This is a genomic window from Microvirga terrae, from assembly GCF_013307435.2.
GTDB lineage: Bacteria > Pseudomonadota > Alphaproteobacteria > Rhizobiales > Beijerinckiaceae > Microvirga > Microvirga terrae.
In genome coordinates this window covers 4,760,001-4,814,116 of record NZ_CP102845.1, presented here as the reverse complement: position 1 = coordinate 4,814,116, position 54,116 = coordinate 4,760,001, and the positions used below count along the sequence as shown (strand labels likewise).

The 54,116-nt window shown below is 64.7% G+C and carries 58 protein-coding genes, 2 tRNA genes and 1 rRNA gene; 29 read left to right on the top strand and 32 right to left on the bottom strand.

All coding sequences use genetic code 11. The features are described 5' to 3' along the window. The first annotated feature begins 43 nt into the window (after window positions 1-43). Entirely contained in the window at window positions 44-388 is a 345-nt protein-coding gene (locus HPT29_RS22655; RefSeq protein ID WP_173946670.1) for a DUF1134 domain-containing protein, read from the top strand. Window positions 389-831: 443 nt separating this feature from the next. Here HPT29_RS22655 and HPT29_RS22650 read toward each other — a convergent pair whose 3' ends face one another. Then, window positions 832-981 carry a hypothetical protein gene (locus tag HPT29_RS22650; protein ID WP_173946671.1) on the bottom strand — a complete coding sequence of 50 codons (150 nt, stop codon included), beginning with the start codon at window positions 979-981 and terminating at the stop codon, window positions 832-834. On the opposite strand from HPT29_RS22650, the gene HPT29_RS22645 reads away from it, so the two are divergent. The 6 genes from HPT29_RS22645 to HPT29_RS22620 all read left to right on the top strand — a co-directional run bounded on the left by HPT29_RS22645 (window position 980) and on the right by HPT29_RS22620 (window position 6,891). Further along, window positions 980-1,192 (top strand): hypothetical protein, encoded by a 213-nt coding sequence (locus HPT29_RS22645; RefSeq protein WP_259060778.1) that lies wholly within the window; start codon window positions 980-982, stop codon window positions 1,190-1,192. The genes HPT29_RS22650 and HPT29_RS22645 overlap by 2 nt on opposite strands. A 39-nt stretch (window positions 1,193-1,231) precedes the next feature. Continuing rightward, window positions 1,232-2,461, top strand: a complete 1,230-nt coding sequence (locus HPT29_RS22640; protein WP_173946672.1) for an AI-2E family transporter — start codon at window positions 1,232-1,234, stop codon at window positions 2,459-2,461. Between the two features lie 569 nt (window positions 2,462-3,030). Beyond that, a complete protein-coding gene (locus tag HPT29_RS22635) occupies window positions 3,031-4,335 on the top strand; it encodes a M20/M25/M40 family metallo-hydrolase (RefSeq protein WP_173946673.1) in 1,305 nt (434 codons plus the stop codon). A gap of 158 nt (window positions 4,336-4,493) precedes the next feature. Further along, window positions 4,494-4,919 carry a hypothetical protein gene (locus tag HPT29_RS22630; RefSeq protein ID WP_173946674.1) on the top strand — a complete coding sequence of 142 codons (426 nt, stop codon included), beginning with the start codon at window positions 4,494-4,496 and terminating at the stop codon, window positions 4,917-4,919. Window positions 4,920-5,041: 122 nt separating this feature from the next. Further along, the gene (locus HPT29_RS22625) at window positions 5,042-5,632 is read left to right on the top strand and encodes an ABC transporter ATP-binding protein (protein ID WP_173946675.1); all 591 of its coding nucleotides are present in this window, start codon (window positions 5,042-5,044) and stop codon (window positions 5,630-5,632) included. Between the two features lie 14 nt (window positions 5,633-5,646). Next, window positions 5,647-6,891 (top strand): FtsX-like permease family protein, encoded by a 1,245-nt coding sequence (locus HPT29_RS22620; RefSeq protein ID WP_259060288.1) that lies wholly within the window; start codon window positions 5,647-5,649, stop codon window positions 6,889-6,891. Between the two features lie 140 nt (window positions 6,892-7,031). On the opposite strand, the gene HPT29_RS22615 is transcribed toward HPT29_RS22620, so the two are convergent. The 6 genes from HPT29_RS22615 to HPT29_RS22590 all read right to left on the bottom strand — a co-directional run bounded on the left by HPT29_RS22615 (window position 7,032) and on the right by HPT29_RS22590 (window position 11,840). Further along, window positions 7,032-7,664, bottom strand: a complete 633-nt coding sequence (locus tag HPT29_RS22615; protein ID WP_173946677.1) for a tyrosine-type recombinase/integrase — start codon at window positions 7,662-7,664, stop codon at window positions 7,032-7,034. Between the two features lie 1,173 nt (window positions 7,665-8,837). Continuing rightward, the gene (locus HPT29_RS22610; protein WP_173946678.1) at window positions 8,838-9,365 is read right to left on the bottom strand and encodes a GIY-YIG nuclease family protein; all 528 of its coding nucleotides are present in this window, start codon (window positions 9,363-9,365) and stop codon (window positions 8,838-8,840) included. 116 nt (window positions 9,366-9,481) lie between these two features. After that, the gene (locus HPT29_RS22605; RefSeq protein ID WP_173946679.1) at window positions 9,482-9,808 is read right to left on the bottom strand and encodes a hypothetical protein; all 327 of its coding nucleotides are present in this window, start codon (window positions 9,806-9,808) and stop codon (window positions 9,482-9,484) included. Between the two features lie 244 nt (window positions 9,809-10,052). Beyond that, window positions 10,053-10,364, bottom strand: a complete 312-nt coding sequence (locus HPT29_RS22600; RefSeq protein WP_173946680.1) for a site-specific integrase — start codon at window positions 10,362-10,364, stop codon at window positions 10,053-10,055. Between the two features lie 78 nt (window positions 10,365-10,442). After that, the gene (locus HPT29_RS22595; RefSeq protein ID WP_173946681.1) at window positions 10,443-11,660 is read right to left on the bottom strand and encodes a DUF6538 domain-containing protein; all 1,218 of its coding nucleotides are present in this window, start codon (window positions 11,658-11,660) and stop codon (window positions 10,443-10,445) included. A 90-nt stretch (window positions 11,661-11,750) separates the two neighbouring features. Then, window positions 11,751-11,840 (bottom strand) — tRNA-Ser (locus HPT29_RS22590). A gap of 262 nt (window positions 11,841-12,102) precedes the next feature. On the opposite strand from HPT29_RS22590, the gene rplU reads away from it, so the two are divergent. The 5 genes from rplU (at window position 12,103) to proB (ending at window position 15,920) form a co-directional block, all read left to right on the top strand. After that, window positions 12,103-12,495 carry a 50S ribosomal protein L21 gene (gene rplU / locus HPT29_RS22585; protein ID WP_173946682.1) on the top strand — a complete coding sequence of 131 codons (393 nt, stop codon included), beginning with the start codon at window positions 12,103-12,105 and terminating at the stop codon, window positions 12,493-12,495. A gap of 34 nt (window positions 12,496-12,529) precedes the next feature. Then, window positions 12,530-12,796, top strand: a complete 267-nt coding sequence (gene rpmA, locus HPT29_RS22580) for a 50S ribosomal protein L27 (RefSeq protein WP_152710638.1) — start codon at window positions 12,530-12,532, stop codon at window positions 12,794-12,796. 178 nt (window positions 12,797-12,974) lie between these two features. Then, the gene (locus tag HPT29_RS22575; protein WP_173946683.1) at window positions 12,975-13,625 is read left to right on the top strand and encodes a GNAT family N-acetyltransferase; all 651 of its coding nucleotides are present in this window, start codon (window positions 12,975-12,977) and stop codon (window positions 13,623-13,625) included. Between the two features lie 148 nt (window positions 13,626-13,773). Further along, window positions 13,774-14,808 (top strand): GTPase ObgE, encoded by a 1,035-nt coding sequence (gene obgE, locus HPT29_RS22570; RefSeq protein ID WP_173946684.1) that lies wholly within the window; start codon window positions 13,774-13,776, stop codon window positions 14,806-14,808. Further along, complete coding sequence (gene proB, locus HPT29_RS22565) at window positions 14,805-15,920, top strand: glutamate 5-kinase (protein WP_173946685.1); 1,116 nt, start codon at window positions 14,805-14,807, stop codon at window positions 15,918-15,920. Before obgE ends, proB begins: the two co-directional genes overlap by 4 nt. Here proB and HPT29_RS22560 read toward each other — a convergent pair. Continuing rightward, window positions 15,890-16,660, bottom strand: a complete 771-nt coding sequence (locus HPT29_RS22560) for a DUF72 domain-containing protein (protein WP_259060285.1) — start codon at window positions 16,658-16,660, stop codon at window positions 15,890-15,892. The two genes, proB and HPT29_RS22560, sit on opposite strands and share 31 nt — an antisense overlap. Window positions 16,661-16,856: 196 nt before the next feature. Here HPT29_RS22560 and HPT29_RS22555 point away from each other — a divergent pair, with 196 nt between their 5' ends. The 8 genes from HPT29_RS22555 (at window position 16,857) to HPT29_RS22520 (ending at window position 24,106) form a co-directional block, all read left to right on the top strand. Continuing rightward, window positions 16,857-18,098 carry a glutamate-5-semialdehyde dehydrogenase gene (locus HPT29_RS22555; protein ID WP_247654357.1) on the top strand — a complete coding sequence of 414 codons (1,242 nt, stop codon included), beginning with the start codon at window positions 16,857-16,859 and terminating at the stop codon, window positions 18,096-18,098. Window positions 18,099-18,166: 68 nt separating this feature from the next. Then, complete coding sequence (locus HPT29_RS22550) at window positions 18,167-18,751, top strand: nicotinate-nucleotide adenylyltransferase (RefSeq protein ID WP_247654356.1); 585 nt, start codon at window positions 18,167-18,169, stop codon at window positions 18,749-18,751. Between the two features lie 150 nt (window positions 18,752-18,901). Beyond that, entirely contained in the window at window positions 18,902-19,231 is a 330-nt protein-coding gene (gene rsfS, locus HPT29_RS22545) for a ribosome silencing factor (protein WP_259060772.1), read from the top strand. A gap of 15 nt (window positions 19,232-19,246) precedes the next feature. Further along, window positions 19,247-19,741, top strand: coding sequence for a 23S rRNA (pseudouridine(1915)-N(3))-methyltransferase RlmH (gene rlmH, locus HPT29_RS22540; protein ID WP_173946689.1), 495 nt, complete (start codon window positions 19,247-19,249; stop codon window positions 19,739-19,741). 3 nt (window positions 19,742-19,744) lie between these two features. Next, entirely contained in the window at window positions 19,745-21,097 is a 1,353-nt protein-coding gene (locus HPT29_RS22535; protein ID WP_173946690.1) for a murein hydrolase activator EnvC family protein, read from the top strand. Further along, window positions 21,097-22,413: a S41 family peptidase gene (locus HPT29_RS22530; RefSeq protein ID WP_173946691.1), complete on the top strand. Its 1,317-nt coding sequence runs from the start codon at window positions 21,097-21,099 to the stop codon at window positions 22,411-22,413. Before HPT29_RS22535 ends, HPT29_RS22530 begins: the two co-directional genes overlap by 1 nt. Window positions 22,414-22,631: 218 nt before the next feature. Continuing rightward, window positions 22,632-23,180, top strand: coding sequence for an RNA pyrophosphohydrolase (locus tag HPT29_RS22525; RefSeq protein ID WP_173946692.1), 549 nt, complete (start codon window positions 22,632-22,634; stop codon window positions 23,178-23,180). A 224-nt stretch (window positions 23,181-23,404) separates the two neighbouring features. Next, complete coding sequence (locus tag HPT29_RS22520) at window positions 23,405-24,106, top strand: DUF1236 domain-containing protein (RefSeq protein ID WP_173946693.1); 702 nt, start codon at window positions 23,405-23,407, stop codon at window positions 24,104-24,106. 180 nt (window positions 24,107-24,286) lie between these two features. Here HPT29_RS22520 and HPT29_RS22515 read toward each other — a convergent pair whose 3' ends face one another. Both HPT29_RS22515 and HPT29_RS22510 read right to left on the bottom strand, forming a co-directional pair. Beyond that, the gene (locus tag HPT29_RS22515; protein ID WP_173946694.1) at window positions 24,287-24,481 is read right to left on the bottom strand and encodes a hypothetical protein; all 195 of its coding nucleotides are present in this window, start codon (window positions 24,479-24,481) and stop codon (window positions 24,287-24,289) included. Between the two features lie 339 nt (window positions 24,482-24,820). Then, window positions 24,821-24,905: transfer RNA gene (locus tag HPT29_RS22510), tRNA-Leu, on the bottom strand. Window positions 24,906-25,058: 153 nt separating this feature from the next. On the opposite strand from HPT29_RS22510, the gene HPT29_RS22505 reads away from it, so the two are divergent. Genes HPT29_RS22505 through HPT29_RS22495 form a run of 3 tightly spaced genes read left to right on the top strand, consistent with a single transcriptional unit; the run spans window position 25,059 to window position 27,293 of the window. Continuing rightward, on the top strand, window positions 25,059-25,640 hold the full coding sequence (locus tag HPT29_RS22505; RefSeq protein WP_173946695.1) for a YqaA family protein: 582 nt from the start codon (window positions 25,059-25,061) through the stop codon (window positions 25,638-25,640). A gap of 12 nt (window positions 25,641-25,652) precedes the next feature. After that, window positions 25,653-26,153, top strand: a complete 501-nt coding sequence (locus tag HPT29_RS22500) for a disulfide bond formation protein B (protein ID WP_173946696.1) — start codon at window positions 25,653-25,655, stop codon at window positions 26,151-26,153. A gap of 57 nt (window positions 26,154-26,210) precedes the next feature. Then, a complete protein-coding gene (locus HPT29_RS22495) occupies window positions 26,211-27,293 on the top strand; it encodes a D-TA family PLP-dependent enzyme (RefSeq protein WP_173946697.1) in 1,083 nt (360 codons plus the stop codon). A gap of 61 nt (window positions 27,294-27,354) precedes the next feature. Here the strand turns inward: HPT29_RS22495 and HPT29_RS22490 are convergent, their stop codons facing one another. After that, window positions 27,355-27,924, bottom strand: coding sequence for an HNH endonuclease (locus HPT29_RS22490; protein WP_162003246.1), 570 nt, complete (start codon window positions 27,922-27,924; stop codon window positions 27,355-27,357). Between the two features lie 182 nt (window positions 27,925-28,106). Here HPT29_RS22490 and HPT29_RS22485 point away from each other — a divergent pair, with 182 nt between their 5' ends. Beyond that, window positions 28,107-28,604, top strand: a complete 498-nt coding sequence (locus HPT29_RS22485) for a DedA family protein (protein WP_173946717.1) — start codon at window positions 28,107-28,109, stop codon at window positions 28,602-28,604. 15 nt (window positions 28,605-28,619) lie between these two features. Here the strand turns inward: HPT29_RS22485 and HPT29_RS22480 are convergent, their stop codons facing one another. The 10 genes from HPT29_RS22480 to lptM form a co-directional block, all read right to left on the bottom strand. Next, window positions 28,620-29,501 carry a 3-hydroxybutyryl-CoA dehydrogenase gene (locus HPT29_RS22480; protein WP_173946698.1) on the bottom strand — a complete coding sequence of 294 codons (882 nt, stop codon included), beginning with the start codon at window positions 29,499-29,501 and terminating at the stop codon, window positions 28,620-28,622. Window positions 29,502-29,576: 75 nt separating this feature from the next. Continuing rightward, window positions 29,577-30,521, bottom strand: a complete 945-nt coding sequence (locus HPT29_RS22475) for an electron transfer flavoprotein subunit alpha/FixB family protein (protein ID WP_173946699.1) — start codon at window positions 30,519-30,521, stop codon at window positions 29,577-29,579. A 15-nt stretch (window positions 30,522-30,536) separates the two neighbouring features. Then, window positions 30,537-31,286: an electron transfer flavoprotein subunit beta/FixA family protein gene (locus HPT29_RS22470; protein ID WP_173946700.1), complete on the bottom strand. Its 750-nt coding sequence runs from the start codon at window positions 31,284-31,286 to the stop codon at window positions 30,537-30,539. A gap of 103 nt (window positions 31,287-31,389) precedes the next feature. Beyond that, window positions 31,390-32,097 (bottom strand): rhomboid family intramembrane serine protease, encoded by a 708-nt coding sequence (locus HPT29_RS22465; RefSeq protein ID WP_173946701.1) that lies wholly within the window; start codon window positions 32,095-32,097, stop codon window positions 31,390-31,392. 104 nt (window positions 32,098-32,201) lie between these two features. Beyond that, window positions 32,202-32,777 (bottom strand): cob(I)yrinic acid a,c-diamide adenosyltransferase, encoded by a 576-nt coding sequence (locus HPT29_RS22460; RefSeq protein WP_173946702.1) that lies wholly within the window; start codon window positions 32,775-32,777, stop codon window positions 32,202-32,204. A 25-nt stretch (window positions 32,778-32,802) separates the two neighbouring features. Continuing rightward, entirely contained in the window at window positions 32,803-33,393 is a 591-nt protein-coding gene (locus tag HPT29_RS22455) for an acyloxyacyl hydrolase (protein WP_173946703.1), read from the bottom strand. A gap of 155 nt (window positions 33,394-33,548) precedes the next feature. Next, complete coding sequence (locus tag HPT29_RS22450; protein WP_173946704.1) at window positions 33,549-33,740, bottom strand: twin transmembrane helix small protein; 192 nt, start codon at window positions 33,738-33,740, stop codon at window positions 33,549-33,551. Between the two features lie 113 nt (window positions 33,741-33,853). Further along, entirely contained in the window at window positions 33,854-36,448 is a 2,595-nt protein-coding gene (locus tag HPT29_RS22445; RefSeq protein WP_173946705.1) for a TIGR02302 family protein, read from the bottom strand. Between the two features lie 227 nt (window positions 36,449-36,675). After that, window positions 36,676-37,944 (bottom strand): diaminopimelate decarboxylase, encoded by a 1,269-nt coding sequence (gene lysA / locus HPT29_RS22440; protein WP_173946706.1) that lies wholly within the window; start codon window positions 37,942-37,944, stop codon window positions 36,676-36,678. Window positions 37,945-37,953: 9 nt separating this feature from the next. After that, window positions 37,954-38,202, bottom strand: a complete 249-nt coding sequence (lptM, locus tag HPT29_RS22435) for an LPS translocon maturation chaperone LptM (protein ID WP_173946707.1) — start codon at window positions 38,200-38,202, stop codon at window positions 37,954-37,956. A gap of 168 nt (window positions 38,203-38,370) precedes the next feature. Here lptM and tlpA point away from each other — a divergent pair, with 168 nt between their 5' ends. Continuing rightward, window positions 38,371-39,018, top strand: a complete 648-nt coding sequence (gene tlpA / locus HPT29_RS22430; protein ID WP_173946708.1) for a thiol:disulfide interchange protein TlpA — start codon at window positions 38,371-38,373, stop codon at window positions 39,016-39,018. Here the strand turns inward: tlpA and HPT29_RS22425 are convergent. From HPT29_RS22425 to purC, 8 genes are all read right to left on the bottom strand, one after another. Continuing rightward, a complete protein-coding gene (locus HPT29_RS22425) occupies window positions 39,015-39,332 on the bottom strand; it encodes a hypothetical protein (protein ID WP_173946709.1) in 318 nt (105 codons plus the stop codon). The genes tlpA and HPT29_RS22425 overlap by 4 nt on opposite strands. Before the next feature lie 192 nt (window positions 39,333-39,524). Then, window positions 39,525-39,860: a Grx4 family monothiol glutaredoxin gene (gene grxD / locus HPT29_RS22420; RefSeq protein WP_173946710.1), complete on the bottom strand. Its 336-nt coding sequence runs from the start codon at window positions 39,858-39,860 to the stop codon at window positions 39,525-39,527. A 44-nt stretch (window positions 39,861-39,904) separates the two neighbouring features. Further along, window positions 39,905-40,141, bottom strand: a complete 237-nt coding sequence (locus HPT29_RS22415) for a BolA family protein (RefSeq protein WP_173946711.1) — start codon at window positions 40,139-40,141, stop codon at window positions 39,905-39,907. A gap of 12 nt (window positions 40,142-40,153) precedes the next feature. Continuing rightward, window positions 40,154-42,364: a phosphoribosylformylglycinamidine synthase subunit PurL gene (gene purL, locus HPT29_RS22410; protein WP_173946712.1), complete on the bottom strand. Its 2,211-nt coding sequence runs from the start codon at window positions 42,362-42,364 to the stop codon at window positions 40,154-40,156. Window positions 42,365-42,387: 23 nt separating this feature from the next. Then, window positions 42,388-43,086 (bottom strand): phosphoribosylformylglycinamidine synthase subunit PurQ, encoded by a 699-nt coding sequence (gene purQ, locus HPT29_RS22405; protein WP_173946713.1) that lies wholly within the window; start codon window positions 43,084-43,086, stop codon window positions 42,388-42,390. A 7-nt stretch (window positions 43,087-43,093) separates the two neighbouring features. Beyond that, the gene (gene purS, locus HPT29_RS22400; protein ID WP_173946714.1) at window positions 43,094-43,333 is read right to left on the bottom strand and encodes a phosphoribosylformylglycinamidine synthase subunit PurS; all 240 of its coding nucleotides are present in this window, start codon (window positions 43,331-43,333) and stop codon (window positions 43,094-43,096) included. Between the two features lie 239 nt (window positions 43,334-43,572). Further along, window positions 43,573-44,112, bottom strand: a complete 540-nt coding sequence (locus tag HPT29_RS22395; protein WP_173946715.1) for a hypothetical protein — start codon at window positions 44,110-44,112, stop codon at window positions 43,573-43,575. A gap of 958 nt (window positions 44,113-45,070) precedes the next feature. Next, entirely contained in the window at window positions 45,071-45,865 is a 795-nt protein-coding gene (purC, locus tag HPT29_RS22390) for a phosphoribosylaminoimidazolesuccinocarboxamide synthase (RefSeq protein WP_173945090.1), read from the bottom strand. A gap of 238 nt (window positions 45,866-46,103) precedes the next feature. Between purC and HPT29_RS22385 the strand changes: the two genes are divergently transcribed. Continuing rightward, window positions 46,104-46,427 carry a DUF1476 domain-containing protein gene (locus HPT29_RS22385; protein WP_173945089.1) on the top strand — a complete coding sequence of 108 codons (324 nt, stop codon included), beginning with the start codon at window positions 46,104-46,106 and terminating at the stop codon, window positions 46,425-46,427. Between the two features lie 62 nt (window positions 46,428-46,489). Next, window positions 46,490-47,260 carry an HpcH/HpaI aldolase family protein gene (locus HPT29_RS22380; RefSeq protein WP_173945088.1) on the top strand — a complete coding sequence of 257 codons (771 nt, stop codon included), beginning with the start codon at window positions 46,490-46,492 and terminating at the stop codon, window positions 47,258-47,260. Between the two features lie 42 nt (window positions 47,261-47,302). Here HPT29_RS22380 and HPT29_RS22375 read toward each other — a convergent pair whose 3' ends face one another. Then, entirely contained in the window at window positions 47,303-47,947 is a 645-nt protein-coding gene (locus tag HPT29_RS22375) for a DNA-3-methyladenine glycosylase family protein (protein WP_173945087.1), read from the bottom strand. A 33-nt stretch (window positions 47,948-47,980) separates the two neighbouring features. Here HPT29_RS22375 and gluQRS point away from each other — a divergent pair, with 33 nt between their 5' ends. Next, entirely contained in the window at window positions 47,981-48,853 is an 873-nt protein-coding gene (gene gluQRS, locus HPT29_RS22370; RefSeq protein ID WP_173945091.1) for a tRNA glutamyl-Q(34) synthetase GluQRS, read from the top strand. A gap of 85 nt (window positions 48,854-48,938) precedes the next feature. Here gluQRS and HPT29_RS22365 read toward each other — a convergent pair whose 3' ends face one another. Continuing rightward, the gene (locus HPT29_RS22365) at window positions 48,939-49,856 is read right to left on the bottom strand and encodes an AEC family transporter (protein WP_173945086.1); all 918 of its coding nucleotides are present in this window, start codon (window positions 49,854-49,856) and stop codon (window positions 48,939-48,941) included. A 6-nt stretch (window positions 49,857-49,862) separates the two neighbouring features. After that, the gene (locus tag HPT29_RS22360) at window positions 49,863-51,899 is read right to left on the bottom strand and encodes a M23 family metallopeptidase (protein ID WP_173945085.1); all 2,037 of its coding nucleotides are present in this window, start codon (window positions 51,897-51,899) and stop codon (window positions 49,863-49,865) included. A 621-nt stretch (window positions 51,900-52,520) separates the two neighbouring features. Here HPT29_RS22360 and HPT29_RS22355 point away from each other — a divergent pair. Beyond that, a 16S ribosomal RNA gene (locus HPT29_RS22355) occupies window positions 52,521-54,007 on the top strand. Window positions 54,008-54,116: the final 109 nt, after the last annotated feature.

Below are 54,116 nucleotides of genomic sequence, written 5' to 3'. Positions count from 1 at the left end.
AGCCGTGGCGCAAACGGTGCCTGCGCCACGGCCTGTGGGACGGATGTCCATCAACCAGACCCAGATCGCCTTCATCGGCAGCGCGGCGGTCGGTGGCGGCACGCTGTTCTTCCGCGGTCGCTCGTACCCGTTCACGATCAATGGCCTCGGCGTCGGCGGCATCGGCGCCTCAAAGATCAAGGCAACCGGCGACGTCTACCAGCTCGCCCGCGTCTCGGACCTGGAAGGCGTCTACGGACAGGTGCGCTTGGGTTGGGCCCTGGCCGACCAAGGCAACGGACGGCTCTGGCTGCAAAACGACAAGGGCGTGGTGCTGCGGCTGCGTACGAAACGCGAGGGCTTGATGCTGGCCGCTGGGGCTGATGCCGTGCGCATCCAACTCCGATGAACTGATGGTCGCTCTGCGCAACTCGGTGATCATGGTTCTCCTGCCGCTCGGCGCCTGTGCTAGCGTCAAAGGCGTACTGGTGCCCGCGAACGCATTGGTTCCAGGGGCGGGTCTCCCAGGCATGGCCCAGCCTCCGCCGGGATTATAGCCGAGTTGGTGGGGAAGTGCTGCGGCAGACGCATGCCCATCGCGGGGAGAGCGTCCATATCCCACCGTCTCGACCTTCTCGCAGACCTTCCGCCGGTCGGCTGCGAGCCGCCGATGGTGAGGCGGCACGTGTGAAGCGCGGCCACCGTTACCCAAACTGTCAAGGCAATGTCTTGATCGATCAAGCCGTCTGATCTGGAGCGGCTAGGGTTGTCAGCGGACGCAGGGCCTACCTAGTGATGCGCACCGTTGCACCACCCGCACGGCAGATGCAGCCCAGGTGTCCCCTCCGCTACTTACAGTAGCGGATGCGTGCCGGAATGGCCTTGACCGGATAAAATCTGGTTGCCGACCGGCGAGGTGACGCGGCGCTTGATTGGAGCATAATCGACGGAGGCAAATATGAAGCTCGCAATTGCATTATCGGCACTGGCAGTGGGTTTCATGGCTGCCAGTTCCGAGGACGCCCGCGCGGTGGTCTACTGCCAATACATCAACTATCCCGTCGGCTGCGTCGTCCGACCCGGCGTGGTGCTGCGCCCGCGGCCAGTGGCCCGTGCCGCGGTGACCCCAGGTGTTGGTGCGCCGGGCGTCGGAGTGCGGCCTGGAACACCGATGAACCGTGGCGGTCCGGTCAATCGCGTGGGCAGACGCTGAGCGATCCCCTCCCGATGTGACCGACTGGGCGGCTGCGGCATGCGCGAAACCGTGAATGAGGATCGATCAGCGGATCAGACTGTGCCGGACATTGGAAACGCGCCCGCGACCTCGACCACATTCGATACGGTGCTTCGCGTCGGACTGGTGGCACTGCTAGTCTATGCCTGCGCCCGGATCGTCCTGCCGTTCGCGTTCATCCTGGTGTGGTCGACGATCCTGTCGGTGATCCTGTATCCCCTGCACCTCCGTCTGACCGTCCATCTCGGGGAGCGCTGGTCGGCGCTGCTGATCGGGCTAGTGGGCGTCGCGGTTATGCTGGTGCCAATGGTCATCGTGGTGACCTCACTCGCGACGTCACTCTATTCACTGGTCTCGATCTTGCAGGCTCACGATGTGGCGATGCCACCGCCGCCGCCTTGGCTTGATGGGACACCGCTGGTCGGCAGGAAGCTGACGGAGATCTGGACCCTCGTCGCCACCAACCTGCCCGCGGCTCTGAAGCAATACGGCCATTTGCTGAGCGGACCTTTGACGTGGTTAGCCTCCTTCGCCGGCGGTCTGGCCATCGGTGAACTGTCATTCGTCCTCTCGTTCGCGATTGCGGCCGTGCTCATTGTCTTTGGCAAAGGAGGTGCCGAATTCGCCCAGCGCTTGCTGGCCCGCGTCACCGGCAGCACGGCACGGGCAGGGCAATTGGTTACGCTGACGGCTGTCACGATCCGCGGTGTGGGCCTTGGGGTGGTTGGCGTGGCGCTGATCCAGGCACTGCTCTTAGGTGTCGGCTTCTTCGTGATCGGGCTTCAGGTTGCTGGCCCTTTGACGCTCATTGCGCTCTTGTTGGGAATCATGCAGGTGCCTTTGCTTTTGCTGTCACTTCCCGTCGTGATCTATGTCTTTGCGGTAGAAGCGACGCAGGCGGCCGTCATTTTTCTGGTCTGGAACATTGTCGTCGGCCTGAGCGACAATGTTCTGAGGCCGTTGCTGCTTGGCCGAGGCCTGGAGGTACCGATGCCAGTCATTCTGATGGGGGTCATCGGTGGGGTGATCGTCGACGGACTTCTTGGCTTGTTTGTCGGCCCCGTGCTTCTGGCCGTCAGCTATGTGCTCTTGGTGGAGTGGTTACAGCAACACCCGGCCGAGGGCCATTATCGTCGTGACGAGCCAGCGTCCGAATCCAGCCCCGATGATGGTGGGGATCGTGAATTCTGCGGGGACGATAGCGAGATGCATGCTTTGGCTCCGGCCGCCAGGAGTGGCCATCGCTGAGGCAGCGATGGAATAGGAGTGTTGACGTTCGGCTTTCGTGATCAATGCACGAGCTTGAAGAAGGAACGTCGCGTTTTGGCACGGGGCCGACCTTAGCCTTCCGTCCGCTTTGGATAAGACCATCGGACGTTCCTGTCTATGACCGAACTTCACTGCCTGACCTAACTCGGACGTCCCTTGAAATTGCACTACAAGAAGTGCAGCTATCATTGGACCGCGCAGATCGAGATGTGGGCGTCCACTCGACCGCTTGATCCTCTAGGGTGCGGAGCCGGTTCGAGACATTACTCACCAGCCATGCCAATTGAACGAAACTAGCAGTTCCCTGAGCACGCCCCACTGAGCTGTCCACGGCCGCTACCGGAGAATGGCTCCTGCGTTGAGGTCCAGGGAGCATTATCACAACGGAATAAGTGCTATGCGTTTTTATCATAGCGAAGCCCTGGTAGCGTTGCTAGCGTAGATGCTCGCTCGCGTAAGAAGATTACAATATGAACGAGTGGCTACTGCGAGCGTGTGAGACTTTGTAAGCGCAGATGCGCCTAATAAGAAGTAGAAGAGGAAACGCTATGCTGGTTTTAACTCGCTCATTGCTGGTCTTAACGGCAACGGGGATCGGACTTTTCTTGGGTTCTGCGTCGGCCCAGACAGCTGATGAACATACGAGCGAAGTCAAAAGGATCATGGATCATGCATCCTACAAAGAAGCCGTAAAGTTCATCGATGGCGACTATGACCGAGTGATCGCTGAGGGCATCAAGCTCACTGAAATTCCTGCGCCCCCCTTCAAGGAAGAGAAGCGTGCGGCCGCCTATGCGCAGATGTTCAAGGATGTCGGCCTAACCGATGTGGAGATCGACCCAGAAGGCAACGTGCTGGGCATCCGCAAGGGAACGGCCGGCGACGGCAAGTTCGTCGCCATCACGGCCCATCTCGACACGGTGTTTCCCGAGGGAACTGACGTCACCGTTAAGCGTGAGGGCACGAAGTTGTATGCACCGGGCATTGGTGACGATACGCTGAGCCTTGCGATCAATCTCGGCTACATCCGCGCTCTGAACTCCGCCAAAATCCAAACGAAGGAAGATATTCTTTTCGTTGGCACCGTGGGCGAGGAAGGCCTCGGAGACCTGCGCGGTGTGCGCTACCTGTTCACCAAAGGTAAGTATAAGGACAAGATCAAGGCCTTCTTCACAGTCGAGGGCGGCGGCATCACCAGCGTAACCAATGGTGGCATCGGCTCTAAGCGGTACCGGGTCACCTATAAGGGTCCTGGCGGCCATAGCTATAGTGCTTTCGGCCTCGTCAACCCAGCGTTCGCGCTCGGCGAAGCCATCTCCCTGTTCTCGCGCAGCTTTGTGCCTGCAAAGCCGAAGACGACCTTCAATGTCGGCGTGATCACGGGCGGCACCTCCGTCAATTCGATTCCGTTCGAGGTATCGATGGAAGTTGACATGCGTTCGGAATCGGACGCGGAACTGAAGCGCATCGAGGAACGCCTCCTCACCATCGTTCAACAGGCAGCGGATACGGAGAACTTTGCTCGATCGACGAAAGAGGGCAAGATTACCGTCAAGGCCGAACTGATCGGCGACCGTCCATCCGGGAGCACGGCGGAGACGCAGCCGATGTATCAGTTCACCAAGGCAGCGCTCGAGGCGAATGGTTACAAGCCAAATTACAGCTGGGGCTCTACAGATGCTAATATGCCGATGAGCCTCGGCATCCCAGCCCTGTCCATTGGTGCGAAGGGACCTGACAAGAACGGCCGCAGCCATTCGCTCGATGAATGGGCCGACGTCGAAAAAGGCCCCTTTGTGAAGGGCATGAACACCGCGCTCATCCCACTCTTGGCCGTCACCGGCCTCCAGTAGGCGAAGCGGATCCGCCCGGGTGCTCTCGTCCGGGCGGATCTCCGAAGGGCAGCGTGACCCGATGTGCCTTGTGCGTTCTGCGCTGCGTACAATAAGCTGAATGGCGAACCGCCGCTCAGGGCCTCGCGCACAAGCGGCGACGACAAACGGAGAAGGACATGCTGACACGTCGTGCTGCGGCCCTCGCTTTTGCGGGATTGCCGCTTTTATCCGAGGCGAGCTTCGCCGCTGAGCGGATCCGGATGTTCGAGCTCTATGAGGACGATCAGAGCTTTTCCAAGCGAGCCTACGAGCTCCAAGGAAAAACGATCGAGATCCAAGGCTTCATGGCGCCCCATTTGAAAGTCGCATCCGATTTCTTCATTCTGTCGAATACACCGGTCGAGACCTGTCCGTTCTGCGCGAGCGAGGGCGATTGGATCGACAGTATTGTGTTCGTGCGCATGAAGAGCCAAGGCGAGACCATTAATCCGGGCCGCGTCATCAACACCGTCGGGCGCCTGGAGATCGGCGCGGAGACCGATGCCGAGACAGGCTTTGTCAGCCGGGTCAGGCTCGTCGAAGCTGCCGTCCGGCTCGCATGACTCCGAGGGTCGATTCGCCCGATGTGCTAACGGCCACCGGCATCTCGGCCTCGTTCTCGGATGCTGCCGGCGAGCCCATCAGAGCGCTTACGGCAGTCAATGCACGTTTTCATGCTGGCTCCATGGTGGCCGTCGTGGGGCCATCCGGATCAGGCAAAACGACCCTCATTCACGCGCTCGCCGGCATCGTTTCGGTGAGCGCTGGTGAAATCCGTTTCGGCGAGACAGTGATCTCCCGTCTCAACGAGACGCAACGCGACGCTTGGCGGCATGCAGCGTGCGGTATGATCTTCCAGGATTTCCGCCTGATCGAAGAGCTTGACATCTTTTCGAACGTCATACTCCCGGCGACCTTCTCGAAAGTTCGGGTGCCTTCGGATCTTAAACGCCGCGCACTCGAGCTCCTGGAGAAATTCCAAGTGCCTCATCGGTCGGGCTCCGTCTCCGGATTGTCTCGTGGCCAGCGCCAACGGGTGGCGCTAGCCCGGGCTCTCCTGATGGATCCACCGATCATCCTCGCAGACGAGCCGACCGCAAGCCTCGACCCTGAGAATGGCGACCGCATTGCGCACGAATTCGACCGGCTGGCGCGATCGGGCAAGGTCGTCATCTGCGTCACCCATGATGAGAGGCTGGCGGCCTATGCCTCGTCGGTGCTGACTATGCACGACGGTCGCTTGATTGATGTCAATCCTCACAGGAAGGTATCCTGACGGATGCCGGGAATATGATGAATCCGCTTCTCATCATCTGGGCGTCATTGCGGCAGTACCGCTTCAGCGCTCTGGCCTTCGTTCTCCTCATTGCAGCCGGCACGAGCCTGTCGGTGGCGATCATCTCTCAGGAGCGCGCCCTGAGAACCGGGAGCGCCCGCGCAGCTGATCGGTTCGACCTCGTCGTAGCGGCCCCAGGCAGCCGTACCGATGCTTTGCTCACGTCAGTCTTTCTGCAACCTGGATCCGCTCGCCTTCTCTCGCCCGAGATGACGGCACGGTTGCTCAACGACCCCAATGCTGCCTTCGTTTCGCCGCTGGCCTTCGGCGACAGTATACGTGGAACTCCGGTAGTAGGCGTGACAGCATCCCTCGTCGATCATCTGTCCGACGGTCTAGCGGAAGGCCGTCTCTTTCTGAGCCGGCAGGAGGCGGTGATCGGTTCGGCCTCGCCTCTCAGCGTCGGCCAGAAATTTAGGCCGGCACATGGCGTTCATTCGCAGGACGCCCCTGAGGACGACGATCACGACGCAGGCGGTCATGCTCATGCTGAGACTCACGACATCGCCCTGACGGTCGTCGGCCGCATGAAACCAACCGGATCACCCTGGGATCGCGCCGTGACGATTCCTGTTGAAGTGGTGTGGGACGCTCATGGATTGCCACCTGGGCATCCAGAAGGGAGCACTCAGATTGGTCCCCCCTTCGACCCCGCTCGGACACCCGGGATCCCGGCAGCTGTTGTGCATTCGAGAACGGTTGCATCAGCGTATAAGCTGCGTCAGGCCTATACGACCAACGACTCGATGGCGTTCTTCCCGGCAGAGGCGCTCATCCAACTTTATTCTGTAGTTGGAGACGTGCGGCAGTTGATGAGCATTCTCGCCGTGATCACGCAGGCTCTCGTTCTCTTGGCGATCGTGTCGAGCGTGCTGATCTTGCTTCGGCTTCTTATGCCGCAATTCGTCACCCTGAGGGCGCTCGGAGCGCCTCGTCTCTACGTTTTCGCGGCAGCTTGGGGCTTTATGGCCGCCCTCGTACTGGTCGGCGTTGCGATCGGTCTCGTCGGAGGCTATGCCCTCTCATTCGGCATCAGCCTCTGGCTGTCCAACAGGACGGGCATTGCCCTGACGCCATCTCTAGGAGAGGCAGAGATCCTGATAGGACTTTCTATCCTGGCAATCGGTCTTGTCCTTGCGCTTGTTCCAGCATCCCGACTGCAGCGGCGCCCGCTCGCGGAGGCGATCGCCAAGTATTAGCCTGAGTCACCGGTCGATCAGGTCAGCTTCTGGCACGCCTCGGTCGTTTGTCTCGTGGCTGCTTAAGCCTCAGGTTCGGACGTTGCATCCATGATCTTCGGTGAACTCCGAGGCGGCTCCTTGGGGGGCCGCCTCTGCGTTTAGATTTCAACCTGCTCCGCAATCAGAAGAGCATCGTCGACGTCGATCCCAAGATACCGAACAGTGCTCTCAATCTTCGTGTGGCCGAGCAGAAGCTGGACCGCCCGGAGATTGCCTGTTCTCCGATAGATCATCGAAGCTTTGGTCCGCCGCAGGGAATGGGTGCCGTAGGCTGAGGGATCGAGCCCAATCGCGCGAAGCCAGGATGCCAGGAGGCGAGCATACTGGCGCGTCGTCATCGGCTTTCGCCGATTGACTCTGCTCGGGAACAGTGGCTCCCCCTTGTGTAGATCCTTTTTCTCTAGCCAACGCGCCACAGTCTCCCGGGTTTGCTCCGTGATCTCGAACTGAACAGACCGGCCGGTCTTTCGCTGCACGACCGTAGCTCGGGACCGCACTCGCCCATTGAGGGCCACGTCATAGACGCGGAGTGCGACCAGGTCACAGGCTCGTAGTTTGCTGTCGAGGAATAGGTTGAACAGGGCCAGATCCCGGATGCGATGGGCAACCTGGAGCCTGACCCGAATGGACCAGATCTCCTTCGCTTTCAGAGGCGGCTTGGGGCCAATCAGCTTGCTCCGGTTCCATGGTGTTGTGGTACGGCAGGGATGGTCAGCGGTACTGTCTTGCATTGCAGTGCTCCTGAAACGAAGCCCCCGCAATGAACCTTGGCTGGTTGTGACGACAGGAAACCCATGGCTGAGCATCCCTTCCGAAGCCTTCGTCAGCTAACCGTGGTAAGTTGAACTTTCTGTGCCCAGCGTCGATCTCTTGCTTAGTTGCGTGGGACGCTCGGGATCGCTGTCCCACTGGGTCAACCTAACCTACGCGGTGGCTGAGGATTGTATCCGCATTACAAGGAGCTTCCAACTCTCTTGGAAGGAAGTTCGCGTCCTGTTCGGTCAAGTTTCGTACTGAGCGTTATGCGAATTACGCGGCAGACTTCCACACCGGCTTTTGTGAAAAGGTGACCTTGCAAGGTTGCAATGACAGGCCGCATGTAAACGATTACACGCGGCAAATGAGTGACCTTGATCGTGAAGTGCGTGAGAAGCTGCAAAAGCTGGAGAGCATTGAGGCCCGGCTATCAAAGCATGAGAAGACCACCCTTCATGGCTTGATGTGGGTGACCGTCCTGGCGTGCACAGTACTCGTCCTCGTCGGCTACCACATCATCCGTCTATAGAGCCGTTCAAGGCCCAGCCAGCTCATTCCATACTGTTTGTTCTCAGAAATTTTCGCTGTAGCCGCAAAGTTAGAATGTCCTGATCCTGCAAAGTAGAAAGATCACACTCCCCGCATATGGATGATGCGGGAGAACGCGGATGGGACTGGTTGCAATGAGCGAACGCGACCTGCAGCGGGAGGTTCTGTCGAAGGTTGTCGAGGGCTGCGCTAACGATTGCTTCGGCGCCTCATGTCCTGGCATCGTTCGATGAAGTACATGGCAATCTCCGAACCTATCCGATTCCGATGGTGGTCGAGAGCGCACTGATGCGGCGTACCACCGCCGCATTAGTGCCGGGTCATGAACCTCTCCCGCGTGCTAACAACCTGCTCTACGAGACGGCGCAAGCTGCGGATCGAGCCAGATCGCCAGTGCCGGCGTAGAAGGCCGATCTCGCTTCCTATGAGCGGGTTAGCCCAGCGCTCATCGCCCACCCGCTCCCGATAAACGGTCCGCAATAGCGACGAGGCCAGAGGCTCCAGGTGCTCTGCTCCCGGCCGTGGTACCTCGACCACCTGCAGCCGGTCGAGCAGTGGTCGCGGCAAGCCTCTGGTCGAGTTCGCCGTCAGGATCACGCTCACCCCGGAGAGATCAACCGGCACCTCGAGATAGGGATCGAGCAAGGCCGCGGCCCGTGCCGGCTCGAGCAGGCCCAGGAGGGACCTCTTGATGTCCCCATTCCGGTCCGAGCCGCCGGCCTCGGCTGCGAGGTGGGTCCGCAGCCCTGCACCAGCCGGGCGGTGCCGGCCTGGCGGATCAGGGTGCTGAGGCGCTCCTGCAGGTAGACGATATCGGTTTTGTCGAAGGCATCGCTGGTCAAGGGGTAGATGGTTTCGACAAAGGCGCGAGCGGGGTTGCGGCGGTGGTCGGGCAGGCGGGTCGGCAGCTTGCCGCCTTCGCCGTTGTAGAGGCGGAATTCGCCCGTGTCCGGGTCGATGCCGCCCAGAAGGTAGGTCGCGGCCTGCTTGAGCAAGGGGTGGCGGAGGAGCAGGAACAGGTCGGACCAGCGGGCGCGGATGACCTCGACGCGGCAGACCTTGCTGGTGAAGACAGCAATGCTGGTGTTGGGCAAGGGGAAGGAGACCTCGAAGCGGTTGAGGCGCATGGGCAAGCTCCTGGGTTCGCCGGCGCACAGCACGCACGGCGGGGAAAAAGGGCAAAGGGGGAGGGCGGCCGACGGGCGCAGCCCGTCAGCGCTTCAAGCAGGAAGGGGAGGAGACGTCAGGCGGCGGCGTGCCAGACCTGGGTTGTGCTCGAGAGGGGCTGCGTCAGGTCGAGCCGCAGCTGGCCGGCTCGCACGAGCGCCAGGATGACGGCGGTGGGTCGGGGGTGCCAGGGCAGGCAGGCGCACAGCTCATCGAGCGAGGCGTGGCCCACCTCGGCGAGGATGGCGAGCACGAACGCGGCGATGGCGGGGGAGACCTGCGGGTCCGCGGCAAGCGTGATGGCGGGCTGCGCCACGTCATCGAGGTCGGCCGAGGTGAACTCGGGCACGGCGGGGGCGACGATGTCGCTGAGGACGGTCGGGGTGGGTTGGGAGTTGCGCATGAGCACAGCTCCGCTAGAGATGGAGTCAACCATCTGATTCTCCTGTTACGAGCAGGAACCGGATGGCCAGGCTGCTGGCAGGGACTGCAATTCCCTGCCGGTAGCCGCTTTCGGCATCCGATCACCACCGAGGCGGGTGCCCGGTACCATCAATATGGATCAGCGGCGGTACGCTGGGAAGATGGGCCCAAAATCACTTCACAAACAAGGTTAACACAGAGCAAAAACAGGCCAGCGCCAGCTGTCATGCGCTCTCTTGTGTTGCAGAATGCCCGACGCTTCTCACCTCGCTGCGGCGTCGATCAGTCGAATGGGCGGGCGTCACGTCTAAGCGCGGCAGCTTGACGATCTCCTGCACCAGTACCGTCGCGGGATAAGAGCCGTACTCGGCACCGACGCTGCCGGCGGCATGGCCCTGCAGCGCATCGAGCTTGTCCGACGCAATGCCGGCCTCCCGGCCGCGCGTCTTGAACAGGTGCCGCCAGCCATGGTTCGGATCGACATTGGGATCATCCACACCGAGCCCTCGCACCCACTCGGCCAGCTTCTGGCCCATTCGGACATAGGTCGGGTTCTCGGCCCGAGCCGCCCGCTGGCGCGCCGGAGAGTAGAACAGCGGCCCCTTGCCCCGGGATCAGACGAACGCCAGAAAGCCCTGCTCGATGAGGTGCGGATGGAGCGGTACGATGCGGGCGACGCCTGTCTTCACCGTTCCGGCCTCCGGCGTGATCCGCATTACCCAGACGCCGTCCTCCTCATAGATGTCCTGACCCCTGAGCCGGGTCATCTCGTTGACGCGAGCACCACCATAGGCGCACAGCCACGGCACCCAACGGCGGGCCGCTGCGTGCTCAGGCGAGATCAGGCGGCTGGGCTGGGCAAAGGTCGCCGACAGAATCAGCTTCTGCTCGCGCTCATTGAACTCGCGCTCGCGTAGCTTGGGCTTCTTGGGCACCTTCATCTGGACGTCAGCTGCAGGATTCACCTCGACCTTCTTCTCGTGGACTGCCCAGCCGTAGAAAGATTTGACCGCCGCGTGCTTCGACTCCTCGATCGTCTTGGGATCGAGGCCGCGCTCGATCAGGTGAGCCTTCCAGCGTCGCACGTCGCCTTCGGTCACTCGAGCGATATCGTCGGTGCCGACAAAGGCGAGGAGATTGCGCATCGCGCCGCGGTAGCTCTTTGCGGTGCCGGCGGCGGGCTTCCTCTCGGCGAGGTAAGCCTCCCAAGCCGGCTCGAATAGGACGGAGGGCGAGACGATTGCAGTCTGCGGAGCGCCTAAAGGCGGGAAGCGTGCCTCGCGAGGGTCAGGGGAATAGTCGCCCTGCGCCGCCCGCAGGAGGCGCTCGTCCGCCTGCTCCACCGCCTCGGCGGCCAGGCGGGTGAGGGTCGCCAAGCCGGCTGCATCGACCTCGATCCCACGCTCGGCCAGGATGGCCTCGACCGCAGGACGATGCAGCTGCCGAGCCAGAAAGCGATCGACAGGCCGCGCCTTGGGCGAGTGAGAGAGGCCGTCCATGAGCAACTCGTCCCGCCAGCGGTCGGGACTGCCGGGATCCGCCTCGTGCGCCGCGGCCCGACGGCGGTAAATCTCGCCTGCGAGCGCCACAGCCTCCTTGTGCGTGAGCCTGACGAGCGGCTTTGGCGCAGCCGCTTGCCTCAGGCGCTCCCACTGGGCTGAGACTTCGGCGGCGACTGCGGCGTGCCGCGGCCCAGCCTCACGCCAGTCACGGGTCTCCAGACTGACCTTCTCCTCGCGCTTGCCGACGAGCGGACGGAGCGCTTCGGGAACGCCGCGGCGGAAGTAGTAGATGCCAGTGTCGGGATGCTTCCAGGGGCTTGCCACGCGCATGACCTTTGTACCACCCTTTTGTACCAGGATGGCAGCCGCAAACCCAAGCCGGGCTTCAACTTGGCGTAAACAAAGGCTTTCTAGGGATGCTGGCGGAGAGGGGGAGATTCGAACTCCCGATACGGTTGCCCGTATGCCGCATTTCGAGTGCGGTGCATTCAACCACTCTGCCACCTCTCCGGGGTGCGAAGGCCCTGGGGCCCGCTGGTTGAGGCCGGGTGGATATCATGGGCTTGGCGGGTCTTCAAGCACCAAAAATCAGGTTTTTGATTGACAAAGGAGAGGGCAGCCCGTAGGTAGGCGTCATCTATGAGCGGGTCCGCGTGCCTGCTCGTATCCATGCGGCGGCTCGAGCCTGCCGTGAACCGAAGCCGGAAACTGCCAAAAAGCCAATCCGGTGGGGCTTTCCCCGCTGAGAATTGGGTTTGAACACGAGGATCAGATGTTCGCAGTGATCAAGACCGGCGGCAAGCAGTATCGCGTTGCCGCCAACGACGTCATCACCGTCGCCACGCTCGCAGGCGAGCCTGGCACTGCCGTCACCTTCGACCAGGTTCTCATGGTCACGAACGACGGCTCGACCCAGGTGGGCGCCCCCCTCATCGAGGGCGTGACCGTGGCGGGCGAGGTGGTGGAACACACCCGCGGCGAGAAGGTCATCTCCTTCAAGAAGCGCCGTCGCCAGAATTCGCGCCGCAAGCGCGGGCATCGCCAGGACTATACCGTCGTGCGGATCACCGAGATCCTCGCCGGTGGCGAAAAGCCCAAGAAGGCTGCGGCCAAGAAGACCACCAAGGCTGCGGCTGACGAGGCTGCGCCGGCCACCGCTGAATAAGCGTCGGCATCACCCAGGAACACGGGAGTAACCCATGGCTCACAAAAAAGCAGGCGGTTCGTCTCGCAACGGCCGCGACTCCGCAGGCCGTCGTCTCGGCGTCAAGCGGTTCGGCGATCAGCAGGTCGTCGCCGGCAACATCATTATTCGTCAGCGCGGCACCAAATGGCATGCCGGCGCCAATGTCGGCATGGGCAAAGACCATACCCTCTTTGCCACGGCTGATGGCCGAGTCCGATTCCTGACGCGTCAAGGCCGAGCCTTTGTATCGGTCGTACCGGCCCAAGAGGCCGCAGAGTAAACGGCGAGAGCGAAACGAAGGAGCTCCCGCCGGCATCACACCGACCCGGCGGGTGAAGAGCTCCAGACAGGCCCTAAAGGCCAAGCTCCAATCCGAAACTGACAGGGGAGGTGGGATGTCCACCTCCCCTTCGTCATTTCTTGGGCCCAAGGAGGGCCCACCGGATCGGAGCAAGACGATGTTTCCCGACCTCACCCGTGACGATGTTTTCCGCCTCGAGACCCGCGGCCTCTGGCTGCGCTGGGCCCGTCTCGCGGATGCCCAAGCCATCGTACGCCTTGCCGGGGAGAAATCGGTCGCGGAGATGACGGCTCGAATTCCGCATCCGTATCACCCGGACGATGCCGAGCGATTTATCTTCATGTCCCGGCGGTCCAATGCGGACGGCCAGGGCCTGCAGCTCGCGATCACGCCCAAGGGCAAGCCCAACAGCCTGATCGGCATGGTGGGCATCGGTCCGGACCCCGAGACGGGAAAGCCCAGCCTCGGCTACTGGCTCGGCACCCCCTACTGGGGGAGGGGCTATGCCACCGAGGCGGCGAGAGCGCTGATCGACGCCTTCTTCGCCTATGGCGATGGGGACGAGCTCACCGCGTCGACCCGGGTCATCAACCCGGCTTCCCGGCGGGTGCTTGAAAAGTGCGGCTTCGCCTATCAGGGCGCCGGCCTTGTCGAGCTGCCGGCCCGGGGAGGGCTCTACCCGGCCGACCATTTCCGCCTCGACCGGCGGGCTTGGGAGAGCCTGAAGAGCTGGGGCCATACCGGCCTCGTGCGGGAGCCCCTCTCCGTCGAGATCGAGGTGGACCGGGGGCTGTCCCTCGCAAGTTGAAACCAAGGGAGCGCTCCCGTGATCACGGGAGCGCTTCGCTTTTATCCGCGTTGCTCCCGCGGACCGTCGCGGACGGGAGCATTTCTCAACCGCAGGGCCTGATCGGCTCTTTGCGAAAAATGCTCCAGTCCCGTAAAGGATGCGGGTTATGAAATTTCTCGACCAAGCCAAGATCTATATCCGTTCCGGCAACGGTGGCGGCGGCGCCGTGTCGTTTCGCCGTGAAAAATTCATCGAGTTCGGCGGGCCGGACGGCGGCGACGGCGGCCGCGGCGGCGACGTCTGGGCGGAATGCGTCGAGGGGCTGAACACCCTCATCGACTACCGCTACCAGCAGCACTTCAAGGCGAAGACCGGCGGCCACGGCATGGGCAAGAACCGGCACGGAGCCAAGGGCGCCGATGCGGTCCTCAAGGTGCCGGCCGGCACCGAGATCCTGGAAGAGGACGGCGAGACCGTTATCGCCGACATGACCCATGTGGGCCAGAGGGTGCTGCTGGCGAAGGGCGGCAACGGCGGCTTCGGCAACGCCTATTTCACCACCTCGACGAACCGCGCCCCCCGCCGCGCCAATCCCGGCCAGGAGGGTCAGGAGCGTACGCTCATCCTGCGTCTCAAGCTGATCGCCGATGCCGGGCTCGTCGGTCTTCCCAATGCGGGCAAGTCCACTTTTCTCGCCACCGTCACGGCGGCCAAGCCGAAGATCGCCGATTACCCCTTCACGACCCTCCACCCGGGGTTAGGCGTCGTGCGGGCGTATGGACGCGAGTTCGTGCTGGCCGACATTCCGGGCCTGATCGAGGGCGCCTCCGAGGGCGTCGGGCTCGGCGACCGATTCCTGAGCCATGTGGAGCGCTGCCGCGTTCTGCTGCATCTGGTCGAGGGGACGAGCGAGGATGCCGGGGAGGCCTACCGGACCGTTCGGCACGAGATCGAGGCCTATGGCCATGGCCTGTCCGAGAAGCCCGAGATCGTCGCGCTGTCCAAGGCCGACGCCCTGGACGAGGAGACGCTCAAGGAGCAGCTCAAGAAGCTCAAGAAGGCCGCGAAGCAGACCCCCTACGTGGTCTCGTCGGCATCCGGGCAGGGTGTGCAGGAGGTGCTCCAGGCGCTGCTGACCGTGATCGACCAAGCCAGGGCCGAAGAGGAGCCCGTCGCTCCACAGGCAGAGTGGCATCCGTGACCCCTGAACTCAGCCAGTTCCGCCGTGTGGTCCTGAAGGTTGGGTCCGCCCTGCTGGTCGACCGGGCCCGGGGCCGGCTCAACCATGCCTGGCTGGCGGCGTTGGCCGAGGATATCGCGGACCTACACGCGAAAGGCGCCGACGTTCTGGTGGTCTCCTCCGGGGCCATCGCCATGGGGCGCACCGTTCTGGGCCTGCCCTCCGGTCCCTTGCGCCTGGAGGAAAGCCAGGCTGCCGCGGCCGTCGGACAGATCGCGCTCGCCCGCACCTGGTCCGAGGTGCTGGCGCATCACGGCATCACGGCCGGCCAGATCCTGGTGACGCTTGCCGACACGGAGCAGCGGCGTCGTTATCTCAATGCCCGGGCCACGACCTTGAAGCTCCTCGAGATGCGCGCCGTGCCGGTCGTCAACGAGAACGACACGGTTGCGACCTCGGAGATCCGCTACGGCGACAACGATCGCCTGGCGGCGCGCGTCGCCACCATGATCGGGGCCGATCTTCTGGTGCTGTTCTCCGACATCGATGGGCTCTACACGGCGCCGCCCGCATCCAATCCCGATGCCGAGCACATCCCGGTAATCGAGCGCATCACGCCTTCCATCGAGGCCATGGCCGGCGGGGCAGCCTCCGAATTGTCGCGCGGGGGCATGCGCACGAAGGTCGAGGCGGGCAAGATCGCGACATCCGGCGGCACCCACATGATCATCGCGGACGGCCGCACGAAAAATCCCTTGAAGCGCATTGCCGAGGGCGGGCGCTGCAGCTGGTTCCTGACCCCGTCCAATCCCGCGACGGCGCGCAAGACCTGGATCGCCGGCGCGCTCGAACCGCGCGGCACGCTCTACGTGGACGAGGGCGCCGCCCGCGCGCTTCAGGGTGGCGCGAGCCTGCTGCCGGTGGGCGTGCGCCGGATCGAAGGCAGCTTCCATCGCGGCGACGCGGTGGCGATCCGCAGCGAGACCCGCGTGCTCGGCCGGGGCCTCGTGGCCTACGATGCGGAGGATGCGGCGCGCATCATCGGCCGTCCCAGCCGAGAGATCGAGGGAATCCTCGGCTATCCCGGCAGAACCGAGATGATTCACCGGGACGACATGGCGCTCAGCGACTGATCGGCCGGCAGAAGCCGCAGCAGGGCCTGGGCGTCCCCGGGAGCGGCGCTTTTGATGTCGTTGTCGAAATAGACATAGACACTGCGTCCGTTCTTTCGCCAATCGGCGATATGGTGCGCCCAATCCTGCAGCGTATCGGCCGAGTAGCTGCCCTCATACCGCCCGTTCGTGCCATGCGCTCGCACATACGCGAAGTCCGCCGTCCCTTCCCACGGGGCCGGAGCATCCGCGTGGTCGGAAATGCACAGCGCCGCATTATGGTCGCGTAGAATGCGGAAGGTGGATTCCTCATACCAGCTCGGATGCCGGAACTCGAAGGCGCAGCGCCGGCCCTCCGGAATCAGCGACAGGCAGCGCGCCACCCGCTCCCGGGTCTCGGCATCTGCCTTGAAGGTAGGCGGCAGCTGGAACAGGACCGGGCCGAACTTCTCGGCCAAGCCGTTCATCCGGCCGAAGACGAGATCGATGCTCTCCTCGATTCCCTTCAGCCGCTTCATGTGCGTGATGAAGCGTGAGGCCTTCCAGGCGAACAGGACACCTTTCTGGGTGGCGTCATGCCAGGCCCTGACGGCCCGCTCGGTCGGAAGGCGGTAGAATGAGTTGTTGATCTCGGCGGTATCGAAGTGCTGGACGTAATAGGAGAGGAAATCCTTGATCTTCAGGCGCGCCGGGTAGAAAGGTCCGTGCCAGGACCTGTAGTGCCAGCCCGATGTTCCGATCCGAATCTCCGCCCTCGTCATGGCGGATGAGACCGGGCGGCGTGGCTCTGACGCGGCCGGACGTGCTATGGGTTCTGAACGGCGTATTTCCCCTGAAACCGTCAGGGGCTGGGACCTGGACATGGATGAGATTCGCGCCTTGATTGCGGAAGTGCTTGCTGATCACCTCAACGCACCAGGTGCGGAATCGGTTGGAGATCCTGACGTTCCGGCCCTCATGGCCGAACTCGGCCGGCGGGCGCGAGCCGCGGCCAGGCAGGTCGCGCTGGCGAAGGTCGACGACAAGAATGCGGCGCTCAGGGCCATGGCCGCCTGCATCCGGGCTCGGGCGGATGCGATCCTGGCCGCCAATGCCGAGGATCTCGCGGACGCGAAGGCCAAGGGCCAGAGCGGCGCCTTCATCGACCGGCTCGTTCTCAACCCGGACCGTCTCGAATCCATCGCGGAGGCCGTCGAGAGCATTGCGGCGCTCCCCGACCCGGTCGGGCGCGTGCTCGCCCGATTCGAGCGTCCGAACGGCCTTGTCATCGAACGGGTGGCGACGCCGCTCGGCGTGATCGGCGTGATCTTCGAGAGCCGGCCCAACGTGACGGCGGATGCGGGGGCGCTTTGCCTCAAGGCCGGCAACGCCGCGATCCTCCGCGCCGGCTCTGAGAGCTTCCGCACGTCGCTCGCCATCGCCGAGGCGATGGGCGAGGGACTGGAACGGGCCGGTCTGCCGCGGGACGCGATCCGCCTAGTGCCGACACGCGACCGGGCAGCGGTCGGCGCCATGCTGTCGGGGCTCGACGGCCATCTCGACGTGATCGTGCCGCGGGGCGGCAAGAGCCTTGTGGCCAGGGTCCAGGAGGAGGCGCGGGTGCCGGTCTTCGCGCATTTGGAGGGTCTCAACCACGTCTATGTGCATGCCGGGGCCGACTTGGAGATGGCCAAGGGCATCGTGCTGAACGCCAAGATGCGCCGCACGGGCGTCTGCGGAGCGGCCGAGACGCTGCTGGTCGACCGGGCCTGCGCCGACACGCATCTGAGGCCCCTGATCTCCATGCTGCTCAATGCAGGCTGCGCGGTCCGCGGCGACGAGGCCGTGCAGGCGGTTGACCCGCGCGTGACCCCGGCGATCGAGGACGATTGGTGCACCGAATATCTCGATGCAGTCATCTCGGCCCGTGTGGTTGACGGCATTGAGGCTGCGATCGCGCATATCGAGGCTTACGGCTCCCACCACACCGATTCGATCGTGACCGACGATGAGGCGGCGGCTGAGCGCTTCCTGGCCGAGGTCGATTCCGCCATCGTGCTCCACAATGCCTCGACTCAGTTCGCGGATGGCGGAGAATTCGGATTCGGCGCCGAGATCGGCATCGCCACGGGGCGCATGCATGCTCGGGGGCCCGTCGGCGTCGAACAGCTGACCTCGTTCAAGTACCGCATCCGCGGCGCGGGCCAGACGCGCCCGTGAACCCTGCCTCATCCCGCTTCCGCATCAGGCCCTCGGGCCTGACCCGTCTGCCACGGGCATCCGCCGGCATGCGGATCGGCCTCTATGGCGGATCGTTCAATCCGGCCCATGCCGGGCACCGCCACGTGAGCCTCATGGCCATGAAGCGGCTCGGACTTGACCGGGTCTGGTGGATCGTCACCCCGGGCAATCCCCTGAAGGACACCGGCGAGCTGGCGACGACCGGGATGCGCGTCGAGGAGGCCAGACGGGTCTCCGACGACCCGCGCATCGACGTGACCGCCTTCGAGGATGAGATCGGAGCCCGCTACACGGTCGACACTCTGGCCTATCTCAAGCGCCGCTATCCTGGAGTCCGGTTCGTCTGGATCATGGGCGCCGACAATTTGGCGAGCTTCCACCGGTGGCGGGGCTGGCGCCGCATCGCCCGCATGATGCCCATGGCCGTGATTGATCGGCCCGGATGGACCCTGAAGGCGGCCCGGTCCCGCAGCGCCACCGCCCTGTCCTCGAGCCGGATCGGCGAGAACGAAGCCCTTGCCCTGCCAGGGCTCAAGCCGCCGGCCTGGGTTTTCCTGCACGGACCGAGATCGCACCTGTCGTCCACGAAGCTGCGCCAAATGACACGAACTTCTGCTGTCGGAAGACGTTGAAAATTGGGGCCCTCCCACATTATCTTAAGGGTCGGCACCCTCTGAGTGCCGTTGAGAAAGGGTCTGAACCTGAACCGACTATCTTCCGTCGAAGCGGACAAGAACCCGCTTCCTCCTCTCTCCGGAGCGGACGCTCCGCACGATGAGGACATCCGGGCCGTCGCCCTGACCTCCCTCGAGGATATGAAGGCCGAAAACACGGTCGAAATCGACTTGGCCGGAAAAACCTCCCTTGCCGACACCATGATCGTGACATCGGGCCGTTCCGATCGCCATGTGGGTGCCATCGCCGACCGCGTGATCAAGGATCTCAAGGACAAGGGGTTCGGAAATGCGCGCGTCGAGGGTCTTCCCGCCTGCGACTGGGTGCTGATCGATGCCGGCGACGTGCTGATCCACGTTTTCCGTCCCGAGGTGCGTGGCTTCTACAACCTCGAGAAGATGTGGGGCGCCGACCGTCCGCAGGACCGCGTCAGCTAACACAAGGCAGGATTCGTGCGACTGAGCTTGCTGGCCGTGGGCCGACTCAAGAGCGGCCCCGAACGTGAGCTCGTCGAACGTTACAAGCAGCGGGTCGAGGGCATGGGCCGTGCCCTCGGATTGGGCGGCTTCGACATCGTCGAACTGCCCGAGAGCCGGGCACGCCGCGAGGACGACCGGCGCGCGGAGGAGGCCGAGGCCCTTCTGGAGAAGGCCGGCTCGTCCGTGCTGGTCGTCTTCGACGAGCGCGGCAGGAGCCCTTCGAGCGAAGCCTTCGCTGAGCGAATCAGGCAATGGCGCGACGAGGGCCGCTCCGGCGTCGCCTGTGTGATCGGCGGGCCCGACGGGCTCGATCCCCGGCTGAGACAGCGAGCCGACTTGGTCGTGTCCTTCGGGGCGCTCACTATGCCGCACCAGATCGTGCGGGCCCTCGTGGCAGAGCAGCTCTATAGAGCCCTGACAATTCTGGCCGGACACCCTTATCATCGCGCCGGCCACGATGATTCCTGACGGATGACCTGCATCAACTCCTTCTTTTCCCGCAAGGCTCTCGGCCTTGCCGCATGGATGGTTGCCGCCAGCCTGAGCCCTGCCGGGGCCCAGCAGCCCGCGTCTGGGCCGGCGCCTCAGCCTGTCCCCACCGGGCCGGCCGAGCAGAAGGCCCAGCGGGAAAAGGACCTGAAGGTTCTGGAGGAGGCCATCGCGGCCAATGCCGAGGCGCGGAAGCGTCTCGAGGCCGAGATCGACGACGTCAAGGCGGACCGGGCGAAGCTCAATGCTGCCCTGATCGACACCGCCGACCGGGTTCGCGGCACCGAGGACAGGATCCGCGGGCTGGAGCAGAGGCTTCAGACGCTCGGCTCCAGCGAAGCGGCCATTCGCCGCTCCCTTCAGAGCCGGCGCGGGGTCATTGTCGAGGTCTTTGCAGCCCTTCAGCGTATGGGCCGCCGTCCGCCGCCCGCCGTGCTGGTGCGGCCGGAGGACATGCTGGAGGCGGTCCGCGCCTCGATCATGCTGGGGGCCGTTCTGCCGGAATTGCGCCAGGAGGCCGAGATTCTGGCCGGCGACCTCGCCGAGCTCGTGCGCCTCAAAGAGGCCATTACGGCCGACCGCGCGACACTCAACGGGGAGCTGACCGCCCTGAGCCGGGAGCAGGAGCGTCTCGCCGCCCTCATGGACGCCCGGCAGAGCCGCATCGCCGAGGTCGAGCGCAATGCGGGAGCCGAGCGGCAGAAGGCCGAGGAGCTTGCCCGTCAGGCCGGCACCCTGAAGGAGCTGGTCGACCGCATGGAGGCCGAGATCGCCGGGGCCCGGCGCGCCGCCGAGGAGGCCCGCAAGGCCGCCGAGGCCCAGGAGCGCGAAACCCGGGAGAAATTCGCCCAGCTGGCCTTCCGGGATCCGGCCCGGCTCGCCCCGAAAATCCCGTTCTCCGAAGCGCGGGGCCTGCTGCCCCGTCCCGTCAGCGGCGAGACGGCCCTGGAATTCGGGGCTGCGGACGGCTATGGCGGAACGACGCGTGGCATTTCGATCACGACGCGGCCCAAGGCGAGTGTGGTATCACCCGCCGACGGATGGGTGTCCTTTGCCGGCCCCTTCCGGTCCTATGGTCGACTCTTGATCATCAATGCCGGTGGGGGATACTATGTTCTTCTGGCTGGTATGGACCATATCAATGTCGATGTGGGGCAGTTCGTGCTCGCAGGCGAACCCGTTGCGACCATGGGGGAAGCTCCTCTCATGAGTTTGATCGGTGCCGCCATAGAAAAGAACAATCCCGTCCTCTATGTTGAGTTCAGGAAAGACGGCGGTTCAATTGACCCAGGTCCCTGGTGGGCAAAATCGCAAAGCGAAAAGGTTCGCGGATAATGCGCAAACTATCCCTTTTGATTCTCGGTGCGGCCATCGGCGCAGGCGGCGCGACCATGGTGTCGCAGACCAGTCTCCTGTCGGGCATGAGCGCGGTTGCCGCCTCGGCCGACACGTACCGCCAGCTGAGCCTTTTTGGAGACGTCTTCGAGAAGGTCCGGACGGATTACGTAGAGAAGCCCGAAGAGTCGAAGCTGGTCGAGGCCGCCATCAACGGCATGCTCACCTCGCTCGACCCGCATTCGAGCTACATGGACGCCAAGAGCTTCCGTGACATGCAGGTGCAGACCCGCGGCGAGTTCGGCGGCCTTGGCATCGAGGTCACCATGGAGGACGGCCTCGTGAAGGTCGTGACGCCGATCGACGAGACGCCTGCGTCCCGAGCCGGCATCCTGGCCAACGACGTCATCACCCACATCAACGACGAAGCCGTTCAGGGCCTCAACCTGAACCAGGCCGTCGACAAGATGCGCGGCCCGGTCAATTCCTCGGTTACCCTGAAGATCCAGCGCAAGGAAGCCAAGGATCCGGTGGTGGTGAAGCTGACCCGCGAGACCATCAAGGTTCGTCCGGTTCGCGCCCGTGTCGAGGGCGACATCGGCGTCCTGCGCGTGACCCAGTTCAACGAGCAGACCTACGAGGGCTTGCGCTCAGGCATCGAGAAGCTCACGTCCGACATCGGCGCCGACAAGGTGGCGGGCTTCGTCATCGACCTGCGCAACAATCCGGGTGGCCTGCTCGATCAGGCGATCATGGTGTCCGACGCCTTCCTCGACCGGGGCGAGATCGTCTCGACCCGCAGCCGCAATGCCGAGGATACCCAGCGCTTCAGCGCCAAGGTCGGCGATCTGGCCAAGGGCAAGCCCCTGGTGGTGCTCGTCAACGGCGGCTCGGCTTCGGCGTCCGAGATCGTGGCCGGCGCCCTGCAGGACCACAAGCGCGCGACGGTTCTCGGAACCCGCTCGTTCGGCAAGGGCTCCGTGCAGACGATCATTCCGCTCGGCGGCAACGGCGCCGTGCGCCTGACGACGGCGCGCTACTACACCCCGTCCGGCCGCTCGATCCAGGCCAAGGGCATCGATCCGGACATCGAAGTGCTGCAGGATGTGCCCGACGAGCTGAAGGGCAAGGACGAGACCAAGGGCGAAGCCGGCCTGCGCGGGCACCTGCAGAACGGCGGCGAGAAGGAAGAGCGCGGCGGTTCCTCCGCTTACGTTCCGCCGGATCCGACCAAGGACAAGCAGCTTCTGTCGGCTTATGACCTGCTGCACGGCGTTCGCAAGGGCGCTGCCAACACCACGACGACGCCCAACTGATCGGCTTACGTCACCAAGGATCCATGGCTGCATCTGGGCCTGGCGGAATCATACCGCCGGGCCCATTTCTCATTCAGGCGCCTACAACCGTTCCGGGAGGCTTGTGCAAGGCTCGGTGAAGCGGCACTCTCTTTGCCTGCTTCGGAACCATGCGACAGCGTCGGCAGTCTTCAAGAACCGGCCGCAGCGGGTTTCGTCATCGAGGGAGTGTGTATCGGATGAGGAGCGCAAGAGGATCACAGGCCAGAAAGGATCTGCCCTATCGCTCCTGTGTCGGCGTCATGCTGATCAACAAAGCAGGCTTGGTTTTCATCGGCCGGCGCCGGTCCGAGGCCGATGCGGCCTCCGATGGCTATTCCTGGCAGATGCCGCAGGGTGGGATCGATCCCGGCGAGGAGCCCTACGAAGCCGCTCTGCGCGAACTCTACGAGGAAACCAGCGTGCGCTCCGTGAGCCTGCTGGCCGAGGCTCCGGACTGGTATGCCTATGACCTCCCGTCCATGGTGGCAGGCCGCGCCTGGCGCGGGCGCTATCGTGGGCAGAACCAGAAATGGTTCGCGTTCCGGTTTGAGGGCGACGAGAGCGAGATCAACATCCATCAGCCCGGCGGCGGTGGCCACCGGCCCGAGTTCGACGAATGGCGCTGGGAGGACATGAATCGGCTCCCCGAACTGATCATTCCGTTCAAGCGGCCGGTCTACGAGAAGGTCGTTGCGGCCTTTGCGCCGCTCTCGTCCCAGAATCTGCAGACCTCCGATCATACTTGAACAGGTCAAGCTTATCCCATCTAAGGCTGGGCTTAACCTTGGACTAAGCGTGTCGATTCCCTCCTTAAGCTTAGATCACATGAGGGTCCAGCCTGTTCATGAAGATGAACGGGAGGTGTACGTTCAATAACTCAAAAGAGAGGGGCGGAACCCGGCCGGAAACACTTCGTTGATACGCATCTCGGAGAGCAGATGAGGGCTCTCTAATCATGGGAGATCTTGCGATGCGTACGACCTTGATGGCGACAGTTGCCGCGGTTGTTCTTTCCCTGAGCGCTGCGGCCATAGCTCAAACGGGCGGTTCTGGCAGTAGCTCGGGCGGTGCCGCGAGCGGCGGTTCAGGTGGCGCTTCCGGCGGTTCGACGGTTACCGTCCCTGGCGGTTCGTCCGGCTCCGGCGGTGCCGCGGGAGGTGCTGCCTCCGGGGTGTCTGGCGGGGCCGCATCGGGCTCCGCTTCTAGCGGCACGAGCGCGCCCTCAGGCAATGCCGGCAGCGCGACAGGCAGCGCCTCATCCAGCACCTCCGGCGAAACGCGTGGCAACCCCACCGGGACAGCCTCCGGCGGAACGAGCGGGACCACGAGCACGACCGGGAACGCAGCCGGCAAGGCGGGCGGAACGGCCAACACAACCGGCAGCACGTCGTCCTCCAACGCGACGAGCGTCAACGTGACGTCGGAGCAGCGGACTCAGATCACCGAGTCCTTCCGTAGCGTGAATGTCCAGCCGCTCACCAACGTCACCTTCAGCGTCAGCGTCGGTTCGACCATTCCGACCTCTGTGACCACCCTCTACGACTGCCCCGACAACGTCGAACGGATCCTGACCGGCCTGCCGGAATGCAAGTACGTGGTCGTGCGCGATCAGATCGTAATCGTGGAGCCGAGCTCCCGCCGGATCGTCACGGTGATTGAGCACCGAGGCTGAGCGGGCCCGTTCCCTGGCAAGTCCGTTGACAACACCGCGCCCGCAGCTGAGCCGCGGCGGGCACGCAGCCTGCTCATCAACAGATCCGCACGTGAGTCCCGCAGCGGCCGCCACGATCACGCAGCAAGGCGCACAGGCTTGTGCGGCGGAAGGCGGCTCAAGCGATGTTTGGATGATGTCTCATGCGGCATAGGGGAAGATGCAGATCTCGGCGTCAGGTGTCTCTCGCGTGCGATGTTCCGCAAGCAGTTCCAGAGCAATCTGCGCGTAGAGGCGGAACTCGTCCTTGACGCTGTCGCGTTCACGCTCCCAAACCTGATGATCGTCCTCGGCGGTGTAGAGCGCACGGGCAACGAATTCGATTTCAGCTTCCATCACAAGCCCCTCCTTGGCCTTGAAGGCAATCGATGATGTGCGCCGAAAATTCCCCATGGCGCAGGTTCGCGCCGCCCCGATCAAAATCCGCATCTCTCTTCGGCGGCGCCATTTGTTCCAAAGAGAATGTCGCCCGCAAGATGGCAGATGAGGTAGTCCGAAAGCGCTAACGCGGAGTGTGGAGAAGCCGAGCGGAGCTGTACGCCGCATGGTTGTCACATGCGGAGAAGAGATCATCGCTGCGCTACGGGGAGCTTGCAGATGGCTGAGGATCGCCTGCCCAGGAAGGCGCGGTCGGAATCCCGAACCATCCTGCGCCATCTCAATTCGGGAAGCCGATGGTGCCCCTGGCCGGGATCGAACCAGCACTCCTTGCGGAACTCGATTTTGAGTCGAGCGCGTCTACCAATTCCGCCACAGGGGCAAGGACCCGCGACGTACCATGGCCGGCGAAGGTTGGTCAATGCGCGAGATGTGAAGGCAAGCCGCAAGGCTTGGCCCTCGCAATTCGCGGCTCCTTGTGCTCAAAGGGGCCGGGGTGAAGGCCCCGATCCGGATCTGAACCTATCGGAACCCCATGCTGAGACGCCTCTACGACTGGACCCTGTCCCTCGCGGCCCGCCCTTCGGCCCCTTACGCTTTGGCTCTTGTGTCCTTCTCCGAAAGCTCGTTCTTTCCGGTGCCGCCGGACGTGATGCTCGTGCCGATGATGCTGGCGCGGCCCGACAAGGCCTGGGCCTACGCCCTGATCTGCACCGTCGCGTCCGTCCTGGGCGGGATCCTCGGATACTTCATTGGGCTCGGCCTCTATGATTCCATCGGAGCCTGGCTGTTCCAGCTCTATGGCCTCACGGAAGGCGCCGAGACGTTCCGGCATGCCTATGCCGATTACGGCCATTGGGTGATCCTGCTGAAGGGCCTGACCCCGATCCCCTACAAGCTCGTAACCATCACGTCGGGCTTCGCGGGTTACCATCTGGGCTGGTTCATCCTGTTGTCGATCCTGACCCGCGGCGCCCGCTTCTTCATCGTGGCCCTCCTCATGAGCCAGTTCGGACCGCGCATCAAATCGATCATCGACAACCATTTCAATCTGGTGGCGACCCTGGCCATCGCGGCCTTCGTCGGGGGCTTCGTGGCCTTCCGCTACCTTTTCTAGAGGGGAGGGGCGATGCGGATCAGCCTCACGATGCGGCAGGCCACGCTGGCCGTCACCCTGGGCGCCGCGGCGACGATCGGCGGAGCGCTCGTCTTCGAGCATGTCTTCGGCTATGTGCCGTGCAAGCTCTGCCTGATGCAGCGCAACCCCTATTACATTGCGATTCCGGTGGGCCTCGCGGCTGCTCTCCTGCCGCCGCGCTATGCCCGCATCGGCCTCTGGTGCCTGGCCCTGATCTTCATCGTCAGTGCAGGGCTCGGGGCCTATCACTCGGGCGTGGAATGGGGCTTCTTCGCCGGCCCGAGCGATTGCGGCGGGGGAGCCGGCGCCGGCGCAGGCAACGTGGGCGATTTCCTGAACCAGCTTCAGAACACCCGCGTGGTGAGCTGCACGGAGGCGGCCTGGCGCTTCCTCGGCCTGTCTCTGGCCGGTTGGAACGTGCTGATCTCGCTGGCGCTCGCCGCCTTCGCGGCCGCCGCGGCGGCGCGCAAGGGGATCTTCCCGGGCCGCTGACCTTGCGCCCATGGGCATCGCCCCGTTAGCCTTCGCCCAGACAGGTGGGGGAGTGACATGAGTCTCCAGGCTCTCAAGGATGAGGTCGCGCGGCAGTTCGGGACGCCCGCCGTGGTGGTCGACCTCGACGTGGTGGAGCGCAACGTCGCCCGGGTGCAGGCCCTGTGCGATGCTGCAGGCATCGCCAACCGTCCTCACATCAAGACGCACAAGAGCCCGGTGATCGCCGCCCTGCAGCGTGAGGCCGGCGCCCAGGGCCTCACCTGCCAGAAGCTCGGCGAAGCCGAAATCATGGCCGAGAGCGGTCATGATGACCTCCTCATCGCCTACAATCTCCTGGGCGAAGAGAAGCTAAACCGCCTCGGCGGCCTGCTCTCGCGGGTGAAGGTCACCGTCGCGGCCGATAATCCCGTGGTGGTGGCGGGCCTCCCGCAGGCCGCGGCCAAGGCCGGGCGCAATCTCGACGTGGTGGTGGAATGCGATACCGGCCGCAGGCGCGCCGGGGTCGAGACGCCGGCGGAAGCCGTGGCGCTCGCCCAGGAGATCGCGTCACGCCCGGGGCTCTCGTTCGCGGGCTTCATGCTGTATCCGCCGGAGAATGCCGTGGCCGAGACGCAGGCCTTCCTCGATGCGGCCACCGCCGGCGTGCGGGAGCTCGGGCTCGAACCGCGCATCGTCTCGTCGGGCGGCACCCCCAACCTGGTCCATCTCGGCAAGATCAAGGACGTCACGGAGCACCGGGCCGGCACGTCCGTGTTCAACGACCGCATGATGCTGGCAGCAGGCGTCGCCGGGCTGGAGGACTGCGCGCTGACGGTCTACGCGACGGTGGTTAGCCGCGCCGGTCCAGAGCGTGGGATTCTCGATTCCGGCTCCAAGACCCTGACCTACGATACGGGCGGGCTCGACGGCCACGGCCTGATCCTTGAGCATCCGCAGGCCAGGATCGCCCGGTTCGCCGAGGAGCACGGGTTTCTCGACCTGTCCGCCTGCAACGATCGTCCCAGCGTGGGCGACGTGGTTCGCATCGTGCCGAATCACGTCTGCGTGGTGGTGAACATGGTGGACCGGATGGTCGCGGTGCGGGGAGACACGATCGTCGGCGAGTTGCCTGTTGCGGCCCGTGGGCGTCTGACCTGAACGGCTTGCCCATAGGGAAAGCGCCGGTCGGCAGGGGCCCTGATGGCCCTGGGGACGGATCTCAGGGCTCCAGCTCGCTGTCCCAGTAGAGATAATCCATCCAGCTGTCGTGGAGATAGTTCGGCGGGAAGAGACGTCCGTTGGAGTGGAGGTCGTGGACGGTCGGGGCGAAGGGGCTCTGCCGGGGCCACATTTCCACCTCGCGGGGCAGTTTGTCCCCCTTCCTGAGGTTGCAGGGCGCACAGGCGGCGACGACGTTCTCCCAAGTGGTTTGCCCGCCCTTGGACCGGGGGATGACGTGATCGAAGGTCAGGTCCTCGCGGTCTCCGCAGTATTGGCAGCTGAAGCGGTCGCGCAGGAAGACGTTGAAGCGGGTGAAGGCCGGGTGACGTGAGGGTTTGACGTAGGTTTTGAGCGATATGACCGAGGGCAGGCGGATCTCGAAGGTCGGACTTCGCACGACCTTGTCGTATTCCGACACGATGTTGACCCTGTCCAGGAACACCGCCTTGATCGCATCCTGCCAACACCAGATGGACAAGGGGTAGTAGCTCAAAGGCCGGTAATCGGCATTGAGAACGAGGGCCGGGCAGGCCTCCGGTCGCACAACAGGCTGGACGTGTATCGTCACCTCACCTCCTCTTCACTAAGAGAAGCGTCGTATCCCGTCGGAGTAGACTATAGGCAGCATGACACTGTTGTGAAGATCCAGCCCTCGACGTTTGTGACGCACCCACAGGAAGTGCAATCTGGGCGAATCACGGCCGCGTTTCAGCGACTTGGGGGCGATCGATGAACCTTCTCCACGAAGGCTTGGCCTGGATCGAGCCGGCCATTGCGACCTATGGCGTCTGGGCTCTTCTCCTCATCCTCTACTTCGAGTCCTTCGGGGCTCCCTTGCCTGGGGAAAGCGCCCTGATCGCGGCCTCGCTCCTGGCCGCCCGGGGCGATCTCGCCATCGGCCACGTCTTTCTGGCCGCCTGGGCCGGGGCGGTCCTTGGCGACAGCACCGGCTATCTGATCGGCCGGTTCGGAGGGCGGCCCCTTCTGATCCGGTTCGGCTCCCTGGTGAAGCTCACGCCGGACCGGCTGGCCAAACTGGAGCAGACGGTGAAAACCAAAGGGTTCTTCATGGTCCTCACAGCCCGGTTCGTCGTCGTGCTGCGTCAGCTCAACGGTCTCATCGCGGGGTCGACCGGAATGCCCTGGCCCCATTTCGTCGTGGCGAATGCCCTCGGGGCCATGCTCTGGGCCGGGCTGTGGAGCTTCGGTCCCTATGTCTTCACCGATGCGTTCAGGCGGCTGATCTGACAGCCGCGCAACCTGTCAGCGGGTCGGGACGGGCTTCTCGCCCCGGTAATCGTAGAAGCCGCGCTTCGTCTTCCGTCCGAGCCAGCCGGCCTCCACGTACTTCACCAGAAGCGGGCAGGGGCGGTACTTGGAATCGGCCAGGCCCTCGTGCAGCACCTGCATGATCGACAGGCAGGTGTCCAGGCCGATGAAATCCGCGAGCTGGAGCGGGCCCATCGGGTGGTTGGCGCCGAGCCGCATGGCCGTGTCGATGGCCTCCACGGAGCCGACGCCCTCGTAGAGGGTGTAGATCGCCTCGTTGATCATCGGCAGCAGGATCCGGTTGACGATGAAGGCCGGAAAGTCCTCGGAGACCGTGGAGGTCTTGCCGAGCTTGCTGATGAACTCCTTGGCGGATTCGTAGGTCGGATCCTCGGTGGCGATGCCGCGGATCAGCTCGACGAGCTGCATCACCGGTACCGGATTCATGAAGTGGATGCCGATGAACCGTTCCGGCCGGTCGGTGGAGGCGGCAAGCCGCGTGATCGAGATCGACGACGTGTTGGTGGCGAGCATCGCGTCGGGGCGGAGCGACGGGCTGAGATTGGTGAAGATCTTGCGCTTCACCTCCTCGTTCTCGGTCGCGGCCTCGATGACGAGGTCGCAGGTAGCCAGATCGTCATAGGTGCGGGCCGGCTTGATCCGCTCGAGGGCGCCCTGCCGGTCGGCATCGGAGATGGCGCCCTTGGCGACCTGGCGGGCCATGTTGCCGTTGATCGTCGCGAGCCCGGCATTGATCCGATCCTCGGAGAGATCGTTGAGCCGGACGGTGAAACCCGCCAGCGAGCAGACATGGGCGATGCCGCTTCCCATCTGCCCGGCGCCGACAACGCCAACCGTTTTGATCTCAATGCCCATCTGATCCGCTGCCTGCGTTCAATATCGAAAGCGGCCGGGCGGAGAACCCCGCCCGGTCCGTCATTATTCCTGACCTTATTGACCGGCTTTGGTCAACTCCTCCTTCAGTTCCGGCAGGATCTGGAAGAGGTCGCCGACGAGGCCGTAATCCGCCACCTGGAAGATCGGCGCCTCCTCGTCCTTGTTGATCGCCACGATCACCTTGGAATCCTTCATGCCGGCCAGATGCTGAATGGCCCCTGAAATCCCCACCGCGATGTAGAGATCGGGCGCCACCACCTTGCCGGTCTGACCCACCTGCCAGTCGTTGGGCGCATAGCCCGCATCGACGGCCGCGCGCGATGCGCCCATGGCGGCCCCGAGCGTGTCGGCGATGGGCTCGATATACTGCTTGAAGGCGTCGGCCGAGCCGAGCGAGCGCCCGCCCGAGATGATGATCTTCGCCGAGGTCAGCTCGGGCCGGTCCGATTGCTGGATCTCCTCGCCCTTGAAGCTCGACACGCCGGGATCCTCGGCGGCATTCACTGTCTCGATGGCGGCAGAGCCCCCCTCGGCGGCCGCCGGGAAGGCGGCGGTGCGCACGGTGATCACCTTCTTGGCGTCGGTGGCCTGCACGGTCTGGATGGCGTTGCCGGCATAGATCGGCCGCTCGAAGGTGTCGGGCGACACCACCTTGATGATGTCGGAGACCTGCATCACGTCGAGCAGCGCCGCAACGCGGGGCATGACGTTCTTGCCCTTGCTGGTGGCGGGCGCCACCAGGGCATCGTAGGAACCGGCGAGCGACACGATGAGGGCTGCGGTCGGCTCGGCGAGCTGGTGCTCGTAAGCCGGGCCGTCTGCCAGCAGCACCTTCTCGACGCCCTCGAGCCTGGAGGCGGCTTCGGCAGCCGCACGCGCGCTCACGCCGGCCACCAGCACGTGGACAGGGGCGCCCAGCGCCTTCGCGGCCGAGAGCGCCTTGTGGGTAGCGTCCTTCAGGTGAGCGTTGTCGTGCTCGGCGATCAGAAGAGTGGTCATGGTTGGTCTTCTCCCTTAGAGCACGCCGGCTTCGACTTTGAGCTTCTGGACGAGTTCGGCCACGGAGCCCACCTTCACGCCCGCCTTGCGGCCGCCGGGCTCGACGGTCTTGATCACCTTCAGGCGCGGGGCCACGTCGACGCCGAGCGTCTCGGGGCTGGTCTCGTCGAGAGGCTTCTTCTTGGCCTTCATGATGTTGGGAAGCGAAGCATAGCGCGGCTCGTTGAGGCGCAGGTCCGTGGTGACGATGGCCGGCAGCTTGAGGCCCACCGTCTGCAACCCGCCGTCGACCTCGCGGGTCACGTCGATGGAGCCCTCGCCCACGTTCACCTTGAACGCGAAGGTGCCCTGCGGCCAGCCCAGCAGGGCGGCCAGCATCTGGCCGGTCTGGTTGGAATCGTCGTCGATGGCCTGCTTGCCCATGATGACGAGGTCGGGCTTCTCCTGCTCGACCACCTTGGCCAGGATCTTGGCCACGGCGAGCGGCTCCACGGTGGCGTCGGTCTTGACCAGGATGCCGCGGTCGGCCCCCATGGCAAGCGCCGTGCGGATGGTCTCAGCCGATTGCTGCGGGCCGATGGAGACGGCGACGATCTCGGTGGCCTTGCCCTGCTCCTTGAGGCGCACGGCTTCCTCGACGGCGATCTCGTCGAAGGGGTTCATGGACATCTTGATGTTGGCCAGTTCCACGCCCGACCCGTCCGGCTTCACCCGGATCTTCACGTTGTAGTCCACCACCCGCTTCACACACACCAGAAGCTTCATTCGTCTGTCCTCACCAAAGATCGGATCCGGGAGGGGGCCGATGACCAACCCTCCGGACATATAGGAAAAAGGCGGAAGGACCGTAATGGCCGATCCCTGATTGTCAACGCGGCGCTTGCAGTTCCTGCGCCTGGACGCGGGCGAGCACGGGATCGTAGCGGCGGCGCAGGAGAGGGGTGAGAATAGCGCCGACGATGAAGCCGCCAAGATGGGCGAACCAGCCCACGCTGTCGTCCCCGCCGAGGAAGGCCGCGGCGAACTGGAGGACGAACCAGAAGCCGATGGTCCAGTAGGCGGGCAGGTGCAGCGGGATGCCCTTCAGGAACAGGCCCCAGATCTTCACGCGCGGATAGAGGATCAGATAGGCCGCCACCACGCCCGACACGCCGCCCGACGCGCCGATCAGCGGGCGGTGAGGCTCCGTCGTGATGAAGGCATGGGCCAGGCTCGCGGCCATCCCGCAGAGCAGGAAGAACAGGATGAAGCGGAGGTGTCCCATGGCATCCTCCACGTTGTCGCCGAACACCCAGAGGAACAGCATGTTGCCGATCAGGTGAAACAGCGAGCCGTGCAGGAAGATGTTGGTGGCCAGGGTCAGTTCGGCGGGAACGAACGGATAGCCCTCGGGCAGCACTTCCGTGCCGAACAGGACCGACGGGATGAAGCCGAACCCGCCCACCATCGCGTCCTCGCCGAGCGGGCCATAGAAGGTGGCCAGATAGGCGATGACGCAGACGCCGATCAGACACCGTGTCGCGAGCGGCGTCTTCATGTTCTTGAGTGGAACGCCATCGTGAAGCGGTAGAAACATGATCCGCTCCTAAAGCATCGGACCTGAAAGGGGAATCCGCTTTTGGGAGTATTCGCCGCGCTCCTTGCCGCGTGCGGCATCGATCCTCGGGTCGGCCCGACGCGCTAGCGGTTCTGCCCGGGCACCCAGAGCACGTCGAGCGCACCCTTGTCATTCATGGAACGGGAGGCGACGAAAAGAAAGTCGGAGAGGCGGTTCAGGTATTTCACCGATTCCGCAGAAACCTTCTCGTCCGGTCTCTCCATCAGTTCGACCACATGGCGCTCCGCACGGCGGCAAACCGTGCGGGCGAGATGAAGCGCCGCCCCGGCAGGCGTGCCGCCCGGAAGGACGAAGGAGCGCAGGACGGACAGGTCGGCGTTGAGCCGGTCGATCTCCTGCTCGAGACGATCGACCTGCGCCTGCGTGACGCGCAAGGGCTCATAGGGCAGGGGCTTGTCCGTCTCGACTGTCGCCAGATCGGCGCCCAGATCGAACAGGTCGTTCTGAATGCGGCCGAGCATCGCGTCGATGTCGTGGCCGGCCGTATGAAGGCGCACGAGGCCGATGCACGCGTTGGTCTCGTCGACCGTGCCGTATGCCTCGATGCGCAGATCGTATTTCGGGCGGCGTCCGCCGGCAGCCAGCGCCGTAGTGCCCTCGTCGCCGGTGCGGGTGTAGATGCGGTTGAGGACGACCATGGCGGGCCTGACGGTTGGGATTCGGTTAGAACGAATACCCAACCCGCGCGCCGACATTCGTCAAGCCTCTATTCTCGTCCGAGCAGGTGCCGCCGTTCGAGAGATGCTCGACCGTGGCCATCACGCTCCAATTGGCGGACAGGCGCACGCCCACGGAACCCGATTCGCGAAAGAGCGGGGAACATCCGAGTTCCTGGCGATCAGCCATCGGATGATCCTTGCCGTTGTGAACGGCGCCGCCGAAGCTGCCCTCGACGAAGATGTCGGGCGTCACGTCGATGGTCCAGGACAGGCCGGCATAGGCGAAGCTCGTCCGGCCGTCGAAGTTCAGGCTGCCGCCCACATGCGGCCGTGGGATGAAATAGCTGGTGAAAAGGTCCGAGGCGGTAAAGGGCTTCGCAAAAAGGATTTCGCCGGTGAGATTGGCGGAGCCGTCGCGTCCTTCCGGGCCCCACGGATCCTGAGCGGAGAGACCAAAACGGAACTCCGACAGGATGCTTGGTTGGGTCTGGGCCTGGGAGGAACTCGTTTGCCGCTTGAAGTCGGAGCCTAGCACACCTGTCGATCCTGCAACTAGGATCAGAAGGCTCATGCCTATGGCTGGACTGATGCGCATTAAGAGATCCGTAATTCAATAAGTATCAAGGCCACCAGGCTACGCCTTTATGGCTAACGTTGTCTTAATACAAAGCGTGGCGAAAAAGTGTCAATACGGAGGTGTGCGATCCACAATGTGGACAATGGCCGCGGCTTTCCACCAGTGTCCCAACGTCATGCAGCCCGCCACCAGATCACGCCCATGATCACGATGATGGCGAGAAACTGCAGCAGCACGCGCAGTCTCATGAGATGCTGCGACCGATTGGGATTGCCGCCGCGCAGCATGTTGATCAGCCCCAGAAGCAGCACGAACGCGACGGCCACCACCGCGATCGGGACCAGCAGATCGGCAAAACTCGTCATCGTGATTCCATCGAAAGATTCAGGCGACCGTGGCCCGAACCTGCGGGAGAGGCAAGAGGCCTGGCGGCACTAAGTATGGAACGATGCGCAGCCGAGCGACCGATGCTCCGGGGTCAGTTCCGGCGCAGCAGCCGCTCGAAGTAGTCGAGCTCTTCCTGCGGCCGGCTCGGATCGCCCAGCTTGCGCCGCAATTCCTCCAGAATCCGCTGCGCGCGTTGCGCGGGCGACTGGCTGGCGCTCGGCACTTCCACGCGGCCGTCGGAATAGTCCCGGTTGCGCATGGGGCGGCCGAGCGGATCGTTGTCGCGCTGGCCCGTCTGCTGGTTGCCCTGGGGGTTGCCCTGGCCGGGCTGGTCCCCGGCCTGTTCGTTCCCCTGACCGTCGCCCTGCTGCATCTGCTGCATCTGCTGGGCCATGCCCTGCATGCCGCGACGGAGGCTTTCGAGCGCCCGTCCCTGCGCGTCGACCGCAGGACCGTCCTGGCCCTGACCAAGAGCGCCTTCGGCATCGCGCATGGCCTGCTCGGCATCGCCGAGACCCTGCTCGTTCTGCATGCCCATGCCCTGCATGCGCCGCTGCAACTCCTCCAGCCTTTGCCGCAGGGCCTCCTGTCTCTGCTTCAGGCCGAGGGGGTCCTGATCCTGGCCGCCCTGGCCGTTTTCCGCCTGCTCCTGACCGTCGCCCTGTTGGCCTTGCTGGCGCTGTCCCTGTTGGCGCTGGCCCTGACGCTGCCCCTGCTGGCGCTGCCCGTTGCGGTCGCCCTGCTGCATGCGCCGGTTCTGGCCGTCGCGGAAGGTCTCGTCGCGCAGGTTCTGCTGCTCGCGGGCCATGTCCTCCAGGTCCTGCATGGCCTGGTTCATCTCGCGTCCGAGCGGATCGGTCATGCGGCTGTTGGGTTGGGCCGTCTGCAGGTTCTCGAGGATATTGCGCAGCTGCTCGAGCAGGCGCTGGGCCTCGGCCACGTCGCCGCGGCGCATGGCGTCCTCCATCTGGCGTAGCATCCGGTTGAGGTCGTCCTGCGAGATCATCCGGTCGGGCGGCGTGCGCTGGCTCTGGTCCTGCGACTGCTGGTTCTGCTGCATGCGCTGGGCGAATTCCCGCAGGAATTTGTCCATGGCCTGGCGCAACTCGTCGGTCAGGCGCCGGATCTCGTCGTCCGTGGCGCCCCGGTCCATGGCCTCCTTCAGGCGCTCCTGGGCGGCGCGCAGCTCGCGCTCCGCATCGGACAGGTTGCCGTCCTCGATCTGCAGCGCCATGGTCAAGAGCCAGTCGGCCACGTCGAGCAGGTCCTGATCGGTCTTAGCGACCCGCAGGCGCTCCGCACCGGTCCGCAATCCCATGAACACGCCCCATTGCGGGGTATATTCGTCCGGCGCGATGAGCAGGGCGTCGAGAGCCACCTGGACGCGCTTGCGGTCGTCCGGCGCGAGCACCAGGTTGCGCCGCTGCTCGACCAACGCCTTGGCGAGCGGTTTCGTGAAGGGACGCTGCGGCAGGGTGAAGGTGACCGCCTCGCTCAGGGCCTCCTGTCCGGCCTCGTCCTTGGCTTTGAGGCGGATCGTCACGGGGGCGCCCGCCCAGGCATGGTTCGTGAGATCGACCGGGGACTTGGTGTCCGGTGCGTTCTCCTCATGGCTCGGAAGGGCGAGCGTGAGCTGAGGGGCAGGCACCAGGGAGCGCCCCTTGCTGGCGTCGGCCTTCTCGACGATGCCGTCGAGGGACGCGATGCCGTAATCGTCCCGGCCCTTGTAGCTCAGGGTGAAGGTGCCGCGCGCATTGACCTCGGGGGGTGTCGTGAAGGCGATCTCCGGCAGCCGGTCGGGAATGGCCTCGATGGTCAGGGTCACGCTGTGCGCGAAGCCCGTTCTGACCGTCAGCTCGCTCGAGCCGTCGAGGGTGTAGCGCTCCTCGCGCATGTCGGCGCGCTGGTTGGCCTTGGGCGGGAGCAGCGTCAGGCCCTTGCCCGGCGTGACCTCCGCGCTGCCCTCGCCGGCGATCCGGATCACGACGGTCGAATGGATCGGCGCGCGCAGGCTCTGCCCCCGGGCCAGGTCGATCATGAGCGGCGGCGTGCGGGTATAGAGCGGAGGGTCGATCCATCCGTCGATGCGGAACGACGGGGAGGCGGTCTCGACCCTGCGCCAGTCGAAGGCCGCGGCGAGCCGCGAGCCGATCTCGGGCCCGGCGATGAACGCGCTCGTCACCAGGGCGAGAAGCCCTGCGGCGCGCAGGGCATAGCGGTCGCGCTTGGCCATATCGGGCTGCGGCAGGCCGACCCGCATGCGGCCGACGGCATCTTCCGCCCGCTTGCGATGAAGCGCCCACAGGGCCTTGGTGCCGGGATCCGCCGATCCGAGGGCCAGGGTGTCGTCGAGAACGCGGGCCGGACCGTGGGTGAGCCCCGTCTCCCGGTCGAGCCGGTCGAGCGCGCGCGTCCGGCTGGGCATGCGCAGGCGCAGAAGCGGCCAGAGCGACAGGAGGAAAGCGGCTGCGAACAGCCCCAGGCCGATGGTGCGCCACAGGGGCGAGGCGTCGAGCCAGAGGCCAAGCCAGGAGAGGGTCAGAAACAGCAAGACGATGGCGAAGGGCAGCCAGAGCCGGGGCCAGGCCTCCTCCCACCAGAGAGACCAGCGCGCATGAGTGACCAAGCGCCCGAACCGCTGGTTCAGGGGACTGCGCCCAGGCGTCGGGTTCGAGCCGTCGCTCATGCAAAATATCTCCCGCTGCACCGCGCGTGCAGATAACCCCCACCGAAAAAGCTAGCACGCGGACCCCGAATGACCAGCGGTCAATTGGGCGCGGCGCTTCAAGAAGAGGTGACCGGCCATCACCGCTCAGGCTGGCGCCGGATGATGGTCAATCCTTGGAGCGGGACATTGTTCGAGAAGGGCCGCGGATTCCGCACGATGCGGGCCCCGGCTGACGGGAGGCCTCGTCAGCCGAGCCAGCCCGGGACCCGGTCGAGCCCGATCAGCTCGTCATAGGCCGGGCGCGGGCGCACCACCGCGTGATCCTCGCCGCGGACGAGCACCTCGGGCACCAGGGGGCGCGTGTTGTAGGTGCTGGCCTGGACCGCCCCGTAGGCGCCGGCCGTCATGATGGCGATGAGGTCGCCCGCCTTCACGGCCGGCAAGTCGCGGGACAGGGCGAGATAATCGCCGGTCTCGCAGACGGGCCCGACCACGTCGGCGACGATCCGCGGCGCGTCCGGGGCGGCCGCGACGACCGGCTTGATGTCGTGGTGGGCCTCGTAGAGCGTCGGGCGGATGAGATCGTTCATCGCCGCGTCGACGATCACGAAGGGCTTGTCGGCGCCCTGCTTCACGTAGATCACCCGGGCGACGAGCACGCCCGCATTGCCGGCGATCATGCGGCCCATCTCGAACACGAGCTTGAGGCCGAGATCCCTGGTATGGCGCTTGATGATCGCCGCATAGGCCTGCGGATCGGGCGGGGGCTCGTTGTCCTCTCGATAGGGCACGCCGAGGCCGCCGCCGAGATCGATGTGGTGCAGCCGGTGGCCGTCCGCCATCAGGTCGCGGGCGAGTTCGGCGAGGAGCGCGGTCGCGTTGTCGTAGGGGGCCAGATCGGTGATCTGGCTGCCGATATGCATGTCGACGCCGGTGATCTCGATGCCTCTGAGAGCGGCCGCCCGGGCATAAACCTCGCGGGCGCGGGTAATCGGGATGCCGAACTTGTTCTCGGACTTGCCGGTCGAGATCTTGGCGTGGGTCTTGGCGTCCACGTCCGGATTGATGCGCACCGACACGGGAGCGCGCAGGCTCTTCGAGAGCGCGACCTCGGAGAGCGCTTCGAGCTCCGGCTCCGATTCCACGTTGAAGCAAAGGATGCCGCTCTCGAGCGCGAAGGCCATTTCGGCTTTCGTTTTGCCGACGCCGGAGAAGACGATGCGCTCGCCCGGCACGCCGGCTGCGAGCGCGCGGCGAAGCTCGCCCTCGGACACGATATCCATGCCGGCGCCCAGGCGGCCGAGCGTCCGGAGCACGGCCTGGTTGGAATTAGCCTTCATGGCGTAGCAGACCAAGGTGTCCGTATCGGCGAAGGCCTCGGCGAAGACCCGGTAGTGCCGCTCCAGCGTGGCCGAGGAATAGCAATAGAACGGGGTCCCGACCTCGTCCGCGAGGCGGCGCAGATCGACGCCTTCCGCATGGAGGACGCCGTCACGATAGGCGAAATGGTGCATCGAAGAGGCCTAAAGCAGCGGGTCGAGGATAAACGGCTTGTTCGGGATCGTGTAGCCCCGGTTCGCCTGGGAGCGGGGCGTGCCGACCGGAGAGGGCAGGGTGGCGTCGCTCGCCGGGGTCTGCGTCTGGGTCTCGGCCGCCTGCGCCGAGGCGTCCGGCGGCGGCTCGAGCGCGCCGCGACGGCCGCAGGCGGTCAGACCGAGGGCGAGAAGGCCGCAAACCACGATGGCGCGGGGGAAGTTCAGGCTGGACGACATTACAGGCTCCGAAACGTGGCCGCACCATAGCGGCAAGCGGTGCCGGATGCGAGAGGCAAGGTGAGGATTGCAACAGGCTGAGCGCTCAACACTTTCGTGATGGGACGGACGGCCGCGCTCCCGCATTCGGGCTTGAGGCCGGGGCCGAAAAGCGCCACATCACGGCGCATGCCGAACTCATCGAAATCCCGAACAGGCTGGCTCCTCGGTCTCGCGGCTCTCGCGGTCGCTGGGGCCGGTGCGGCCTGGTACGGCCTCTCGCTCCGCGATCCCATGGCGGCGGGGGGTGCCGAATGCCGCGTCTCCAAGCCGACGGCCGAGCGCCTGAAGCCGCTGGCGAGGGGCGAGGTGGCGGCCGTCGGGGTGAGCAATGCCCCGAAGCCGCCGCCGGTGATCGCCTTCACGGGCCCCGAGGGCCAGCCGATGAACCTGTCGGATTTCAAGGGACGGACGATCCTGGTCAATCTCTGGGCGACCTGGTGCGTGCCCTGCCGCGAGGAGATGCCGGCCCTCGACAAGCTGCAGGCCGAGCTCGGCGGCGCCGATTTCCAGGTCGTGGCCATCAATGTGGATACCCGCAACCGCGAGAAGCCGAAGGCCTGGCTGCAGGAGAACGGCATCAGGAACCTGGCCTACCACGCCGATCCCGAGGGCAAGCTCCTGCAGGTGCTGCAGAAATCCGGCCACGTGGTGGGGCTGCCGACCACCTTCGTGGTCGATGCCGCGGGTTGCGAGGTAGCCCTGCTCAAAGGCCCGGCCCAATGGGCCTCGCCCGATGCCGTCACGTTCATGAAGACGGCGTTGGGCCGGTCCTAGACCGGAAGCGCCCCGCCGCCGTCCGGAACGCCGATCGTGCCGGAATAGGCCGGCTTCGACAGGCGCCAGGGACGGTCCATGGCCTGCCTCGCCTCCCTGCGCTCGAGCCGGCGCGGCGTGCCGTCCGCCAGGATCTCCTCGATCACCAGGAAGCCCAGCGCCTGCAGCATGACGGCCGCCATCTTGGTGGCCCGGTCATCGCCCCGGATGGACAGGGAGCCGGCCGCGTAGATGCGCTCCATCAGGCTCCTGGGATGATGCGCCACGGGCGACCGCGGCTTGAAGGCAACGACATTCGTCTCCGGTTCGATCATGGAACAGCCCCTTCTCGCCGCTCCTTCTTATTCTGTGGCGAGCGGCGCTTCTGTTGCATTCAGCACAGTTCATTGTGCCGGAAACTGAGCCGTTTAAGGAATGCGACATAAGACGCCCCTGATCTGCGGAGGGCGCATGAAAAAGGCGGGGCCAAAGCCCCGCCTCGGATCTCTTGAAGGGGAATGCCGGCCTCAGGCGCTCTGCTGGACCGGGATGCCCTTGTCGGCGAAGAGCTGCTGCAGCTCGCCGGCCTGGAACATCTCGCGGGTGATGTCGCAGCCGCCGACGAACTCGCCCTTCACGTAGAGCTGGGGAATGGTCGGCCAGTTGGAATAATCCTTGATGCCCTGGCGGATGGTCTCGTCATCGAGCACGTTGACGCCCTTGTAGGGCACGCCGAGGTAGTTGAGGATCTGGACCACCTGGCCCGAGAACCCGCACATGGGGAATTGCGGCGTGCCCTTCATGAACAGCACGACGTCGTTGGACTTCACTTCGTTGTCGATGATCTGGTTGGCGTCAGCCATGGAATTCTCCTTCGTCCCGACGGTCAAGGCGCCGGGCTCGCGTCTCAATTGTCGGGTGTCACAGTCGTCAATGCAAGGGCATGAAGCACGCCTCCCATGCGTCCTTGCAGCGCTGCATAGACCATCTGGTGCTGCTGCACCCGGGACTTCCCCTTGAAGGCCGAGGAGGTGACGGTGGCGGCATAGTGATCGCCGTCGCCGGCCAGATCCTTGATCTCGACCACCGCGTCCGGCAGGGCGGCTTTGATCATGCTCTCGATGTCATGGGCGTTCATGGGCATGGATCAAACTCCTCAGGACTTGCCGGTCATGTAGTCCGGCAGCCAGGCTTCGTGGGCTGCCTTCAACTGCTTCAGGGATATGGCCTGCCGACCCGGCAGAATCAACGAATCGCCGCCGGTGAGCCCCAGCGTCACGGCCGGGATGCCGACCGCGCCGGCCTCGTAGAGGATGTCGGCCGCCACGTCCTCGTCGACGGCGAGGAGGTAGCGGGCCTGGTCCTCGCCGAACAGGAAGGCATGGAGGGGGAAGCCCTCGGGATAGGCAGTGATCTCGGCCCCCACATGGCCCGCCATGGCCATCTCGGCGAGCGCGAGCGCGATGCCGCCGTCCGAGACGTCGTGCACGGTGGTCACCTGGCCGGAGCGGATCAGCTGGCGCACGAAGTCGCCGTTGCGCTTCTCCAGGGCGAGATCCACCGGCGGGGGAGCGCCCTCCTCGCGGCCGCAGACGTCGCGCAGGTAGATCGACTGGCCAAGCCAGCCCCGGGTGGCCCCGATGAGGAGGATCGCCTCGCCCTCGCGCTTGAACGCGATGGAGGCGTTCACCGTCACGTCGTCGAGGAGCCCGACCCCGCCGATCGCGGGCGTCGGCAGGATGCCCTGGCCGTTGGTCTCGTTGTAGAGCGAGACGTTGCCGGACACGACCGGGAAGTCGAGCGCCTTGCAGGCCTCGCCGATGCCCCGGATGCAGCCGACGAACTGTCCCATGGATTCGGGACGCTCGGGGCTGGCGAAGTTGAGGTTGTCGGTGATCGCCAGCGGCAGGCCGCCGACCGCCGTGATGTTGCGCCAGGCCTCGGCCACCGCCTGCTTGCCGCCCTCGAAGGGGTCGGCCTCGCAGTAGCGTGGCGTCACGTCGGTGGTGAGCGCCAGACCCTTCGGACCGTCCTCGACCCGCACGATGGCGGCGTCGCCGCCCGGCGTCTGGACCGTGTTGCCGAGGATCAGGTGGTCGTACTGCTCCCACACCCAGCGCTTGGAGCACTGGTCCGGCGAGCCGACGAGCTTGAGGAGCGCCTCGGCCTCGGACATGGGAGCCGGCACGCTCTCGGGGGCAATCACGGGCTGCCGGGGGCTTTCCACCCAGGGGCGGTCGTAAAGAGGAGCCTCGTCGCCAAGTTCCTTGATCGGCAGGTCGGCCTTCACCTCGCCCTGGTGTTTGATGACGAAGCGCAGGGTGTCGGTGGTCTTGCCGATGACGGCAAAATCCAGGCCCCACTTGTGGAAGATGGCCTCGGCTTGCTTTTCCATGCCGGGCTTGAGCACCATGAGCATGCGCTCCTGGCTCTCGGAGAGCATCATCTCGTAGGCGGTCATGCCTTCTTCGCGGCAGGGCACCTTGTCGAGGTCGAGCTCGATGCCGAGATTGCCCTTCGCGCCCATTTCGACGGCCGAGCTGGTCAGGCCCGCCGCGCCCATGTCCTGGATGGCGATGACCGCGCCGGATTTCATCAGCTCGAGGCAGGCCTCCAGCAAGAGCTTCTCGGCGAAGGGGTCGCCGACCTGAACGGTGGGGCGCTTCTCCTCCGAGGATTCGTCGAACTCGGCGGACGCCATCGTGGCGCCATGGATCCCGTCGCGGCCGGTCTTCGAGCCGAGATAGACGATCGGGTTCCCGACGCCCGTCGCCTTGGCGTAGAAGATCTCGTCGGTGCGCGCGAGGCCCACCGCCATGGCGTTGACCAGGATGTTGCCGTTGTAGCGCTTGTCGAAGCCCACGCTGCCGCCCACCGTCGGCACGCCGAAGGAATTGCCGTAGCCGCCGATGCCCGCGACCACGCCGGAAACCAGGTGAGGGGTCTTGGGATGGTCTGGCTCGCCGAAGCGCAGGAAGTTGAGTGACGCGATGGGCCGCGCCCCCATGGTGAACACGTCGCGCAGGATGCCGCCGACCCCGGTCGCCGCGCCCTGATAGGGCTCGATGAAGGACGGGTGGTTATGGCTCTCCATCTTGAAGATACAGGCCAGTCCGTCGCCGATATCGATCACGCCGGCGTTCTCGCCCGGACCCTGGATGACCCAGGGAGCCTGCGTGGGCAGGCCGCGCAGGTGGATGCGGGAGGACTTGTACGAGCAGTGCTCGTTCCACATGGCCGACACGATGCCGAGCTCGGTGATGGTCGGCTCGCGGCCGATCAGGTTCACGAAGCGCTCGTATTCGTCCGGCTTCAGCCCGTGCTCCTTGACCAGCTCCGGGGTGATGGCGACGTCGTTGCGGATCATCGGGGTCTCGTAATCTGGAGGGATCAGGCGGCGCGGGGGAAGGACGACACGAGGCTCTCGAACAGGCCGCGGCCGTCGGTGCCCCCCACGAGGTCTTCGATCAGGTTTTCCGGATGGGGCATCATGCCGAGCACGTTGAGCTTCTCGGAATAGATGCCCGCGATGGAGTTCATGGAGCCGTTGCGGTTGGCATCCTGCGTGGTGTGGCCCTGGTGGTCGGAATAGCGGAACGCCACCAGGCCTTCGCCCTCGAGCCGCTTCAGGGTCTCCGCGTCGGCCGTGTAATTGCCCTCGCCATGCGCCACGCAGACGTCGATGGCCTGGCCCTTGGCATAGGCCCGGGTGAAGGCGGTGTCGTTGCGCTCGACCCTCAGGAACTGCCGGTGGCAGATGAACCTGAGATTGGCGTTGCGCATCAGGATGCCGGGGAGAAGCCCGGATTCGCACAGGATCTGGAAGCCGTTGCAGATGCCGAGCACGAGGCCGCCCCGCGCCGCATGGGCGCGCACCGCGTCCATCACGGTGGCGCGGCCGGCGATTGCCCCGCAACGCAGATAATCCCCGTAGGAGAAGCCTCCCGGCAGGACCACGAGATCCGTGCCCTGCGGCAGCTCGGTCTCGGCATGCCAGACCTTCTCCACCTGGGATCCGGCCGATTGGAGCGCCCGCAGCACATCGCCTTCGCGATTGGAGCCGGGGAAGACGATGACGGCAGATTTCATGGGAGCCTCACGCGATCTCGACGCGGTAATTCTCGATGACGGTGTTGGCGAGGAGCTTCTCGCAGGCGGCCTTGAGGGCGGCTTCCGCCTTGGCCTTGTCCGTGGTGCCGAGCTCGATGTCGAAGACCTTGCCCTGGCGCACGCCGTCGATGCCCTCGACGCCGAGCGACTTGAGGGCTCCCTCGATGGCCTTGCCTTGGGGATCGAGAACGCCGTTCTTGAGGGTCACGGTGACACGCGCTTTCATGGGGGCCTCGGGCTGTTAAGATTTGGCCAAGGCCATAAAGAATTTAGCCGCAGGAGACAACGGGCTAGAGCATCGGACCCAGAAGTGATTTTGTACCTTCGGGATTTATCCGATGCTGGATCCCTCAAGCGTCGCATCATCGAAAGCGGAAAACCGGGTCCATTGTTCGCAGATGCGCGAGAGCATGATCCGGTGAAGTGGCTGTCGGTTCAATGCAGGAACATGCGTCAGGCGCGGATTCATGTGCCTAATTCGCGGGCAGCGACGTCCTTGGCCGTCTCGCGCACCGCATCCGGCGCCTCGCCGATCACCAGGACGACCTCGAGATCGGCCCCGGAACGACGCCCGAGCGCGGCCCCGTAGGCCGGCCGCTTGCTGCCATCGGCAGGCGCGAGATCGATCACGAAGCCCGGGTAGGGCGCATCCTTGAGGCGCGCCACGGTGATCCTGGTTCTGACGGGCCTGTCCCGGCCGACCGGCGAGCGCAGCGCCCGGGCCAGTCGCTCCGGATCCTTCAGGAGGGCATCCGTGAGATCCGCATCCTGTCCGGTCAGGCGGATGACGCTCACCGCCAGACCCGGGCCGCATTCGGGCGGGGCGCAGAAGGCCAGGGCCACCGGCTCAGCCCGGTCCTCGGCCAGCCATTTGCGCAGGGGCAGGGCATCCCACGGCCTGTCGGACGGCAGGCCGGCCACCTGGCGGGGAATGTAGCCGCAGCCCACGACGGACAGAGCGAGAGCCAGGATCGGAACGCTGAAACGCAACAGGCGGAAAGGCATGGCCCCATCTATGCGCGAAACAGGCCGGCGGGTCGATGGCTTTCTGTCACGCCGGCCGTTCTTGGCACGGACAATGAGTGGGTGCCGCCGTCCCGATCGCGGACTCCCGCCGTGCCCGCCCACCACGTCATGGCCGGGCTTGTCCCGGCCATCCCGATGCGGTGAGGTGCGGCGCTTCCCGGATCGGGATCACCGGCCCAAGGCCGGTGATGACGTGGGAGTGGTGGACAGGTGTAGGTGCGATGATGTTCTCACTTTGTTCTTGACAGGCGGGGCAAGCTAAGCTATATCGTTGTTCAGATCGGTTCCTGCGAGGGGCGCGCTCGCGAGGCGTCGCAAGTGTGGGAGCCGGCACGGTCCTGCGACAGGCTTCGCACCCCTGGGCGCGCAGGAGGCCGACCTTGGGCTCCGTCCAGCTGGTCCGCCTGAAAAGAACCGTGCGCGACGAGCAGCTTGGCTCTCGCTTATCACCTCAGACATCGAGCCGGGCTGCCACTCGCGCCACCCTCGATCATCCTGAAGGCTCGCAGCCCCACGGCTGCGGGCCTGCAGGTGCTGGCTCTTTGACATCACCACAGATCACAAACCCGCACCGCAGCGTGACGCTCCCCCGTCCCGCCACCCTGCGCCCGTCATGGCCGGCCCTGTGCCGGCCATCCCGATCCGGAAGAGCGCCGCACCTCAAACAAGCGGGATCACCGGCACAGGGCCGGTGATGACCGGGAGAGGGGATCGGGGCGGGCCCACCCCGCCTCACCGCATCGCGATCACCGCCAAAGGGCCGGCGACGACGGGGAGAGGATCAGTGCCGGACCATCCCGATCGGAAAAGCACCGCGCTCTCCCTCGGGACCCGTGCAACGGAAGCCATTGCCCTGAAGGCGTGCCGTGCCCTCCGGCGGCCAATGAAAAAGCCCGGCGCGGCGGCCGGGCTTTGGACGATGGCAGGCACGCGGACCTTACTGCACGAGGCGCGGGCCGCCCGTGACCGGGTTCTCGTTCTCGGACAGGATGCCGAGCCGGCGAGCGACCTCCGTATAGGCCTCGACCAGCCCGCCCATGTCCCGGCGGAACCGGTCCTTGTCGAGCTTGTCCTTGGACTTGATGTCCCAGAGGCGGCACGAATCCGGCGAGATCTCGTCGGCCACGACGATGCGCATCATCTCGCCCTCCCAGAGGCGGCCCGTCTCCAGCTTGAAGTCGACGAGGCGGATGCCGACGCCGAGGAAGAGACCGGACAGGAAGTCGTTGACCCGGATGGCCAGCGCCATGATGTCGTCGATCTCCTGGGGAGAGGCCCAGCCGAAGGCCGTGATGTGCTCCTCGGACACGATCGGGTCGTTGAGGGCGTCGTTCTTGTAATAGAATTCGATGATCGAACGGGGCAGCTGCGTGCCCTCCTCGATGCCGAGGCGGGTCGCCAGTGAGCCGGCGGCCACGTTCCGCACCACCACCTCGAGCGGGATGATCTCCACCTCGCGAATCAGCTGCTCGCGCATGTTCAGGCGGCGGATGAAGTGGGTCGGGATGCCGATATCGTTCAGATGCTGGAACAGGTATTCCGAGATCCGGTTGTTGAGCACGCCCTTGCCGTCGATCACTTCATGCTTCTTGGCATTGAAGGCGGTCGCGTCATCCTTGAAGTGCTGGATGAGCGTTCCGGGTTCCGGGCCCTCATAGAGGACCTTCGCCTTGCCCTCATAGATGCGACGGCGACGATTCATAGGCGTGTACCGTGGTTTGAGAAAATCCATTTGCCGTGGCTCCTGGGGATGGTCATTTTTTAGATCCGCGGCTGGCGTGACGCGCGGCTTTTCACCGGCGCTCCGCTTGAAGGGGCAACCTATCCGATCCCTCGGGCAAGCACAACGCGGGGAGACAGGCTGCAATCCTGCAACCTGATGAAAGCACCGTTGGAGAGATGGGGTGTGTCTGGCGGCAGCGCGAGTGCGCCCTTATATCGCATAAGGAAAAGCCAGGAGGACAGGACCCGTGACCACGTTCAACGACCGCGAGGAAGCCTTTGAGAAGCAGTTCGCCCTTGACGAGGAGAACCGCTTCAAGGCGACCGCGCGTCGCAACAAGCTCCTGGGCTTCTGGGTAGCCGAGCGTCTGGGCAAGTCCGGCGCCGAGGCGGAGGCCTATGCCAGGAGCATCGTCCTGGCCGATTTCCACGAGCCCGGGGACGCGGACGTGATCCGCAAGGCGCATCAGGATCTGAGCGCTGCCGGGCAGCCGCTGGACGAGACTGCCCTCAGGGCCAAGCTTGGCCAGTTGATGGCTCAGGCCGTCGAGGAGATCAAAGCGGGGCGCTGATGCCCGTCAGGCGACCGCTGGCTCCGGCCGGCGCCGAAGAACCGTTGCAGCAGAGGGGCATCATGCCGACCCACCCTTCGTTCCCCGAGCGGCTGAAAGCCGGCTCTTCCCTTCTGACGGCATGGTGCGGCCTGCCGGATCCTTCCGTGGCCGGCATCCTGGCCCGGGAGGCGTTCGATGCCGTCGTCCTGGACATGCAGCACGGCGCCATCGATTTCACCGCCGCGCTCCAGGCCGTGCCCCTGGTCGCCGCTGCCGGGAAGCCGGCCCTGGTCCGTCTCCCCGTGGGAGATTTCGCCACAGCCTCGCGTTTCCTCGACGCCGGCGGGATGGGAGCGATCGCCCCGATGATCAACTCCGTCGAGGATGCAAGGCGCTTCGCCGGCTTCATGAAGTTCCCGCCCATGGGCGAGCGCAGCTGGGGCGCCTATGGGGCCCTCCCGCTGACCGGGATGGAGCCGGGGGATTACCTGCAGAGGGCCAACGACCTGACCGTCGCCTTCGCCATGGTGGAGACCCGCGAGGCCTTGGCTATCGTCGACGACATCCTGGCCGTGCCTGGAATCGACGGGGTCTTCGTCGGCCCCTCGGACCTGTCGATCGCCCTGGCCGGAGGGGCGGGCGTCAACCCCACCGGGGCCGAAGTCGAGAAGGCCCTGGATCATGTGCTCGCCCGGGCAAAGGCGGCCAACAAGGTAGCCGCCATCTATACGCAGTCTGGAGCCCGCGCGGCGGAGCTGTCCGCCAAGGGGTTCCATATGGTGTCCATCGGCAACGACATCGCCATGCTCCGGTCCGGCGCCCACGCAGCCCTCACGGCCGCACGGGCCTAGTGGCCTTCAGGGGAGGGGAGGCTGAGGCGGCCGACGTCCCGGTCAGGCGGGAGCGCCCTCCCGGGATTTGACCATGCGGTAGTAGGCCCAGAGCATCTTGGCCGCGACTCCCCGCCATGGACGCCATCGCTCGGCCAGGGCGGTCAGGGTTCTGGCGTCCGGCCGCGCTTCGAGCCCGTATGCGAGGCGGGCCGCTTCCTGCACGGCCAGATCCCCGCTTGGAAAGGCGTCCGGATGGCCAAGGCAGAAGAGCAGGTAGACGTCCGCCGTCCAGGGGCCGATCCCCTTCACCCGTGTCAGGAGATCGTGAGCCTCCCCGGCCGGCCGATTCTGCAACCCGTCGAGGGGAAGCCGGCCCGCCACGATCTCCGTCGCCAGGGCCCGCAGGGTCCGGACCTTTCCGGCCGACAATCCAGCCGCGCGGAGATCCTCGTCGGAAAGGCGGAGAAGAACGTCCGGCCCCGGAGGTTCGAGGATCTGCCTGAGGCGGGTCCAGATGGCAGCGGCGCTGGCGGTCGAAACCTGCTGGCCGACGACGATCCAGGCCAGGCCCTCGAAGCCGGGCGGCCGTTTGCGCAGGAGCGGCGTGACCCCGCTGGCGGCCAGCTTCGCCATGACGGGATCCGCCCGTACCAGTTCGCCCAAGCCCCTCTTGAGAACCGCATCCGTTTCGAGGAGGGTGGTCATTCCTTCGTGTTCCTTCTCGTCCTGCAGGCTCCCGTGACGAAGCCCGTTTTCCGATTCGCTCCGAGCCCGAACGGGCGGCTTCACCTGGGCCATGCCTATTCGGCCCTGCTCAATGCCGATTTCGCCCGCCGATTCGGCGGCCGCCTCCTCCTGCGCATCGAGGATATCGATATCACACGATGCCGGCCCGACTTCGAGGCGGCCATCTATGAGGATCTTGCCTGGCTCGGTCTGCAATGGGAGACGCCGGTGCGGCGCCAGTCCGAACATTTCGCGGATTATCGAACCGCCTTCCTGAGGCTGAGGGGGAGGGGCGTCGCGTATCCCTGCTTCTGCAGCCGCAAGGACATCATGCAGGCCGTCGCCTGCCGGGAGGCGGAGAGCGGCCGGGACTGGCCGCGAGATCCGGACGACGCGCCGCTTTATCCGGGCACCTGCCGGGACCTGCCCGCCGCAGAGGCCGAGCGCCGGATCGCAGCCGGCGAGCCCCAGGCCTGGCGCCTCGACAGGGCGGCGGCCCAGAGGCTCCTGCCGGGGCCGCATGCTTTCGGGCGGTTCGACCGGGACGGCCGCGAGGAGACGGTCGCGGCGATTCCCTGGCGCTGGGGCGACACAGTGATCGTGCGCAAGGAAACCCCGACGAGCTATCATCTCTCCGTGGTGGTGGACGATGCCCTCCAGGGCGTCACCCATGTGGTGCGCGGGCAGGATCTCGAAGCCGCGACCGATCTCCACGTGCTGCTTCAGGCTCTGCTCGCATTGCCGACGCCCCTCTATCACCACCATGGACTGGTGCGCGATCCCACCGGGGACAAGCTGGCCAAGAGCCGGCAATCGCAAGCCCTGTCGGAACTGCGCGCCGACGGCGTGACCCCGCAGGAAATCCGGCGGCGGCTCGGCTTCTAAAACATCGTTGAGCGGGGATCCGAAGAGCAGCGTGAGCGAAAACCGGCTCTGCCTTTTCCGCACGATGCGCCGGCGTAGGTCCGCCTCAGCCCACGCCGAGCACGGAGAGCCAGACGAGCGTCGTGCCCAAGGCGAGGAACGTCGACAGGGTGATGGCGCTCGACGCGAGAGCAACGCCTTCCCCGTACCGCTCCGCGAAGAGATAAGCGTTGATCCCGGACGGGCATGAGGCGAAGAGCACCGCGACGCCAGCCCAGACCGGCGGCATGGCGAACACCTTTGTGGCCAGCACCAGCACGATCAAGGGATGAAGCACGAGCTTCAGGAAGGAGATCGCGGCCGGGAGCTTCCAGCCCGTCTGGAGGCCATAGCGGCGCAGCGCGATGCCCATGGAGATGAGGGCGCAGGGAACCGCCGCGCTCGCCAGGAGATCCATGACCTGCCAGGCGGGAGCCGGCACATGGGCGGCGATCGGGCGGCAGGCGGAGCCCGCCAGAATCCCGACCACGATGGGATGGGTCAGGAGGCGGCGCAGGACGAGGGCCGGCGAAGCCTGGCGTCCCTCGGCCAGGACCGTCGCCAGGGTCATCGTGACGGGCAGATGGACGGCGATCAGGAGGAAGAGCGGAACCGCGCCCTCGTCCCCGTAGGCCTTGAGGATTATCGGAACGCCGACGAAGACGGTGTTCGCCTGGCCGGCCGAGAAGCCGGCGACGACGCCAGAAATCCCCTTGATCCCGAAGAAGCGCCGCCCGATCACCGTGGCCAGGAGCCAGACGACGGCAACCCCGACGAAATAGGAGATCCAGTAGCCCCAGGGCTGAACGTCCGGGATCTCGGCGTGTACGAGGGTCCGGAAGATCAGGCACGGCAGGGACAGGGTGAAGACGAATTCGGACAGGCCTTCGCCGGCCCGCTCGGAAATGAGGCCCGTCTGGCGCGCGACATAGCCGATGCCGATCAGGCCGAAGACCGGCAGGACGATCCCGAGAAGCTCGAGCATGGGGCTCTATCGGAGCTCGGCCCGCTGGGAAAGAGTGGCCGAGGCGACGCTGTGGGACATCAGTTCGTCGACCTGCTCACGCTGGCGCTTGAAATCCACCAGCCCGCGGCCCTCGAGCTCCCGTCCGCGCGGCAGGCGGATCTTGAGAGGATCGACGAAGCTGCCGTTGATAAGCACCTCGTAGTGGAGATGAGGGCCGGTCGACAGACCCGTGCTGCCCAGGTAACCGATGACCTGACCCTGCCGGACCCTGATGCCGGACGCCATGTTCTTGGCAAAGCCCGACATGTGGGAATAGGTCGTCACATAGCCGTTCGCGTGCTGGATCTCGATATGACGTCCGTAACCCGATTTCCAGTCGGCGAAGCGGATGGTGCCGTTGCCGGCAGCCAGGATCGGGGTGCCCACCTTGTTGGCCCAGTCGATGCCCGTATGCGGCCGCGAATAGCCCAGGATCGGATGGAAGCGCGATCCGAAACCCGAGCGAAGAATGCCATCGGAGATGGGCTTGCGGATTAGGAACTTCTTGAGGGAGCGCCCGGATTCGTCGAAGAAGTCGACCGTGCCGTCCTCGCCCTGATAGCGGTAGACGCGGCGGGCTTCCCCGGCCACCGTCAGGGCGGCATAAAGGACCTCGGGCGTGCCGTTCTCGTCGTCGGAGCCATAGAAAATCTCGAAGGAATCGCCCTGCGAGACCCGGCGCTGAAAATCCACGTCGTAGCCGAAGATGCGCACCAGCTCGTCCACGGTCTGGCGGGGCAGCTCGTTCTTGAGCGCCGTTTCGTAGAGGCTCTCGTAGAGCCGCACGCCGCGCCGATCGTCGTCCTCTTCTTCCTCCTCCGAGGCTTCGGCAACCTGGCGGTTCCTCTCGTCGGCCGGCGGCGTGACCGACACGAAGACGCCGCGGTCGTTGGCTGCGGCGATTCCCTCGATACCCCGCTCTCCCAGGGTGATCACCCGGACGATCTGCCGGGGATCGCCGAGCCGGGGGCCGGGGGCGATGAGAATGCGCAGCCTCTGGCCCTCGGTCAGACCCTCGACCTTGATCCGGGCGGCCAGAACCGTCGTGATTGCGGCGATCTGCTCGGGGGTGCCTCCGTAGCTGCGCAGGACCGTCTCGAGGGTCTCTCCCTTCTTGAGAACCACCTCGCGCTCCTCGACGAGCGGCGCCATGGCCTTCTGCTCGATCTTGGGAAGCTCGGTTACGTTCTCAGGCACGACGCGAACCTCGATCGTGCTGAAGGGTGCGTCCACGACACGGGCATATCCCAGGGCGTCCCCCAGCCCTTCCGGCTGCCGCAGGGTCCGGGACAGCATCTGCTGGGCGGGGATCGGCACCGAGGTCCGGCGCCCCGCATCGTTGAAGACCCGTCGCTCCTCCTCCAGGATCGCAAGCACGTCGCCGTCGGTCAGGGACGGGGCGCTCGCCGCGATGGCCACCGAGGCGAGATCGCGCCTGAGGACCGACACGTCCGCATCCGCAACCTCCGGGGTGGGCTCGACGCGTTGCTCGTCCATTCCTTCCGCGAAGAGGCGCAGAGGATTGAAGGCTGGGATGTCGGCCGCGTAGCTTCCGGCGCTCAGGGAGAGATTCGTGGCGATGCGGACGAAGTTGCGGACCTTGATCGCCTCGCGCTCTCCGATGCGGATCGTCATCGGGGCCTTGAAGCTCTGGCGTGCGGACGAGGTCTGCTCCGTCATGTTGAGCCGGTCGGCCTTGCGGGCCACGTTCGAGGTCCGCTCTTCGATGCTTGCCGATGGAGTCCGGCCGTTGAGCGCGGCCCGCTCCGGAGGAAGGGTGGAGGTCGTTGCCCCTTCGAGGGCGATGTAGATGGAGGCCCCGATCAGGACGGCGCCCGTCACGCCGGTCAGGACACTGGCGCCCAGCCAGCGGAGGTTCACTTCCCACTTGTCGATCTCGGGCGCCGCATGGCCGCTGGTATTGAGCGGAGGTTCGTGTCCGAGATCGATGCCGGACGACAGACGCGAAGCTTCCTTTCGGGAGCTCTTGGCATGGCTGTCATCAGGGGGGAGAGCGGTCATGATCTCTGTCTGGCATGAAGGAGGTGGGTTGCTGTCACAGACACCAGAGGCCATCTAGCACAAGAGACGACAACCGCACAGACTAATAGACAAGCTTGCAGAGGGCGCGCCAACTCTCCGAGGATAGAGGGTGCGGAAACGGACGCCCGCCGCGGCTCTGCTTCAGGCCGCACTGTGTCGGCAGTGAGGCAGGGGCGGAAAAAACCTGTGCGAGGGGAGTGCCGGAAACCCCGCAGGATGGCCTGTCAAAAAACTTTCACGAAGCACGTTGACAGGCCCGCGAGGTTCGGCCTATATACCCCCCATCGACGCCGCCGCTGACGCGAACGGCGCCCAGATCTTCCTCAGAAACCGGGCTGTTGGGCCCGACTTCGGTCGGGAACAAGCGCTGTTCTGCGGAGGTCTGTTTTTATCGGTCGCATCGGAAGATGTGTTGCTCTTTGACATTGTTGAGAGGGAAGAGAAGCGTAGGCGGCGGTGTCCTTGCGCCGGTCCTTTGGGGCCGGATGGAATGAACATCGACCTGATCTATGCTTTGGTGAGTACACCGCTTCAGTGGCAACGCTGGAGATGGAGGTGCTCTGTCAATTTGCGTAGTGACATAGTCGAGATCAAATTCTTCAACTTGAGAGTTTGATCCTGGCTCAGAACGAACGCTGGCGGCAGGCTTAACACATGCAAGTCGAACGCATCCTTCGGGGTGAGTGGCAGACGGGTGAGTAACGCGTGGGAACGTGCCCTTCAGTTCGGAATAACCCAGGGAAACTTGGGCTAATACCGGATACGTGCGAGAGCAGAAAGATTTATCGCTGAAGGATCGGCCCGCGTCTGATTAGCTAGTTGGTGAGGTAATGGCTCACCAAGGCGACGATCAGTAGCTGGTCTGAGAGGATGATCAGCCACATTGGGACTGAGACACGGCCCAAACTCCTACGGGAGGCAGCAGTGGGGAATATTGGACAATGGGCGCAAGCCTGATCCAGCCATGCCGCGTGAGTGATGAAGGCCTTAGGGTTGTAAAGCTCTTTCAGTGGGGACGATAATGACGGTACCCGCAGAAGAAGCCCCGGCTAACTTCGTGCCAGCAGCCGCGGTAATACGAAGGGGGCTAGCGTTGTTCGGAATCACTGGGCGTAAAGGGCGCGTAGGCGGCTTTGTAAGTCGGGGGTGAAAGCCTGTGGCTCAACCACAGAATTGCCTTCGATACTGCATGGCTTGAGACCGGAAGAGGTTAGTGGAACTGCGAGTGTAGAGGTGAAATTCGTAGATATTCGCAAGAACACCAGTGGCGAAGGCGGCTGACTGGTCCGGTTCTGACGCTGAGGCGCGAAAGCGTGGGGAGCAAACAGGATTAGATACCCTGGTAGTCCACGCCGTAAACGATGAATGCCAGCCGTTGGCGAGCTTGCTCGTCAGTGGCGCAGCTAACGCTTTAAGCATTCCGCCTGGGGAGTACGGTCGCAAGATTAAAACTCAAAGGAATTGACGGGGGCCCGCACAAGCGGTGGAGCATGTGGTTTAATTCGAAGCAACGCGCAGAACCTTACCAGCCTTTGACATGTCCCGTATGGATCCTGGAGACAGGGTTCTTCAGTTCGGCTGGCGGGAACACAGGTGCTGCATGGCTGTCGTCAGCTCGTGTCGTGAGATGTTGGGTTAAGTCCCGCAACGAGCGCAACCCTCGCCCTTAGTTGCCATCATTCAGTTGGGCACTCTAAGGGGACTGCCGGTGATAAGCCGAGAGGAAGGTGGGGATGACGTCAAGTCCTCATGGCCCTTACGGGCTGGGCTACACACGTGCTACAATGGCGGTGACAAAGGGCAGCGAACCCGCGAGGGGGAGCTAATCCTTAAAAGCCGTCTCAGTTCAGATTGCACTCTGCAACTCGAGTGCATGAAGGCGGAATCGCTAGTAATCGTGGATCAGAACGCCACGGTGAATACGTTCCCGGGCCTTGTACACACCGCCCGTCACACCATGGGAGTTGGTCTTACCCGACGGCGCTGCGCCAACCGCAAGGGGGCAGGCGACCACGGTAGGGTCAGCGACTGGGGTGAAGTCGTAACAAGGTAGCCGTAGGGGAACCTGCGGCTGGATCACCTCCTTTCTAAGGATGTTCTCTTACTGGGGGCATCTGTTCGTCTCGAACAGGCTGTCGCTCATATCGGAACACTTGGAACAATAGGGTCAGTCAGACCCTGCTATGCGGGACGCTG

What these genes read in the sequence shown, in the direction of transcription:
- HPT29_RS22550 (WP_247654356.1), top strand. Translation starts at nt 18,167, where the DNA reads ATGCGGATCGGCCTCTATGGCGGATCGTTCAATCCGGCCCATGCCGGG.
- HPT29_RS22520 (WP_173946693.1), top strand. Translation starts at nt 23,405, where the DNA reads ATGCGTACGACCTTGATGGCGACAGTTGCCGCGGTTGTTCTTTCCCTG.
- HPT29_RS22655 (WP_173946670.1), top strand. Translation starts at nt 44, where the DNA reads ATGTCCATCAACCAGACCCAGATCGCCTTCATCGGCAGCGCGGCGGTC.
- purQ (WP_173946713.1), bottom strand. Translation starts at nt 43,086, where the DNA reads ATGAAATCTGCCGTCATCGTCTTCCCCGGCTCCAATCGCGAAGGCGAT.
- rplU (WP_173946682.1), top strand. Translation starts at nt 12,103, where the DNA reads ATGTTCGCAGTGATCAAGACCGGCGGCAAGCAGTATCGCGTTGCCGCC.
- HPT29_RS22615 (WP_173946677.1), bottom strand. Translation starts at nt 7,664, where the DNA reads ATGCAAGACAGTACCGCTGACCATCCCTGCCGTACCACAACACCATGG.
- HPT29_RS22535 (WP_173946690.1), top strand. Translation starts at nt 19,745, where the DNA reads ATGACCTGCATCAACTCCTTCTTTTCCCGCAAGGCTCTCGGCCTTGCC.
- HPT29_RS22620 (WP_259060288.1), top strand. Translation starts at nt 5,647, where the DNA reads ATGATGAATCCGCTTCTCATCATCTGGGCGTCATTGCGGCAGTACCGC.
- HPT29_RS22635 (WP_173946673.1), top strand. Translation starts at nt 3,031, where the DNA reads ATGCTGGTTTTAACTCGCTCATTGCTGGTCTTAACGGCAACGGGGATC.
- HPT29_RS22640 (WP_173946672.1), top strand. Translation starts at nt 1,232, where the DNA reads ATGCGCGAAACCGTGAATGAGGATCGATCAGCGGATCAGACTGTGCCG.
- lptM (WP_173946707.1), bottom strand. Translation starts at nt 38,202, where the DNA reads ATGTCGTCCAGCCTGAACTTCCCCCGCGCCATCGTGGTTTGCGGCCTT.
- HPT29_RS22525 (WP_173946692.1), top strand. Translation starts at nt 22,632, where the DNA reads ATGAGGAGCGCAAGAGGATCACAGGCCAGAAAGGATCTGCCCTATCGC.
- HPT29_RS22645 (WP_259060778.1), top strand. Translation starts at nt 980, where the DNA reads ATGGCTGCCAGTTCCGAGGACGCCCGCGCGGTGGTCTACTGCCAATAC.
- HPT29_RS22575 (WP_173946683.1), top strand. Translation starts at nt 12,975, where the DNA reads ATGTTTCCCGACCTCACCCGTGACGATGTTTTCCGCCTCGAGACCCGC.
- HPT29_RS22380 (WP_173945088.1), top strand. Translation starts at nt 46,490, where the DNA reads ATGCCGACCCACCCTTCGTTCCCCGAGCGGCTGAAAGCCGGCTCTTCC.
- HPT29_RS22515 (WP_173946694.1), bottom strand. Translation starts at nt 24,481, where the DNA reads ATGGAAGCTGAAATCGAATTCGTTGCCCGTGCGCTCTACACCGCCGAG.
- HPT29_RS22425 (WP_173946709.1), bottom strand. Translation starts at nt 39,332, where the DNA reads ATGATCGAACCGGAGACGAATGTCGTTGCCTTCAAGCCGCGGTCGCCC.
- HPT29_RS22555 (WP_247654357.1), top strand. Translation starts at nt 16,857, where the DNA reads ATGGCCGAACTCGGCCGGCGGGCGCGAGCCGCGGCCAGGCAGGTCGCG.
- HPT29_RS22445 (WP_173946705.1), bottom strand. Translation starts at nt 36,448, where the DNA reads ATGAGCGACGGCTCGAACCCGACGCCTGGGCGCAGTCCCCTGAACCAG.
- purC (WP_173945090.1), bottom strand. Translation starts at nt 45,865, where the DNA reads ATGGATTTTCTCAAACCACGGTACACGCCTATGAATCGTCGCCGTCGC.
- lysA (WP_173946706.1), bottom strand. Translation starts at nt 37,944, where the DNA reads ATGCACCATTTCGCCTATCGTGACGGCGTCCTCCATGCGGAAGGCGTC.
- HPT29_RS22495 (WP_173946697.1), top strand. Translation starts at nt 26,211, where the DNA reads ATGAGTCTCCAGGCTCTCAAGGATGAGGTCGCGCGGCAGTTCGGGACG.
- HPT29_RS22450 (WP_173946704.1), bottom strand. Translation starts at nt 33,740, where the DNA reads ATGACGAGTTTTGCCGATCTGCTGGTCCCGATCGCGGTGGTGGCCGTC.
- HPT29_RS22480 (WP_173946698.1), bottom strand. Translation starts at nt 29,501, where the DNA reads ATGGGCATTGAGATCAAAACGGTTGGCGTTGTCGGCGCCGGGCAGATG.
- HPT29_RS22365 (WP_173945086.1), bottom strand. Translation starts at nt 49,856, where the DNA reads ATGCTCGAGCTTCTCGGGATCGTCCTGCCGGTCTTCGGCCTGATCGGC.
- HPT29_RS22395 (WP_173946715.1), bottom strand. Translation starts at nt 44,112, where the DNA reads ATGCCTTTCCGCCTGTTGCGTTTCAGCGTTCCGATCCTGGCTCTCGCT.
- HPT29_RS22610 (WP_173946678.1), bottom strand. Translation starts at nt 9,365, where the DNA reads ATGCGCCTCAACCGCTTCGAGGTCTCCTTCCCCTTGCCCAACACCAGC.
- HPT29_RS22530 (WP_173946691.1), top strand. Translation starts at nt 21,097, where the DNA reads ATGCGCAAACTATCCCTTTTGATTCTCGGTGCGGCCATCGGCGCAGGC.
- HPT29_RS22460 (WP_173946702.1), bottom strand. Translation starts at nt 32,777, where the DNA reads ATGGTCGTCCTCAACCGCATCTACACCCGCACCGGCGACGAGGGCACT.
- HPT29_RS22560 (WP_259060285.1), bottom strand. Translation starts at nt 16,660, where the DNA reads ATGACGAGGGCGGAGATTCGGATCGGAACATCGGGCTGGCACTACAGG.
- purL (WP_173946712.1), bottom strand. Translation starts at nt 42,364, where the DNA reads ATGATCCGCAACGACGTCGCCATCACCCCGGAGCTGGTCAAGGAGCAC.
- HPT29_RS22475 (WP_173946699.1), bottom strand. Translation starts at nt 30,521, where the DNA reads ATGACCACTCTTCTGATCGCCGAGCACGACAACGCTCACCTGAAGGAC.
- HPT29_RS22415 (WP_173946711.1), bottom strand. Translation starts at nt 40,141, where the DNA reads ATGCCCATGAACGCCCATGACATCGAGAGCATGATCAAAGCCGCCCTG.
- grxD (WP_173946710.1), bottom strand. Translation starts at nt 39,860, where the DNA reads ATGGCTGACGCCAACCAGATCATCGACAACGAAGTGAAGTCCAACGAC.
- HPT29_RS22625 (WP_173946675.1), top strand. Translation starts at nt 5,042, where the DNA reads ATGGTGGCCGTCGTGGGGCCATCCGGATCAGGCAAAACGACCCTCATT.
- tlpA (WP_173946708.1), top strand. Translation starts at nt 38,371, where the DNA reads ATGCCGAACTCATCGAAATCCCGAACAGGCTGGCTCCTCGGTCTCGCG.
- HPT29_RS22605 (WP_173946679.1), bottom strand. Translation starts at nt 9,808, where the DNA reads ATGCGCAACTCCCAACCCACCCCGACCGTCCTCAGCGACATCGTCGCC.
- rpmA (WP_152710638.1), top strand. Translation starts at nt 12,530, where the DNA reads ATGGCTCACAAAAAAGCAGGCGGTTCGTCTCGCAACGGCCGCGACTCC.
- HPT29_RS22500 (WP_173946696.1), top strand. Translation starts at nt 25,653, where the DNA reads ATGCGGATCAGCCTCACGATGCGGCAGGCCACGCTGGCCGTCACCCTG.
- HPT29_RS22360 (WP_173945085.1), bottom strand. Translation starts at nt 51,899, where the DNA reads ATGACCGCTCTCCCCCCTGATGACAGCCATGCCAAGAGCTCCCGAAAG.
- HPT29_RS22595 (WP_173946681.1), bottom strand. Translation starts at nt 11,660, where the DNA reads ATGCGCGTGGCAAGCCCCTGGAAGCATCCCGACACTGGCATCTACTAC.
- HPT29_RS22470 (WP_173946700.1), bottom strand. Translation starts at nt 31,286, where the DNA reads ATGAAGCTTCTGGTGTGTGTGAAGCGGGTGGTGGACTACAACGTGAAG.
- HPT29_RS22650 (WP_173946671.1), bottom strand. Translation starts at nt 981, where the DNA reads ATGAAACCCACTGCCAGTGCCGATAATGCAATTGCGAGCTTCATATTT.
- HPT29_RS22630 (WP_173946674.1), top strand. Translation starts at nt 4,494, where the DNA reads ATGCTGACACGTCGTGCTGCGGCCCTCGCTTTTGCGGGATTGCCGCTT.
- HPT29_RS22600 (WP_173946680.1), bottom strand. Translation starts at nt 10,364, where the DNA reads ATGGGCCAGAAGCTGGCCGAGTGGGTGCGAGGGCTCGGTGTGGATGAT.
- HPT29_RS22465 (WP_173946701.1), bottom strand. Translation starts at nt 32,097, where the DNA reads ATGTTTCTACCGCTTCACGATGGCGTTCCACTCAAGAACATGAAGACG.
- HPT29_RS22375 (WP_173945087.1), bottom strand. Translation starts at nt 47,947, where the DNA reads ATGACCACCCTCCTCGAAACGGATGCGGTTCTCAAGAGGGGCTTGGGC.
- purS (WP_173946714.1), bottom strand. Translation starts at nt 43,333, where the DNA reads ATGAAAGCGCGTGTCACCGTGACCCTCAAGAACGGCGTTCTCGATCCC.
- obgE (WP_173946684.1), top strand. Translation starts at nt 13,774, where the DNA reads ATGAAATTTCTCGACCAAGCCAAGATCTATATCCGTTCCGGCAACGGT.
- HPT29_RS22505 (WP_173946695.1), top strand. Translation starts at nt 25,059, where the DNA reads ATGCTGAGACGCCTCTACGACTGGACCCTGTCCCTCGCGGCCCGCCCT.
- HPT29_RS22455 (WP_173946703.1), bottom strand. Translation starts at nt 33,393, where the DNA reads ATGCGCATCAGTCCAGCCATAGGCATGAGCCTTCTGATCCTAGTTGCA.